The sequence below is a fragment of the Corallococcus sp. 4LFB genome (assembly GCF_046520365.1).
In the GTDB taxonomy this organism is placed as follows: domain Bacteria; phylum Myxococcota; class Myxococcia; order Myxococcales; family Myxococcaceae; genus Corallococcus; species Corallococcus caeni.
In genome coordinates this window covers 1-55,689 of sequence record NZ_JBKGHJ010000002.1, presented here as the reverse complement: position 1 = coordinate 55,689, position 55,689 = coordinate 1, and the positions used below count along the sequence as shown (strand labels likewise).

The following is a 55,689-nucleotide window of genomic DNA, read 5'->3' as shown; positions in this document are numbered from 1 at the left end:
TCCCTGGTGGGCCGGCGTGCTCGCGCTCCCGCTGGCGGTGGTGATGGGCGTCATCGCGTCGCGCGTGACGGGGGAGACGGACACCACGCCCACCAAGGCGCTGGGCCCCGTCACCCAGCTCATCTTCGGAGGACTCGCGCCGGGCAACATCCCCGCCAACGTGATGAGCGCCAACGCCACGGGCGGCGTGGGGTTGCACTCGGCGGACCTGCTCACGGACCTCAAGTCCGGGTGGCTTTTGGGCGCGTCGCCGCGGCAGCAGTTCTTCGCGCAGCTGTTCGGCGTGGCCGCGGGCGCCATGGTGGTGGTGCCCATCTTCAAGCTGCTGGTGCCCACCGCGGACGTGCTGGGCACCGAGCAGTTCCCCGCGCCCGCCTCCATGGTGTGGGCCGGCGTGTCGAAGATGCTCGCCTCCGGCGTGTCCGCGCTGCATCCCACCGCGCGCATGGGCGCCCTGTGCGGCGCGCTCCTGGGCATCGCGCTGGTGCTGCTGGAGCGCTGGGCCCCGTCGAAGCTGAAGGACTTCATCCCCTCCGCGTCCGGCCTGGGGCTGGCCATCGTCATCCCCGGCTCCAGCTCCATCAGCCTCTTCGTGGGCGCGGCGCTGGCGGCGTTCCTCCGGCGCGTGAAGCCCAGGCTCGCGGAGGACGCGGTGCTGCCCGTCAGCTCCGGCTTCATCGCGGGCGAAAGCCTCCTGGGCATCGCCATCGCGATGGTGAAGGCCTTCGGCTTCATGCCGAAGTAGCTACGCCCCTCAGTCCACCTTGCGGGTGGCCCAGGACACGCCCGCGACGAAGCGGAAGGTGGGCGTGTCCAACCCCGCGCCCACGCCCGGGCCGCCCATGACGTACAGGTCCAGGCTGGACAGGGCGTGGCGGCGGATGGCGATGAGCAGCTCCGCCCCCACGCGCCCGCCGTCCAGCGGGATGCCCAGCAGGGTGCTCACCTCGCCGCGCGTCGTCTCCCCCTGCAGCGACGTCACCGTGGCGCCCAGCCGCAGCTCATTGCCCACGACGTCGCGCGGGTCGTAGGACACGGGCCCCAGGTCCTGGCGCTTGCGCAGGAACACGCCGGCCTCGCCGCCCACCTGGAAGCCGTCGCCCACGTAGCCCAATTGCAGGCGTGGCTGCCACGCGTAGTCCTCGTGCGCCAGGGCCGCGCGGCTGCCCACGGGCAGGCCCGCCGTCAGCGCCACCGCCACGTTGAGGGGGGCGCCCTTCGTCTGCCGGAGCACCGCCGCCCGCGCGGTCAGCCACGGCGTGGCGATGCCCCCGGACTTCGGCCCGAAGTACTCCAGCGTGGGCTTTCCCCCCTGCGACAGGACGAAGGGCAGCTCCGCCCCCACGTCCAGCCACGACAGCACGCCAACGCCCACCGTCAGGTGGGCGCTCATCTTGTTCTCCACCAGGCCCGTGCCCTCGCCGGGCTCCCACCGGGTCTGGAAGTGCAGGGGCAGCTGCTCGTAGTGGTAGTTCAACGCCACCCGCAGCTGGCCCGGCGCCAGCGTCCGGCCCGTCCCCACCACCAGCGAGCCCAGGGCCCCCGGGTCCAGGCGCAGGCGTTGCAGGTCGAACATGGGCAGCGGGTTCTTGGGGCCGCTCTCCAGGGCGTGGGCGGAGAACGGAAGGGACAGGAGGGCAGCGGCGAGGACCGAGGCCGGACGGAACACGTGACGACTCCCAAGGCGGAGGGACGCGGACTCTAGCCAGAGTCCCCCCGCTCGAAAATCATGCACGCGGGTGCCACCGGATGTTGGTTGTCCCGCGAAAGGACCCGCGCGTCAGGCGTTGCCGGCCGCCAGGTCCTGCAATTCCTGCCATCGCGTATAGAGCCGGTCCACCTCGGCGGTGGCGGCCTCCAGGGCCTGGTTGACCTCCGCCACCTTGGAGCCCTGGCTGTAGACGGCGGGGTCGGCCAGCTTCGCCTCCAGCTCCGCCTTGCGCTTCTCCGCGGCCTCGATGGTGGCCTCCATGCCGTCCAGCTCGCGCTGGTCCTTGTAGGAGAGCTTCCCGGGCTTCTTCTGCGCGGGCTTCGCGGCGGCCTCCTCGCGGGGCGGGGGCTCGTCCTTCTTCGGCGCGGCGGCCTTGAGCGCGGCGGCCTGCGACTGCTCGCGCAGCCGCTTGTACATGTCGTAGTTGCCCTCGTAGCGGGTGACCTTGCCCTGGCCGTCGAAGGAGAGGATGGCGGTGGCCACCTTGTCCAGGAAGTACCGGTCGTGCGTCACCAGCAGCGTGCTGCCCGCGAAGTCCAGGAGCAGGCGCTCCAGGATGTTGAGCGTGACGATGTCCAGGTCGTTGGTGGGCTCGTCCAGCACCAGCACGTTGGCGCCCTCCAGGAACAGCCGCGCCAGCAGCAGCCGGTTGCGCTCGCCGCCGGACAGCGCGCCCACCTTCATGCGCTGCATGGGCACCGGGAAGAGCAGGTCCTCCAGGTAGTCGCGCAGGGCCACCTTGCGGTCCGCCAGCTCCACGTGGTCCTCGCCGTTGGAGGCCGCGTCGTACACCGTCTGGTCCGGGTCCAGCTGGGCGCGCTGCTGATCGTAGTAGGCGACCTTGGTGTTCTTCCCGATGACGAGCTTGCCGCTGTCCGCCGGGATTTCCCCCAGCATCACGCGCAGGAAGGTCGTCTTGCCCACGCCGTTGGGCCCCAGGAAGCCCACGCGCTCGCCGCGCTGGAGGCGGAAGTCCACGCCGTCCAGCACCTTGCGGTCGCCGAAGGACTTCTTCAGCCCTTCGGCCTCGATGACGGTGTGGCCCAGCCGGGGCGCCGCCACGACCTTCAGGTCCGCCACCTTGGGGCGCTGGAAGCCCTTCTCCGCCAGCAGCTTCTGCGCCCTTTCGATGCGGGCCTTGCTCTTGGTGCGCCGCGCCTCCGGGCCCTTGCGCAGCCACGCCACCTCCTGCGCAATCCAGCGCCCGCGCTTGTGCTCCGCGACTTCCGCGTTCTCCTGGGCGACGAGCTTCTGCTCCACGTAGGCCGCGTAGTTGCCGGGATAGGAGATGAGCCCGCCGCCGGGCTGGATCTCCACGATGCGGTCCACCAGGTCGTCCAGGAAGTAGCGGTCGTGCGTCACGAGCAGGAGCGCCCCGGGCAGCTTGTCCAGCTCGTCCTCCAGCCAGTCCACGGTGTCCGCGTCCAGGTGGTTGGTGGGCTCGTCCAAGAGCAGCAGGTCCGGGCGCGTGAGCAGGGCGCGGGCAATGGCCACGCGCTTGCGCAGGCCTCCGGACAGCTGCGCCACCGGCCGGTCCCAGTCCTTCACGCCCAGCCGGTCCAGCAGCGTCTTCGCGTGGTGCTCCGTGTCCCAGCCGCCCGCCTGGTCAATGCGGTCGCTCAGCGCGGACAGCTGCTCCAGCATCTTCGGGGTGGCGTTGGCGGGGTCCGCCTCCAGCTTCCGCGACAGCTCCGTGTGCGCGTCCAGCGCCTCCTTGAGCGGCGCCTGGGACACGGCCAGCTCGCTCTGCACGGTGGCGCCCTCGGGGAACTCCGGCTCCTGGGGCAGGTAGGTGACGCGCGCGCCCCGGCGCAGCTGCAGTTCGCCCAGGTCCGGCTTCGCCGCGCCGGCCAGTATCTTCATCAGCGACGACTTGCCGGAGCCGTTGACGCCCACCAGCCCCACGCGCTCGCCCTCCTCGATGGTGAAGGTGAGGCCCTCGAAGACGGTGCGGCTGCCGAAGGCGAGCTGGACGTTGGCGGCGCGGAGCAGCGTCACGGGAAGAGACCTCCTCGAAGGGGGAAAGCGAAAGGGCGCCCCCCATTGAAGCGGGGAGCGCCCTTCCTACTGCCAGAGCGGCGTCTGGGACACCCGGACTACTTGCGGGCGGCCTGCTCCGCGGCCTGCTTCTCCTTGTACTGCGCCATCAGGGCCTCCGCCTCGTTGCGCGGGACCGGCGAGTACTTGGAGAACTCCATCGTGAACTCGCCCTTGCCCTGGGTCGCGGAGCGCAGGTCGGTGGAGTAGCCGAACATCGTGTTCAGCGGCACTTCCGCCACGGCCGTGACGTAGCCCTCGGCGGTGCCCGTCTCCAGGATGGTGCCGCGGCGCTGGTTCAGCTGGCCGACGACGGAACCCTGGAAGTCCTCCGGAGCCGTGACCTCGACCTTCATGATCGGCTCGAGGATGATCGGCTTGGCGGCGGCGTAGCCCTCGCGGAAGCCCATGATGGCGGCCGTCTTGAACGCCATTTCGGACGAGTCCACCGCGTGGAACGCGCCGTCGTTGATGACCACGCGCAGGCCCACCACGGGGAAGCCGATGAGGCTGCCCTTCTTCACGGCCTCCGCGAAGCCCTTGTCGCACGCGGGGATGAACTCGCGCGGGATGGAGCCACCGACGATGTCGTCCACGAACTCGTACTGCTGCACGGCGTCCGAGGGCAGGGGCTCCACGTAGCCGCACACGCGCGCGAACTGACCGGAACCACCGGTCTGCTTCTTGTGCGTGTACGCGAACTCGCCCTTCTGGGAGATGGTCTCGCGGTAGGCCACCTGCGGCTTGCCGGCGACCACCTCGCAGTTGTACTCGCGCTTCATGCGCTCGATGTAGATCTCCAGGTGGAGCTCGCCCATGCCGCTGATGATGGTCTGCGCGGACTCTTCGTCACGGCGCACGCGGAAGGTGGGGTCTTCCTTGTGGAAGCGGTTGAGCGCCTTGGAGAAGTTCGCCAGCGTGTCGCGGTTCTTCGGCGTCACGGCCAGCGAGATGACCGCGTCCGGCACGAACATGGACGTCATCGTGTACTGCACGACGCCGTCAGTGAACGTGTCACCGGAGGCGCACTCGATGCCGAACAGCGCGACGATGTCGCCCGCCGTGGCCTCGTTCACGTCGTGCATTTCCGACGCGTGCATGCGGACGATGCGGGGAACCTTGACCTTCTTCTGGTTCACCTGGTTGACGATGAAGTCACCCTTGCTCACCTTGCCCTGGTAGATGCGCATGTAGGTGAGCTGGCCGTAGCGGCCGTCTTCCAGCTTGAACGCCAGGCCGACGAAGGGCTTGGTCGCGTCCGAATCCAGGATGACCTTGGCCTCGTTGTTCTTCTGGTCGAGGGCCTCGTTGGTCGCTTCCTTGGGGTTGGGCAGGTAGCTGCACACCGCGTTCAGGAGCAGCTGCACGCCCTTGTTCTTGTACGCGGAGCCGCACATCACCGGCGTCATCTTCAGCGCGATGGTGGCCCGGCGCACGGCGGCGCGGAGCTGGTCCTCGTTGATGGAGGCCGGGTCCATGAGGAACGCCTCGCCCAGCTCGTCGTCGACGTTGGCGATGCCTTCGATCATCTCGTCACGGCGCAGCTTGGCCTCGTCCAGCATGTCCGCGGGGATGGCCTCCTCGCGCACGTGCTCGCCGTTCTCACCGTCGAAGTAGTACGCCTTCATCGACAGCAGGTCGATGAGGCCCTGGAAGCGGTCCTCCGCGCCGATGGGGTACTGGAGCTTCACCGCGTGGTGGCCCAGCTTCTCCTTCAGCTGCGCGGCGACGCGGTCGTAGTTCGCGCCCGAGCGGTCCATCTTGTTGATGAACGCGATGCGCGGAACCTTGTAGCGCTTCATCTGCCGGTCCACCGTGATGGACTGCGACTGCACGCCCGACACGGAGCAGAGCACCAGGATGGCACCGTCGAGGACGCGGAGCGCGCGCTCCACCTCGATGGTGAAGTCCACGTGTCCCGGCGTGTCGATGAGGTTGATGTTGAAGTCGCCCCACATCGCGTACGTGGCGGCGGACTGGATGGTGATGCCCTTCTCACGCTCCAGGTCCATCGAGTCCATGATCGCGCCCACGCCGTCCTTGCCGCGGACCTCGTGGATCTCGTGGATCTTGCCCGTGTAGAACAGGATGCGCTCGGAGAGCGTCGTCTTGCCCGAGTCGATGTGGGCAGAGATACCGATGTTACGAATCTTCTCGATGGGTACGTTGGAGGCCACGATCCGGTCCTTCTTCGATTGAAAAAATTGCCTGAGGGAACAGAGCAGGCGGGGCCCTTACTTCCCACAGGACCCAGTTACCAGACAAATCCGCATGACGTGGGGCGTACATCCGCCTACGTTCCGCCGTCCCTGTTCCGACTGAGGTCTCATAACAATGAGCGCGAGCGAAAACTTCTCCCTTGCCCGGGCATGGCTCAAGGCCTTCAACGCCCACGACGTCACCGCGCTGGTTGCCCTGTACGCGGAGGATGCAACACACACCTCGCCCAAGATTCGCGTCCTGCACCCGGAGACGGGGGGGCGCCTGGTGGGCCGGCCGGCCCTGGAGCGGTGGTGGAGGGACGCCATCGCCCGGCTGCCGGGCCTGCGCTACGAGGAGACGGCCCTCACGGCGGACGGGGACCGGGTGTTCATGGAGTACCTGCGCCACGCGCCCGATGAGGCGCCCCTGCCGGTGGCGGAGGTGCTGGAGGTGAAGGGCGGGCGCATCGTCGCGTCACGCGTCTACCACGGCTAAGGTGCCCGCCATGGCGAACCCTCCCAACAGCTTCGACCGGGACTTCGGATACCTGCTGCCCTTCATGGACAAGGTGGCGGCGGCCGCCTCGAGCCTGCCGGACGCGTCCGCCCGCGAGGAGCTGGTGCGGCTGATGGCGGAGGAGAAGGTCCGCTGGGAGCGCATCCGCTCGCTGCTCCAGGGCGCCCCGGGGCGGGGCGGCGCCTCCACGGAGACTGCCTCCAGGCCGTCGGACTCGAAGGCCGCGGCGCCCGCCGTCGCGCCCCCGCTGGCCCGGGTGTCCGGGGACGGGGTGAACCGGGTGGCCCGGCTGGCGTCGGGCTTCACCGTGGGCAGCCTCAAGGACTCGCGCTAGCGCGGGGGGCTTCAGGTGCTGCTGACGCGGACCTGATCCAGCGCGTCGTAGGTGGCGGCCTTGTAGGCCTCCGACAGCGTCGGGTAGTTGAAGCAGGTCTCCACGAAGAGCTGCGCGGTGGCGCCGGTGAGCAGCGCGGTGAGCCCCACGTGCACCAGCTCCGAGGCCTGCTCGCCCAGCACGTGCACGCCCAGCAGCTTCAGGTCGTCGCGGTGGAAGAGCAGCTTCAGCATGCCCTGCCGCTCGCCGATGATCTGCCCGCGCGGGTTGGTGTCGAAGGTGGCGCGGCCGACGACGTAGGGGATGCTGCGCGCGCGCAGGGCCTCCTCCGTGTCGCCGGCCATGGACACCTCCGGGATGGTGTAGATGCCGTAGGGCAGGATGGGCGCGAGCGTGCGCTTGCCCGGGCCGAACGCGTGCTCCACGGCGATGCGGGCCTGCTCCATGGACGTGGAGGCCAGGGCGGGGAAGCCGATGACGTCCCCCACCGCGTAGATGTGCGGCACGGCCGTCTGGTACGCGAGCCCCACCTCGATCTGCCCGCGCTTGCCCTGCTTGATGCCCAGCGCCTCGATGCCCAGGCCCGTGGTGTTGGCGGTGCGGCCGGAGGCGACCAGCACCTGGTCGGCCTCCAGCACCTCGCCGGTGGACAGCTTCAGGCGGATGGGCTCCTCGTGCGACTCCGGGACGTGCGCGGACTCCACCGTCTGGCCCAGGCGCAGCCGCACGCCCAGAGACTCCATGCAGTCGCGCAAGAGCTGGCCCACCTCCGCGTCCAGGAAGGACAGCAGGTCGTTCTTCACCTCCACCAGCGTCACCGGGATGCCGAGCGCGGCGAACATGCACGCGTACTCGCAGCCGATGACGCCGCCGCCCACCACCACCAGCGTGCGGGGCAGGGTGGTGATGTCCAAAATCTCATCCGAGTCGTGCACGCGCGGATCCCCGAAGGGGTACAGCGGCGGGCGGTACGGCGTGGAGCCGGTGGCGATGAGGACCGTGCCGGCGGAGAGCTTCTCCACCTCCGCGCCGTCGCGCTTCACCACGACGGTGTGCGCGTCCAGGAAGGCGCCGGAGCCCTGGAACACCGTGACGCCGTGGCGCTGGAGGTTCTTGTGGATGCGCTCGCGCTCCATCTGCTTCACGCGGCGCTCGCGGAAGAGGAAGTCGGAGACGGTGGCCTCGTGGCGCAGCGTCGCGTCCACGCTGTAGAGGCCGCGCGCCTTGAAGCCGGACAGGTGCAGCGCCGTCTCGCGCAGTGTCTTGGAGGGAAGGGTGCCGGTGTTGGCCGCGGTGCCGCCGAGCACCGGCTCCCGCTCCACCACCGCCACCCGCTTGCCCGCGAGCGAGGCCTGTACCGCGCCCCATTCCCCCGCGGGGCCAGAGCCGATGACCACCAGGTCGAAGTCCGCCATGGGCCGCACCCTAACCCCACCGTGGGGAGCAGGGCACCGGGAAGTCACCGCACCGGCCGCGTTCCTCCGCGCCTTGCACGCGGGTCTGGCGCTCAGGCGTCCTCGGACTCGCTGACGGGGCCCGAGGGAGCACGGCCGGTGTAGTGCAGCTTCTCGCGGACCTCCGCGTCGGTGAGGAGCCGGAAGCTGCCCTCGGGAATGTCGTCCAGGGTGATGTCGCCCACCGCCTCCCGGTGGAGCGCCCGGGCGGGCAGCCCCACGGCGCCCAGCATGCGCTTCACCTGGTGGTGGCGGCCTTCGGTGAGCGTCACCTCCACCGTGTGCTCGTCGCGCACGCGCACCACGGCGGGGCGGGCGGGGCCGTCATCCAGCGTCATCCCCTGGCGCAGCGGCTCCACCTTCGCGTCGTCCGCGACGCTGAACACCGTGGCCACGTAGCGCTTGGGGAGGTTCGTCTCCGGGGACGTGCAGTGGGCCACCAGCTTGTCGTCGTTGGTGAAGAGCAGGAGGCCCGTGGTGTCCACGTCCAGCCGGCCCACGGCGTGCCAGGTGAAGCGGTTCAGCTCCAGGGGCAGCTGGGGCAGGAGGATCTCGAACACCGTGCCCGTGCGGTGCTGGCGCGCGGTGGAGGTCAGCACGCCCGCGGGCTTGTGGAAGGCCAGCACGTGCGAGGGCACCTCCTTGCGCACCGGCAGCCCGTCCACCTTGATGACGGCGTCGGGCGGCACGGGCGTGAGGGGCGTGGTCGCCACGCGGCCGTTGACGCTCACGCGGCCCGCCTTGATGGCGGCCTCCGCCTCGTCCTGGGGCATGGCGCCCGCGCGGGCGAGCGCGCGGGAGAGCCAGTCCGGCTTCTCCTTGCCCTCCCAGCGGTTGGGGCGGGGCGGGGACTTGGGGGGCCGTTCGGGCTTGCGAGGCATGGGCGCGGCACCATAGCCGCGCTCGGGCGGCGGCGTGCTGGGAGTTAATGCCGGGCCGGTTCGTCCGGATCCTCGCCCTCGGCGGAGCCCGGCGTCGGGCCCGGCTCGTCGCCGTCCGCCATGCGGTGGGACTCTTCCTCCAGACCGCCGTCCTCCGCCGTCCCGGGCGTGCGGCCAGGTTCCTCGAAGGTGTCCTCGTGGGATGGCGCCTGACGGCCAGGGCCGGGCTCGGTGCCTCCCACGATCATCGACTCATAGGGCATGTGGTTCACGCGGTGCTCCTTCCCAAACGGGGCCGGTGGTTCCCGGAAAGGTAGCGACGCATGGGCATCCCGCCGCGCGGGGGAGGGGCGTTCCCCTGCCTGCTCAGGAGTCGTCCCTGGGAGGCCCGCCCTCCTGGGGGAAGTGCTTGCGCACGGTATGCAGCGCGGCCAGCCAGAGCCGCGCCTCGTTGCGCGTGAGCCGCGAGCGGCGCAGGGGCGCGACCAGGTCCCTCACCGCCGTGCGCCCGGGCTGCTCATCCACGAGGAAGCCCCCCGTGGTCAGCAGCGCCTCCAGCGTGGCCTCCACGCGGGCCAGCTCCGCGTCCGTGGCGGCCAGGGGCAGGGGGCCCGGTGGCGGCGCGGTGTCCGCGAGGTGGGCCATGCGGACCTCGTAGGCGTAGAGCAGCACCGCCTGCGCCAGGTTGATGGAGGGCTGCTCCGGCGCGGTGGGCACCGCGGACAAATCATGGCAGCGCTCCACCTCCGCGTTGGTGAGCCCGCTGCGCTCGTCCCCGAAGACGAGCGCCACCGGCCCCTGCTTCGCCCGCGCCACCAGCTCCTCGCCCACGGCCCGGGGCGACAGCCGGCGCTTGCCCTCCACCTTGCGGGAGCTGGTCCCCACCACCCAGACGCAGTCGGACACGGCCGCGTCCAGCGTGTCCGGGCGCTTCACCCCACCCAGCACGTCCTCCGCGTGCACCGCCAGCCGGTGGGCCGGGCCCAGGTCCTCGACCTCCGGCGTCACCCAGGCCCAGTCGGACAGGCCGCAGTTCTTCAGGGCGCGGGCGGCGGCGCCCAGGTTCTCCGCGTTGCGCGGGCGCATGAGGACGAATCGGACGGGCAGCACCATGGCCGCGCACCCTAAGCCCTCGGGCACGCGTCGTGTCCACCTGGATGAGAAGGTGAGAACGGTGCGGTCCCCCTGGCGGCGGCGCTGGGCCTGAACTGGTCCGACAGTCGGACCAGTTCGGCCCCTGCCGGGCCCGGGGGCGGACCGCGGGCCCCGAAAGCCCCCCGAAGCAGCCCCCTGACGCCTCCGGCCGGTCCCTCCAGGGCCTTCCGGGGGCGTCTTTTGCGTTCCCTGCTTGTCAACGCCGCCCGGGGGATGCGAAGGCCCATGCGACATGGCCACGACTCGCAAGCCTGGACCTTCCCGCGGTGCCGCCCCCAAGTCGGGTGGGCCCCGCACGTCCCGCCCTGGCGCTCCGAAGAAGCGCAAGGACGCCAAGGGACGCGCTGACAAACCGAAGATGAGCCGCGCCCAGCACGAACGCGCGCGCCCCAACCCCAACCGCCCCCTGCGCGAGGACCTCATCCTCCAGGCGTGTCTGGAGGCCTACGGCGGCGTGCGGCGCGAGGGCCGCCTGTCCGACCGCGCGCTGGAGTTCGTGCTGCGCCGCAAGACGGCCCTCTACTCCACCGAGCGCCGCGCCGTGGCCGAGCGCGTCTACGCGCTGCTGCGCCGCCAGCGCACCGTGGACTTCCTCCTGGAGAAGGCGCACCGGAAGTTCGACGCGCTGGACCCCACGCGCCAGGACGTCATGCGGCTGGCCGCGTCCCGCATCCTCCACGGCGAGGACCCCACCTACGTCGCGCGCTCCAGCGGGCTCACCGGCCCGGACGTGTCCGTGCTCGACCGCCTGCCGGACGCCGCCGCGGAGCTGGACGCCCTGCCGGAGGCGAAGCGCTTCCCCATCGCCGCGTCGCTGCCGGACTTCCTCGCGGACCGCTTCCGCGCCGTCTTCGGCAAGGACGCAGCGCGCGCCGCCGAGGCCATGAACGAGCGCGCCCCGCTCATCATCCGCGCCAACACGCTCAAGGGCGACCGCGCCCAGCTCCAGGAGCGCCTGGCCGCCGAGGACGTGGAGTCCACGAAGCCCACCGCGCTGTCCCCCTTCGGCCTCGTCATGGAGACGCGGCTCAACCTCTTCTCCCTCCAGGACTTCAAGGACGGGGGGTTCGAGATCCAGGACGAGGGCAGCCAGCTGCTGGGCATGCTCGTGGACGCGCCCCCCACCCGCGTGGTGGACGCGTGCGCGGGCGCGGGCGGCAAGACGCTGCAACTGGCCGCGCAGATGAAGAACCGCGGCGACCTGCACGCGCTGGACGTGGACGAGGGCCGCATGGAGGACCTGCGCAAGCGCGCGCGCCGCGCGGGCGTGCACAACGTGCGCACGCAGCTCATCCCGCACGAGGGCCCGGACGCGGACGCCGCGCTCACGCCGCTCAAGGGGCTGGCGGACCGCGTGCTGGTGGACGCGCCGTGCAGCGGCACCGGCACCTTCCGCCGCAAGCCGGACGCGAGATACCGCCTCACGCCGGAGGACCTGGAGATGCACGTGGGCCGGCAGAAGGCGCTGCTCGCGCGCTTCGCCCTGCTGGTGAAGCCGGGCGGCCGGCTCATCTACGGCACGTGCAGCGTGCTGCGCGAGGAGAACGAGAACGTGGTGGAGGACTTCCTGTCCAAGCACCCCGACTTCAGCGTGCGCCCCGTGGCGGAGGTGCTGGGCGCGGAGCTGGGCGCGAAGCTGGGGCCTGGCCCCTTCCTGCGGCTGGCCCCGCACACCCACGGCACCGACGGCTTCTTCGGCGCCGTGCTCGTCAAGGCGAAGTAACCCCGCCGTCCCCAGAGGAAGAAAGGCCCTCCGTCCATGCCGCTCGCCGTCCGCTACCACGTCGCCATGCCCCGCCCGCATGCGCACCTGTTCGAGGTGGAGGCCGCCTTCCCCGCCGGGCCTGACGTGCTCGACGCGGTGATGCCGGTGTGGACGCCGGGCAGCTACCTGGTGCGCGAGTACGCCCGCCAGGTGCAGGACGTCACCGCGCGGGGCCCGGACGGCCAGCCCCTGCCGGTGCGCCGCGTGGACAAGCGCACCTGGCGCGTGGACGCGAGGGGGCAGGCCGTCACCCTGCGCTACCGCGTCTACGCGAACGAGCTGTCCGTGCGCACCAGCCACCTGGACGGCAGCCACGCCTACTTCAACGGCGCCACCGTGTTCCTCTACACGGAGGGCACGCGCGCCCTGCCCCACCACGTCACCGTGGACGCGCCCCAGGGCTGGCGCGCGTTCTGCGCGCTGGACTCGGAAGGGGCCACCTTCCACGCGCCGGACTACGACACGCTCGTGGACAGCCCCTTCGAGGTGGGCCCGCACACGCCGCTCACCTTCACCGCCGCGGGCGTGCCGCATGAGGTGGTGGTGTGGGGCGACAGCGTGCCGGACGCGGAGCGGCTGTGCGCGGACATGCAGCGCGTCTGCGAGGCCCAGGCGCGCATGTACGAAGGCCTGCCGCTGAAGCGCTACCTGTTCCTCGTCTACCTCACCGACAAGGGCCGCGGCGGGCTGGAGCACCAGGCCTCCACCGCGCTGCTCTTCCCGCGCACGGGCCTGTCCTCGAACCGGGGCTGGGAGGACTTCCTCACGCTGGTGGCGCACGAGTACTTCCACCTGTGGAACATCAAGCGGGTGAAGCCGCGCGCGCTGGTGCCCTTCGACTACTCGCAGGAGAACTACACCACGCTGCTGTGGGCCTTCGAGGGCGGCACCGCGTACTACGACAACCTCTTCGTGCGCCGCGCGGGCCTGATGTCCGCCCCGCGCTACCTGGCCCGCCTGGGGGAGACGCTCAGCCTGCTGCACTCCACCCCGGGCCGCCGCGTGCAGACGCTCACGGAGGCGTCGCTCGTCAGCTGGGTGAAGCACTACCGCCCGGACGAGCACTCCACCAACAGCGCCATCTCCTACTACCTGAAGGGCGAAGTCGTCTGCGCGCTGCTGGACCTGGAGGTGCGCCGCGCCACCCGCGACGCCAGGAGCCTGGATGACGTCATGCGGTTGCTGTGGCAACGCCATGGCGACGGCTCCGGCGTGCCGGAGGACGGCGTGGAGAGGGCCGCGAGCGAGGTGGCGGGCGTGGACCTGACGCCCTTCTTCGACCGGGCGGTGCGCTCCACGGACGACCTGGACTACGGCGTCTTCGCGCATGTGGGGCTGGAGCTGTCCTTCCGCATGCGGGAGGCCCCCAACGACAAGGGCGGCACGCCGCCGCGCCTCAAGGGCGAGCCCCGGCCGAAGGGCTGGCTGGGCGTCACGGTGCGCGGCTCCTCCACGCTGTCCACCGTGCCGGAGGGCACGCCCGCGCTGGAGGCCGGCCTGTACCCGGAGGACGACGTGGTGGCGCTGGACGGCTGGCGCGTGGACGGGGCGGGGCTCATCGCCCGCTGCGAGGACAAGCGTCCCGGCGACACCGTGCGGGTGACGCTGTTCCGCCGCGACCGCCTGCTGGAGGTGCCGGTGGTGCTGGGCCAGAAGCCCGCGGACGCCGCGTGGCTCCAGCGCGTGGAGCGCCCAAGCGACGCGCAGAAGGCCGCGTACCAGGCGTGGCTGGGCGCGCCCTGGGATGAGACTTCCAGCCCGGCGTAGGCTTGCCGGCCGCATGTCCGCCGTTCAGCGCCGCGAGTTTGCTGGGGCTCGTGCTGTACGTGCACGGAGACGCGCTGGGCTACCTTCTGCCCCGCCTGAAGCTTTCGCCGGCGCACCAACTGTTCATTGGCCAGGCCGCGGCGGTGGAAGGAGATTTCCCACTGTCGGTCAAAGCTTTGGAAGCCGCGGCGGACACGACGCCGGATGAACCCACCGCGCCGCGCGCGCGGGTGCTCCTGGCGCGCGTGCAGGGGGAGAAGTTGGGAAACGCGGTGCGCGCGGAGGAAATCCACCGGTACATCCTGCATCGCCATCCGGACACGGAGGCCGCACGTTTTGCCCATGCGCGGCTGCCGCCCGCCGCCTGACACATGCATTGCAGCACCCGTCCCCCGGTACCAGATTCATGGCATGGGACGGGTTGGGGGCGTGGGGATGGGGAAGCGGTTGAGGACGTATGGCGGGTTGGGGCTCCTCGCGAGCGTGCTGCTGACGGGCTGTGATGACGCCCCCAGCGCGAACCGCCACGAGGACACCTGCGCGGAGCCGCTGACGCTGCGCGTGGAGGTGATGTCGTCGGACGGCGCGTACATCCAGGGCGCGTCCGTGACGGCCACCAACCTGGAGAGCAACATCAGCATCACCGGCGTGACGGATGACCGCGGCGTCACCACGGCCATCAACGAAACACTCGCGCCCAGCCCCATCCGCGTGGTGGCCACGGCGGGCTCGCACGTGACGCCCGCGCAGCGCGTGGAGTGGACGTGCGACGTGTGTCACTGCACGCCTGTTCCCGCCACGGTGACACTCCAGCTCAAGGATTGAGCCGGAAGACCCGCCAGTGAGGGCCGGCGCGCGCGGAAAATCCGCCGCTCCTGGCCGCCGGGCGGTTGTGCACACCTGCCCGTGCGCGGTACCACTTACGCCATGCGTCAAGCCCGCATGCGCGCCTCCGCGTCGGTCCGGCCCTCCTCCCGCCTCGCCGCCCGCCCGTCTGGCCTGACGGCGTGCGAGCGGGTGTGTTGTCGCGGCACTGGTGTTCCCCCACTCCAGTAAGCCGTGCAACCGCGCTACCCGACGGGTAGGCAATCCCGAAGGTCCCCCATGTCCGCAGAGAGTGTGCAGGCGCTGCTTGAATGCTCGGTCACCGAGCTGACCGGGCGGTTCGTCACCCAGGCGCAGCCGGTCCCCCAGGGGCTGCTGGAGGCGCTGGAAGCAGATCCACGCCAGGGCGCGCAGGCGCTCGCGCGGAGGCTGCGCTCGCGGCAGGAGAAGAACCGCGCGGAAGGCCAGCGGCTGCGGCACCTGCTGAAGTTCGAGACGGAGCTGTGGGAGCAGGGCCTCTTGAAGGTCGCGGGCGTGGACGAGGCGGGCATGGCGCCGCTCGCGGGCCCCGTCGTCGCGGCGGCGGCCATCCTGCCCAGGGGCTACAAGCTCAAGGGGCTGGACGACTCGAAGAAGATATTGGACCCGGACAAGCGCGAGGCGCTGGCGGAGGCCCTCAAGCGCGACGTGGTGGCGTGGGCGGTGGGCCGGGCGGAGGTGGAGGAGATTGATCAAATCAACATCTACCACGCGGGCCTGCTGGCCATGCGGCGCGCGGTGGAGGGGCTGGGGCTGACGCCGGACTACGTGCTGGTGGACGCGCGCACGATTCCCCAGTGCCCCGCTCCGCAGCGGGGGATCATCAAGGGGGACTCGCTGTCGTTGAGCATCGCGGCGGCGTCCGTGCTGGCGAAGACGACGCGCGACCGGCTGATGGCGGAGCTGGACGCGCAGTACCCCGGCTACGGGCTGGCGGCGCACAAGGGCTACCCCACCGCGCAGCACGTGCAGGCCATCCAGGCCAGGGGCGTGCTGCCCATCCACCGCCGGAGCTTCGGCCCGGTGCGCGAGGCGCTCGGACTGGCGCAGCCCTCCGGGCCCGTCCCGATGCAGTCGGAGCTGTTCGCCGCTACTCCTGTCCCGATGGCGAAGCGATGAGCGCGGACAGGGACATCGACGGGTGGCTGGCGGAGCGGGGCGTCACGCTGATGGACGCGCGTGCGCGGGCCCGGGGCGTGCTGGAGGAGGTGGGGCTCACGCGGCCAGGCAAGGCGCGGATGAGCGAGCCCAAGCTCCTGCGAGCGGCCGAGGTGCTGGCCGAGCGCTTCTTCCAGGTGTGCGCGGATGCGGCCTGCCTCCAGGTGGCGACGGCGAGCGGCCGGGAGCCCTGCGGGTGGAGCCCCGCAGCCACTGCGCGCGGTGCGGCGGTTCCGCCAACCGGCGCGCGGAGGTGGCGTTCCTGGAGATGTGCCACCAGCGCGGCGTGCAGCGCGTGGTGGTGGTGGGCGGCTCGCCCGCGGTGCGTGAGGAGCTGGAGACGAAGCTGGGCGGCCACATCTCCCTGCGCATGGTGGACGGCACGGAGCGCCGCACCGCGGACCGCGCGAAGAGCGACCTGGAGTGGGCGGACCTGGTGCTGGTGTGGGGCGCCACGGAGCTGCACCACAAGGTGTCCAGCCACTACACGCACCTGGCCTCCGCGCATCACCGCAAGGTGGTGCACGTGGTGCGCCGGGGCGTGGCCGCGCTGCTGGATGAGGCGATGATCCACCTGCAGCGCGCGCGCTGAGGGAGCAAGGCAAACACAGACACGCCGGAGTCCTGGGGGACCCCCTCCTCCACAACGACCCGTTCCTCCCGCGGACCCACATTGACAGGCTCCTGTCATCTTGACAGGTTCCTGTCCATGCCATCCCTGACCCGGAAAGCAGAGACCTTCAGCGCCCTGGTGCTGGAGGTGTTCCAACTGAATGGGCTGCTGCTCCAGGCCGGGGATCGGCTGAGCGCCCCGGCGGGATTGACGAGCGCCCGCTGGCAGGTCTTGGGTGTCATTGATCACGGCCCCGCGACGGTGGCGGCGGTGGCGCGCACGATGGGGCTTGCGCGGCAGAGCGTGCAGCAGACGGCGGACGCGCTCGCGGACGACGGGTTCGTGGAGTACGTCGAGAACCCGCATCACCAGCGTGCGAAGTGCGTCTCGCTCACCGCGGCCGGGCGCCGTGCCTTGCGCAAGGTCGAGCTGGCGCACGCCGAGTGGGCGGACCGGATGGGCGCGAGCCTCGCTCCGGCGCTCCTGGCCTCGGCGGTCAAGGGCATCCGTGAAGCGCGCCTGCGACTGGAGAAGGACCTGGCCGTGGAGGAGCGCTCCCATGAAGGGTGACGCGTCCATCCCCCTGCTCCCCTGCGTGGAGCTCGCGCCGACGCTCGAGTTCTACGCCCTGCTGGGGTTCGAGGTGACGTACCAGCAGCGGGCTCCGAACCCCTACGCGGCGACCCGGCGGGGTGGCGCCCAGCTCCACTTCTTCGGCCTGAAGGGGTTGGATCCGCTGAAGGCCTTCAGCAGTTGCCTGATCATCGTGGACGAGGTGGAGGAGCTGCACGCGCGCTTCCTGGCCGCGCTGCGAACGGCCTACGGCCGGATTCCCCTCCGCGGTCTCCCGCGAATGACTCGCATGAAGAAGGGGCAGACGCGCTTCACCGTCGTCGACCCCTCCGGCAACTCCGTCATGTTCATCCGGAGGGACGAGCCGAGCGGCTACGGAGACGACGCGGACGCCCCCACCTCCATCCTCGGCAAGGCCCTCAAGACCGCCCGGCGCCTGCGCGACTTCAAGGGCGATGACGCCGCCGCCGCGAAGGTCCTGGACGTCGCGCTGAAGAAGGACGGCGCCGGGACGACTGTGGAGCGGGCACGGGCACTCGCGGCCCGGGCGGAGCTGGCCGTGGCCCAGGGGGACACTGCTGGCGCCCTGGAGCGGGTGCGGGAGGTCAGCGCCCTTCCCCTCTCGGAGGCAGAGCGCGAAGCGCTCCGATTGGAGCTGGAGGCCTCCGGCTTGAATCTTCCGTCGCCCGTCACGTAGAGGGGAGCCGTGCGGCACCAGTCCCGCACCTCTTCTAAGGGGACACAACGGATGAACAGGAAGCTCGGCACGGCGGTGTTCATGATGGTGGCATGCGCCTTCGGCCCGATGACGGCCGTCGCGCAGGACGACGACGCGGAGGGCTCGGGCAACATCGACATCACCGGCTCTGGCGAGACAGCGACCCACGCGTGCACGCCGGAGAGCACGGTGGAGATCACCGGAGAATCCAACACCGTGACGCTGACCGGCGAGTGCAAGAGCGTCACCGTGAACGGCAGCGGCAACAAGGTGAAGGTGGAGGCCACCCGTGCCATCTCCGTGACGGGGAGCTCCAACTCCGTCACCTACACGCGTGGCCACGGCAAGTCGAAGCCGAAGATCAGCCGCACCGGCATGGACAACAAGATCACGCAGGAGAAGTAGTCGCCGGACCGCGCGAAGAGTGTCCTGGCGTGGGGCACGGCGAAACCGCACCACAAGGTGTCTGGCCATGACACGCACCGGGTCTCTGCCGCAGCAGGCGCGCTGAGTGACTGGCATTGGCGGCGGGTTCGATTCCCGCCGCTACTGAGCATCTCCCGAAAAGGACTCAGCTTTCCGGGAGACTGTAGCAAGCGATGTAGCAAGGCCCCGGGCGGAAGTAGCCCGGTTCCGTAGCGGCGTGCGCCCGAGGCGGTGAACGCCGCCATCTCCACGTTCCTGGATGAGATGAGGGAGACCCGATCCAAGCGGCGTGAGGGATTGCGCAATCCCTCACGGCCATGTCTGGGGTTGAGTCCCAGGCGCGCTCAGCTCTCGGCGGTGGACGCGGACTCGGACACCTGCGGCTCCTCGCAGACGGGCGCCGCGTCGTCGGAGGTCTCCAACTCCTCGCTCACGGAGGCCTGCGGCGCGCTGGGAGCGCGGCAGTAGTCGATGCAGAGTTGCTCGCCGCCGCAGGTGGTGACGACGGCGCCGATGGTGCAGCCGAGGTCGCAGGGCACGCCGCAGCCACAGACGGCTTGGCATTTAGCTGCGGTGGCCGACAGCGGCGCGAGGGCCAGGAGCGAGGCGGAGGCGAGCAGCGACTTGAGCACGGTACGCATGGACAGCTCCCTTTGGTGAACTGCCGCGTCAGCCTCAGGGGATGGTGGTCCGGAGTAAATACGTACTTCCTCGTAACGCGCGCCGGAAGATACCGCTTGTGATTGAAAATGATGGCGGGAGTGGCCAGGGAGGCGGAAGGTCCGCAGCCCGCCTCAATCCACTCGCGGCGTCCGCAGCACGTGCTGGGTAGAGCTCGTGGAGCCCCGGCGCTGGGAGGTGTGCCGAAAGGCCCTCATGTACTGTTGCAGCGGACCCAACCCCATCCACACTTCTGGGCCCCCTTCATCGTCGTGGGCCGGGATGCTACCCTCCGAGGGCTCCCTCCCACCCCCAGCGGGCCCGGAGTCACGGGATTGACCTGTCTTGAACACGAATCATCTCCACCAGGCTGACCGTGGTTTCCGTGCATCGATTTCGACCGTGCTGGCTCTCTCTAGGTCAGGACCCGAAGTGTCAGGGGGGCTGGCCCCCGGAGTTCATTCCAGCCATGCCATTCAAGGAGACAGCGTGCGAAAGAACCTGTTGGGAAGTCTGCTGGCGGTGGGTTTCATGGCCCTGGGCTGCGGCGGCGCGGACCTGGATCCGGCCGGCCTGGAGCCGCGACTGGCGACCCGCGAGGATCAGGTCCCGGCCTGCACGGGAGAGCGGTACCGGACCCTCTATTACAGCGACGCGGCGCAATCGAGCATCGTCGGGTACGAAGGCTGTGAATGCTTCCAATGGGTCCGGTTCGGCGTGCGGAGCAGCTTCAGCGAGTACGTCGAATACGAGAGCTGCTACTGAGTTTCCCCGCCACACCGTACCCTCCGAGCCGATCGAGAATCGTGAGCAGTCGTTTAGGCAAGACGCCCCTCATCCCCGAGCACCTGGCGCCCACCCTGCTGGATTGGATTCGCCAGGGCCCCCGAGCCTGCGGCCTCAAGCGCGCCAACTGGACACACGTCGCCCTGGCCGACTTTCTCCACCAGCAGACGGGCATTCGCGTGCGTGAGACGGCCATGTGCGATTTCTGCCGCCGACATGGCGTCCGATTCTACCGGCGCACCTACCCCTTCCTGCGCGCAGACCTAGCTCGGCGTATAGGCAGGATAGAGGCCATGTGGAGGGTGAGGGCAGGAGCGGAGGGGCCGCGGAGGGCTGTTGATGGGGGCCGCCCGAGCAATGCGCCAAGCGGGTGAAGAAGCCGCGCAGCCCCTTCGGGTACACCCGGCCCTGGCCGCGCTCCCTTCAGGTGCGCGGCAGGGCTTGGCTCTCTTGGCTGTCAGGCCCGCGCATCTCCCAGATGCCCTTGTCTGGGTTCTGCCAGACCTTCATCGCATGCTCGGCGACGTTGAGCAGCGCGCGCTGCGCGACGGGGCGACCTTGCCGGAGTATTTCGCGCCCGCGTAGAGCACCGCGGCCACCTCGCCGAGCACGTCGAGCTGGAACTGGTTGTAGGCCCCGTTGCCGACGCGCACGGGCTTCGCGCCACCGTAGCCGTCGAGCCACTCGAGCTGGGACTCCGTGAGGCGGCGCTCGCCCCGGATTCCGTACATGATCTGCATCTGGGCGGGGTCTCTCTGGAAGGCACAGCCAGTCAATGGTCCCGTCCCGGGCGACCAGTGCCGCCGAGCGCAGGTTTCCGATGAGCGCGTGATCCTCGATCCTGCGGTTCGCCTGGACCCCGGGTTGCGCTGGGATGACAGGCTCCCGGGCCTTCTGGTGTTGCGTGATTCTTTCCGCCACTGCCGTGGCTCCCGTATGCCTCATGATCAACCCTTGACGCTGGCGTCCGGGGCGCGGAGGCGCAACCGCCGCGGCGGAGGGCGAGCGACCGCCTGGCGCGCCGGGAGCGGATCAATGCTCAGTGGCCTTTCATACACATGGCAGGGCCTTCTTCAGGGGGTGCATCGACGGGTTTGGGCAATCACTGCTATTGAGTGAGGCCACGAACACTCGCATCGCTCCAGGGGGAGAGCGCGCCATGTCCCGTGATGTCATTGTCGAGTTCAATGTGCTGCCTCGCTCCACCCGCGAGAAGCTCATCGCCAGTACAAGTGGGCACACCGCGCAGTCTCCGCTCTTTTCCGACAGGGACCGCACTCCCCATAGCGGGTTTGGGTGGTGGCTCGTGGCGGGCTTGCTGGGGCTGGTCCACTTCTGCTCCACCGCCCTCCCTGGGTTCGGAACGCCTGGCGAGCGCGGCGTCCAGGGGGCGGGTTTCATCATTGGCTATACATTCGGCATCAGCCTGATGATCGCGGCCGTCCTCGGCATCGCGTACCACCGCAAGCGCAGCGCGGGTCTGCCCTTCGTGCCAGGGCGGTATCTCTTCCCCCTGGAGTTCGTGGACCTCCGCGAGTCAGAGATGAGCATCCGGTCACTGAACGGGCTCATCGACTTCAAGGGGGTGCACCAGCACGCGAGTGGCATCTATACCCATACCTCCTTCATCTTCACGTTCCAGGGAGGCATCGTCGAAGAGTTCCATGTCCACGACAAGCATGAGGCCGAGCAACGGCTCCAGGCGTTTCAGCGTGTGCGCAAGGAACTCGTCGGAGCGATGGAGCGGCAGGATGCCGATACCCTCCAACGGTTCGACGTCTTCTTCGACGTGCGAATGAAGGGCGGCTTCCAGGCCTTCCAGGACAAGGACGAGGACCCGCCCGACACGGGGCCGCGGGCATTGGACGTGCCGAGCCGGCTGGGGCGGCGGTGGCTGACCGCGCTGACGGTGGGGTTGGTGCTGGGCAGCACCGCTCTGTTGCTGAGGAATCTGGCGAGTGACTCCGCGGCCTTCGAGGCGGCCAGGAAGGACGGGAGTGGGAGGGCCTTCTACCAATACGCGCAGACGGGCTGGCGCCATGTCGACGAGGCAAGGCGGCTCGGCCCGGAGGCGGAGTACACCGGCTGCGAGAGGCAGGACACCGAGGACTGCTGGCTGACCTACCTGCGTCGCTGGGAGGGGGCGCCCCGGTCCAAGGAGGTCCGGCAGGAGCGCCTTCCGCGCGCGGCGCTCGCGGAGTCCAGCAAGACCGTGTCGGCGCTGCGCCACTTCCGCACGCGCTACCCGGCCTCGGTGGTGGACGGGGAAGCCAAAGCCCGCATCCACGCGTTGTTCGTGAAGTCCCTGGACGAGTTCAAGAACCAGGCCTCCACCACCACTGCCGGAATCGTCCCCTTCGTGGAGGGGCTGCTGGCCCATCTGGAGGCGACGGACAATCCGCAGGTCCTCCTGCGCTTCGGCCAGCAGGCCTCTCCCACACTCGCGAAGGCAGACAAGCTCCTGGGCAGGGCCACGCGTGAGCAGGGCCAGGCCATGGCCACGGTGGCCGGTCACTTCGAGCCCCAGTACACCCAGCCTCTGGAGGAGGCCATCACCGAAGCGCTGAACGACGCCTTCGTGCAAATCTTCCCCACGGACCTGCTCGTACTCCAGACAGCCCCTGCCGGGCAGCCCGTGGCCGACACGAACGTGCCGGTGCTGGACATCGTCTATACGATTGGCTGGTCAGGCGATTCCTACAGGTCCCGGCGGACCGGGCGTGTCTTCGTGGGAATCGAGTTCGAGTTCAGCGCGAACATGCGCGTGCCAGACCAGAAGCCGCTGCGCTTCGAGCTGCGAGTCCGTCCGCCCGATCACTTCGAAGTGGAGTCCACGCCCCGATTGTCTGGCACGGAGCCCGCGCCCAGAAAGCTGAGGCTGCTGGACCTGGATGCCGGCGAGCCCAGCGACGGCCGCGTGTACCAGGCGATGGCGCGGCGAGCTTTCGACAAACTGAGCGACAAGCTGCGCCAGGTCTTCTTCCGTCCGAAGAGCAAGGCCCTCCAGGCCAGCACCCTGCCTTAGTGCCGCTCAAGCGCCCCCCGCCCGCGGCAGCACCGGACTCCTCATGCCTGTGACTATCGGTCCCTCCGCGAAGGGCCCGATAGTCCAGGACTCCCTGAGGGCGCGCCCGGGTGCGTGACGGAGCGACGCTGGCTCAGCTCTCGACGGCTCCGGGCTGAGTCTCCGCCGGGTGCTCCTCGCTGCAGACCAGGGCATCCTCCTCCCGCTGGGCCGACGCGGTCGTGACCGGGGGCGTGAGCGCGTCGCTCGCATAACACCAGTAGCCCGCATCGCCACAGGTGGTTGGAGTCAAACCTTCATAGCACTCCTCGACGCAGGCGGTTCGGTTGGGCAGACACAGCTGGTTGCACTGCGGGCTCGGTAGGGCGAAGGCTGCTGTAGGAGCGACGGCGAAGGCGGCGATGACAGCCAGCAAGGACTTCTTCGGCATCTTCATGGGAACTCCTCCCGGAGTGGGAACGATGCCCTTGTGGGGCGGTCGGAGTTTACGCCTTCGCCAGGAATGGTGTGGCCGGAGCGATGCGAACGGTTGCCTTTCTACGTGAGGCGCTCGCAGCCAGCCCCGGGGGCAGCGTCCGTATCCGCGTATAGGCAGGAGAGAGGCCATGTGGAGGGTGAGGGCAGGAGCGGAGGGGCCGCGGAGGGCTGTTGATGGGGGCCAGCCTCGCACCTGCCGTGGGCACTCACCGCGTGGACGAGGCGCTGGCGGAGCTTGATCGTCCGGCCGCGCAGGACGTCCGCGGACAGCCTCCGGCGGACTGGCCGGCGCCGTAGCGCACGAGCCCTCAGCGCCAGGTGGAGTCCAGCCTCGCCGGCGAACTGAGAAGGTCCAGAGCCCGAAGCCCCAGGGTCTACCGCCGCCACTCCGGGGGAACGTTCTTCTCCGCGGCGTAGCGCTCCAGTTCGGCGAGCTGCTGGCTCGCCAGCTTCAGCTCCTCCTCCACCTCTTGCTGGCGCTTCGCCACCGGCTTGCCGGAGGACGCGTCCTTGCGCAGACGCGCGCGCTCCTCCTCGAAGCGGGTGACACGCGCCCGGGCCCTGCCGAAGGCCGAGCGCCACCGCTCCTCCTCCTCTCGAGAGCGAGTCCCCGCCAGCCGCTGCTTGAAGCGCTCCCGCTCCCAGCGCTGGATGCCCGTGGGGTTCCGGCTCCACGTCTCCCGGGCCTCCCGCACGTCCTTGAGCGACACCTCGATGCGCTCCTGGTTCTCACCACTCCCCTGCCCTGACTTCAGCCAGGCGGTGCCGACTTCCGGCAACGAGCAGGTCTCGACGGGCAGCCGCGCCCCGCCAATGTGGATGCCTCGGGTGAGGCCTCGCGAGAGGAACCAGCGCAGCCTCCGCGAGTCCTCCTGCGCCGCCAGGGACTGGCTCAGGGGCCGCCAGTCCTCGAACTCCAGGTCCAGCGTGCACGTCTTGCCCTCCGTCTCCAGTTCCATGCGGCGCTTCACGGCCGTGGGTGGCGAGTCGAACCGCTCGACCACCAGCACGACGAGCCCCAGCCCGTCGACCCGCTGCACCGAGAGGACCACCTGCTGCTCGGTGTCCACCTGGAAGCGCTTCACCTCGCGTTCCTCGTCACGCGCCACGCGCTCGAGCAACTGATTCCAGCGCGCCGTGGACTCGGGCGTGGTGGGCACGGAGACGAGCTTGCTCGCGTAGGCGATGGGCAGCGCCAGCCCCAACCCATCCGCGTTCTCGATTTTCATCGAGACGACGCCCACCACCTCGCCGCGTCCATTCAACAGCGGTCCGCCACTGTTGCCCGGATTCACCGAGGCATTGAATTGCACATAGCCAGTGCCCAGATACTGCCGGCCCACGAAGCCCACCTTCCCCTCGTGCACGGTGAAGTCCAGGCCCTTGGGACTGCCAATGAAGACCAGCGGGTCTCCAGGCTCCAGGCGCGTGACGTCACCCAGTGGCAGTGGCGCCACCTTCGCTCCCACGACACGGACGGTGGCGAGGTCCAAATCCACGTCACTGGCGACCGTCTCGCCGAGCAGCTCCCGCCCGTCCGCGAGCACCGCCGTCATGAGCTTGCCCGGCGGACACACCACGTGCTCGTTGGTCAGCACCAGCTCCGAGTCCACGAAGAAGCCGGAGCCCACCTTGCTCCCACATCGCAGGGTCAACGTGCTCGGGCCGGCGCGGCGTGAAATCTCCGCGGTGGAGAGAGCCGACGGCACGGGAGCAGCCTCGCCCGGAAGGTCTTCACCCGCCGCGAGGGCCATGACATTCGAGCGGGTGCGAGCGAAGCGCGGAGAACGGGCCACCCAGATGCCGCCCAGCAATCCGAACAGGATGCAGAGGGCCACGAGCCCCCTCAAGCTTCGACGAGAGGGCTCCTGGACGGGCACCACCGCCTCCACGGAGGGCCGCAAGTCCGCGCGGGCGCCCTGGGCGCGCAGCACCTCCAGGAGTTTCTCCGCGAAGGCGCGAAAGACGCCACGGGCCAGGGGGGCCCCTGATGTCGCGAGCAGGCTTCGCGCCTCGGAGAACGAGGGCGCGGGTGGGCCCAGCAGCGAGATGGCCCGCGCCAGCGCGAAGCGCGTCCGCTCGTCAGCCACCGCATCCCGCAGCACCACATCGACCCGGAGGCTGGCGCCGCACACACAGCGCGCCACGTTCCCCGCATCCGGCGCACCACACCGGAGGCACCTCAGCTCGACCGATTCCGACATTCCCGCGCTCCCCCTGCGACGACCCGGGCTCCTGGTGCTCGTGCGTCACCCGCGAGGACCCGGGCACCCCTCGACAGCTCCCACCATCATGCCTCCGAACGCTCGTGGAGTCCCAGCCTCCCCCCATCGGCACTCCGCGTGACTCCGGGTCGACCTCGGAGCGCTCCTCGAAGCAGCAGGCCGCCTCCGCGCTGTCGAAGTCCCTAGGCACTGACGTCGCAGGTCACGTCGGAAGTCGCGCCTCGTTTCCTCCTTCAGGTGGATGGACACAAGCGTCTTGAGAATCAACTTCGTCTCGTCGGGCGTCACCTTCGATGGGCATGCGGCAAGCCTATGGCCGGGCAGAGAGCCCGGCCAATTCCTACCAGCTCACGCGGAGGCGCGTGAGGTGCTGGAGCGGGACGGCTAGTCCTCGCCCTCTGCCAGCTTCACGTAGTAGCTGAAGAGGCGCTCCGCGAGGCCAGCCGCGAGCAGCGCGATCCGTTTGGCCGACCCCGAGGCGATCCGCTTGGCCGACCCAGCTACGAACAGCTTGGGTGACCCCGCTGCGATCCACTACCCCGGCCCATGACACTTTTGGGAAATCGCCTCGCAGGAGCTGCGCAAGTACCCGCACCACACGCGCCAGCAGGTGCCCTGCTGGCTGTGCCGCTTCTTCAGCATGGACGTGAAGCGCGCCTCAGTGGAGGCCCCCCTCATGCCCACAGAGGAGCGCGTCGCGCGCTTCGGGCGCCCCGTCCTCACCGAGCAGTTCGACTCCCTACCGCATGAGGACTTCCAGCAGGAGTTCGAATGCCTTTTACGTCGACGAGTCCTACAGCTTTCTCCCCTACGAGCTCATTCTCCCGTACACCACCGACGAGATGCCGCTGGCGCAGGACGCCTCCGACGTGCCCGTGCCCCACGGGCGCCTGGTGGCGGGCTTCGATGTGGGCCGCACCCGAGACCGCTCCGAGCTGACCGTCTTCGAAGAGGTGGAGGGCCGCTTCACCTGCCGCCTGCTGAAGAGCTTCGAGGGCGTCCCCTTCGCGGAACAGGAGGCCCACCTGCGCCGCCTCCTTTCCGTCCTTCCGATGGCGCGTCTTTCTGTCGACCGGAGCGGTATCGGGATGAACCTCGCCGAGAACCTCGCCCGCGACTTCCCCCAGGTGGTGGAGGAGAACTTCACCAACGAGGCCAAGGAGCGCTGGGCCACCGACTTCAAGATTCTCCTCCAGCGCCGCGACGTCACCCTGCCGCGCCAGCGTGAGCTTGTCGGGCAGATTCACTCCATCAAGCGCCGGGTGCTCCCTTCCGGGAAGGTGTCCTTCGACGGAGAGCGCACCAACCGCGGGCACGCGGACAAGTTCTGGGCCGTTGCCTTGGCCTGCCAGCGCGAGCAAGTCCCGGAGCGACGAGGTCCCGGGGAGATCGGCGTGCGGGTGATTGGGTGACCCAGCCCCAATCAGCACCAGAACAATAGAGTCGTTGCACCGCACCCTAGCAGCAGACTGGTCCATTTGCCTTGCACTCCGACCCCACCATCCGCGACCATATGTATTAGGCAAGCCCCAGCAGGAGCGCGAGGAACCGACGACTCAATATCAAAACACTATGAATAATGATTTGGCACCATTCGCTGAGCGTCAGTTCAAGTTCCTCTCGGACCTCTCGGGGCGAGCGTACATCCGACATGTCCGCCGATGGTTACGGACCCTGTCAACCGACCCCAGGATCCGCATGTTGCTTAGCGACATGGAAGCAGAGGCAACCCGACTTGTGCAGCGGTATTGGGAGCATGACACCGCCTGCGTCAAGAGCCTTTGCTCAATTCGAGACGAGTTCATCGCGCGAGAACCGACCTCGGACGACGCCCTGGCAGTCAGGCCACCGCCAGAAAGTGGGGATGCGGAATACAGACGTACATTTGCACACTTCAACGAGGTAGCAGAGGGGAAAGCCCGTCCAGTTGATCCCGTTGACATGGATGACACCTCGCGCACAGGGGAACTACTTCCTATCCTCGTGGGGAAATTTGAGAGCGCTATGTACCCCCCCTGGAGACATCACGGGGACCATTTCTGGCGTCAAACAGAACCAAAGACCTGAACTCACTCCGCTCTACCTGACATTAATGACGGCACACGACCGCCATCGCCATACGCATCGAATGTTTCTGGACGAGAAACTCACCGATCCAGGCATGTTTCTCATCCGCCTAAAACAAACACTCTCAGCGCTAAATCCAGAACCGCAAGAAATCAAAACATCGGACGACCTTGCCGCACGATGGGACGAACATCAGATCAGCCTAGCCAGCAGCCTTGAGGCGCTTCGCGAAAAGCTCTACGCACCCACAGGCGGGTCTGACGTTCCCTCATGGGTGCGCAGCCAACTAGGTGTGAGCATCCCACAGGACGAAGTGGAGCAACTTGTGTCCACGCTTCGCCCTATCACGTCCTCGGTTCATGAAGATCTTATCCGACGCATTGGAACACGACGAACACTCATCGCACTGCTCCATCGGTTCAAAGAGCGATGCGAATGGCATGATCGAGATCGGCTCAGAGAATTAGCGGCTCGCTCAAAACGCCCCGAGGATGCACTTACTGCAGAACTCGCCCGGTGGCTATTTGATCAAGGCCTCTCTCCGATAACCAGACCAATGACAGGAGGACTCCAGCCCGACTTGCTTGATCCAGCAGTACTCTATATCGAAGCAAAACGCTATCGCGACAACAAGAACGCACGTCGACACATCGTACAGGGCACGCATGAGTTATACGATGCCGTGGCCCGACTCAAGGGAACGAAGTACAATGTGACCGAAGCGTTCTACGTTGTCTTCAGAGAGGGAGGCCCTCAGTTCAAGCTCCCCGAGGTTATACCAGGGGACGGCTGGGTAACATTGCCTGTCGTAATCGACATCGCGCCACTGGCTGAATCGGGCAGCCGTCAGAAGAACAAGCCAATTGAACTAAGCGAAGACGAGCTTGGCCCCACCTAAGAAGGCTCGCAAGCGACCAGTCTTCGCAGTGGGCCCGAGCATGCGATGGCCCAAACGGAACGACACAATCAACAGTGGGGGCCGCTCGCGAGTTCCCCTTCCTACAACTGGGACTTCGCTAGCTCGTTGGCGCTAAGCCTGAGACGCTCAATCAGGACTATCCGTTCACGCATTGCGACGATATCGTCGCAAACTGCCTCTTGGTGTTTACGCAACACCGCTGCCGGGATAGCGATGCGTCGACAACCATCGTTCAAGCCTACCGACCAGGACTGAAGCAGCCTCCGGCTCTTTTCAACCTGTGCCAAGTCCGCACCTTTGGGAACAGCGGCAAGCGCCAGATAGGGCGTAAGAGGCACAGCCACGCCTATGCCAGATAAGCCTAGTTCAGGCGAAGGACGGAGCATCGGCGCTGGGAATTGGAAGAAGCCAACCTCAGGGTAGAAAAGCCATCTATCATGAAAGTCACCAAGCCCTAGGGTCATGACACGAGAGTTCGCGTGGCGTTCTCGAGCCATTTGATCAAGGCCCTGCTCCCCATGCGCGAAGAATTTCTCCAGGTGGCCGCCTTGTGGATCACGGAGTTGAAGGATGCGGGCGGTCTGCACCATCGGGAATAGCAGCAAAGCTCTGTACATTCTCCACTGCGAGACCTTATTGGGCACGAGCTTGTTAGTCCGGAGCTTGTGTCGGAACTCAAGCAACGGACTCTCGATGAACCTGTTCAAAGCAGCCTCAGCCGCTGGCGAGTTGAGGCCCTCCTTGGCGAACAGCTTAGACGCCGGTTCTCGGCGTATTCTCCGGTCTGCGAAATCGAAGCACCAGAGGAAGGACCCATCGCGCCATGGTTCCGTTAGAGCATTGGTGACGTAGTGGTCGTTCGGCATGCCGAATCTGGAGGTGGGGTGAGCGGTCACAGACTGCCTGAGCGCCACAATACCCCTCGCATGCCTCTGGAGGACACCCTCACTGCGAAGTGCGGCAGCCAGCTTGGATCAGTGCCCCAGCAGCCCTCGCGCCTTGACCTTCAGCCAAACCTGCCGAAGGAAGGGGTACGTCGAGCAGATGCGGCGCCACGTCCACGCCTCCCTCCTCGTCCACCGTTCCGCGGGGAAGGGCAACATAGTCTGATGGTGGGAGGGGTCCCCGAGGACTCCAGGGGGTATGCGCGACACGACACTCTCGCCAACCTATACTCGGGCCCGCAGGACTATCCACCGGGGGCGCTATGAGCCATGTCGTGAACGTGACCGGAACAATCAAGGCGGGACCGCTAGAACAATCCTCCGGCGGTGACTTCAATGTTCTTGTCCGCCAGACAGAACTGACTGCCGCCATGGAGAAGGATGAGGCCGAGCTTATCGTAACCTTCGCATCAGGCGCGCCCTTCGCCAGCACTGCCGGCCCCACCTTCTACCGCTATTTCGTAGCGGAAGGCATGGAGTTCCAAATCAAAGTGATCGAGCAGGTAAACGGCGCAATCCGGCTCATCGTCACCCCCATCGAAGAGCACAACTCGGCAACGTTTCTCTAAGGGGCTCTTGTCGGCGCCCACATGAACGGATTCGCCAGCCTCAGTGAAGGGCCGATTCACGCGCCGCATGCTTCGCAGCTTCGAAGGAGTGCCCTTCGCGGAGCAGGAGGCCCACCTGCGGCGCCTCCTCTCCGTCCTGCCCGTGGCGCGCCTCGGCGTCGATAGGAGCGGAATCGGCATGAATCTCGCCGAGAACCTGGCCCGCGACTGCCCCCAGGTAGTGGCGGAGAACTTCACCAACGAGGCCAAGGAGCGCTGGGCGACCGACTTCAAGATTCTCCTCCAGCGCCGCGACGTTACCCTGCCACGCGAGCGCGAACTCGTCAGGCAGATTCACTCCATCGAGCGCCGCGTCCTGCCCTCGGGGAAGGTGTTCTTCGACACCGAGCGCACCAACTGCGGGCAAGCGGACAAGTTCTGGGCCGTCGTCCTTGCCTGCCAGCCCGAGCGGGGGCCTGAGCGACAAGGCAGCGAGAGATCGGCGTGCGCGTGATTGGCTGACTTCACATTGGCAACCTATTCATCTCCTTCCGGGCATTCCATCAACCACCCTCTCTTTGTGCTATCCGTCCATGGCCCACATCAAGCTCGTCACTATTCGTCGGTTTAAACGCCTTGAGGAAGTCGAAATCCCCATGACCGAATCCACCGTGCTCATTGGGGCCAACAACTCAGGGAAGAGTAGCGTCCTTCAAGCAGTGCACTTTGCAGTTTCGGTCGCACAAACTTCATTGCTCGTGGGGGGCGTAAGCTGGGCAAGCGACAAGTACCAACTCTCATTTAGTCCCACGCAATTACTTTACTCCCCCGTCGCTGACGTTCTTACGCTTGCATCAGGCGGCACTCTTGTCGAGGACACGACCAAGCGCACTGAGATCATCCTCACAGACGCAAGCGGCGACTCATGCACCGTGGCCTTGCGGCGCGGAAGAAATAGAAACATCTCGATTTCCATTGAGGGTCGCAAACTAGGCGAGCGCCTGCAAGACCTCTCATCGCCATTCAGCGTCTACGCACCAGGACTGGCGGGGGTCCCAAAAGAAGAGCACTACATATCTCCCGGCCTAGTGCGGCGTGCAATTGCGCGAGGGGATGCAAACCTCGTACTTAGAAACGTATTATACCAGCTCTCAAGAACCCCGTCAGAGTGGAATCAATTCCATGAAGACATCCAGACGCTTTTCCCCAACCTCAACATCGACGTAACGTTCAATCAGGAAACAGACGAATACATCCGCGCCAGCGTATCCATCGACAAGGGTCCGTCTCTACCATTGGATGCCGCAGGCACCGCTATTCTCCAGGCCTCTCAAATCCTCTCCTATGCCACACTTTTCAAACCCGAAATTCTCATCCTCGACGAGCCAGACTCTCACCTTCATCCCAACAACCAGCGAGCGCTCTGTTCTCTAATCTTTAGACTCTCACAGGCACGCGGGTTCCAGGCCATAATCAGCACGCACTCAAGGCACGTTCTCGATGCGATGCGCAGTCGAGGGAATCTCGTGTGGCTCAGTCAAGGAGCAGTTGTAAAAGGAGTTGAGCACGAAGAAACCAAGATGCTTCTCGATATTGGCGCCCTGGACTCTATCGACTACTTCGCCAATGGAACAACCAGATGCGTGGTCGCCACGGAAGATGAAGATCAAGATGCGGTAAAGCAGGTCCTGTGGAGTTCTGGATTCGTCGAAGACGAGACCGAGGTGGTGTCCTACTCAGGAGTATCGAAGCTCGACGCAGCCATCGTCCTGGGTTGTTTCCTCAAGGAGAAGGCGCCCAACATCCGTATGGTTGTTCACCGAGATCGCGACTACATCTCAACCGAAGAGGCAACCCGCTTCACGGAATCACTCAAGAAGAACGGGATCGAATCGTTCATAACCGCCGGCAACGACATCGAGTCACAGTACCTCTCAACAGACCACATCACATCCACACACCCAGGCACTCCGCAGAACCGCGTCGTCGAACTCCTTGAGCAAGCCCGCTTAAACACGAAGGACAAATCGCTAAAGTCGATAATCAACATCAGAACTGACCAAGCGATTCGAAAAAGGAACAAGACCGGTTCATCGGTTGACCATGGAGAGATTGCCCTACAGGCTCAACGAGACTACGACGCCAGTCCTTCATCAATGGCGCGCGGAAAGCTCGTCTTAAACGAACTCAAGGCCCTCCTTCAAAAGGAACTCGGCACAAACACCACACTAATCGTCCCATCTCAGCAGCTTCAAACTCCCGACCTCATGACGATTGCGGCAAAAATTTGGCCCCCCAAGCAACCAGCAAGCTCCGGCCCATCAGGGCTCGCCTCACAGAACACAATCACCACCTAACCGCTCAGAACGAGTGGGAATGCCTTAGGGGACATGGGCCTCATGAGCAAGTCAGAGAGAATCAGGGCCGAAGCCGACCGCCGATTCATCGACCACGTCCTGCACTTCACGCGGGTAGAGAACCTGCCAGGCATCGTGAAGGAAGGCATCCTCTCAAGAGCTGAACTGCAAGTGCGCCAACTACGCGCCTATGTCAGCAGCGGCCAGCGATGGGACGGCAATGACAAGGCCGTCTCCGTGTCGATCTCTTGCATCAACTGGCGGATGTTCAAGTTCAAGGAAAAGGGTTTGGAGGAAGCTGGTTGGGTAATCCTCTTGATTGACAGGAGCATTCTTTGGACGCATGGTTGCAATTTTTTTAGCGAGAGCGCTTCAAAAACTTGGATGAAGAAGCAGGCTCGTGGTGGCTGGTTGGGCGAGCCCGCAGCCTTTGAAAGAATGTTTGAGGACCGGACGGACGAAGATGGGAAGTCGGTCCGGGTGAAGCGGGGTGTGCCTGAGTACCAGACTACTGACTCTGGCGCCGAGGTGCAGGTTCTCAAGCCAATCGCCCCTGATCTCATTGTCGGAGCATGGGTGGAGCGGGACGACTTGGTTGAGCGCGTCAGAGCCGACCCGAACCGGTTGCCTCAAGGGGCATGTGAGGTTCGCGTGAGCGACTTCTCTGGGGAATGCCCCTTCGACAATCTACTACTCCGGCCACGCCAAGCACGGTCTGAGATGGCCGAGGTCTATGACGAGTTTTCCGCCGATGAGCATGGTGGTGATGCCTATTTGAGTGACGGCGTGTACGTCAGCTCTGACGGCAGATTGCGTGGAGTCTGAGGTATCCTCTCAGATGCGGCTTGGCGTCTTGCGGAAAAGGGGTTGAGCGCGCAGGTAAAGAGGCCGGTGCAGCTGCCGGCAGCAACGCAGCCAGCGGGCAGGTGGCGGTCCTGCCGGTCTGGGGATTGGTTCAAGGCGAGCGAGTCAGGTGCCCCTTGGGAGCTGAGCTATCCCCTCATTTAAATTTCACCTTGGAGAAACCATGAGCAGCCGACCAAGCGAGCTTAGGGGGTGAATCAGAAATGAGGGGATGCCTCAGCTTTACCCCGGCACAACCATCCACACCAGCTAGCGCCTCAATATTTCATCAAATCCAGCCATGACCCTGCCTCCGTTCAGGGCAAACTTGGGCAACGCATCTCGGACAACCCCGAGCTGCTCACTCTGGTGCTCGACCGCCTTTGGATCGAGAAACTCGGACGCGACCCACCCGTTCATAAGCTGCCGTGCCTCGATGGCACCCGCGCGCCGGTGCCTGATGACACATGGATCGCGGGCTGTCGCTTCATCTACCGCGCCGAGGTCTCGGGCACGGCGCCGGAGCAGACCTTCCGCCTCACCGCGCGCGGGATGAAGGGCCCCGTGGTGGAACGGGTGCTGACGCTGGACTCCCAGTACACCTGGGGCCCCGCCGATCCAGGCTGCGCGCCCTAACGCGGGGTTGGCGCGGCAGGGCGCGAATCGGGCCTTGAACCACCCGAGCAGTCAGGCGCTCCACGGAAGCGCTGTGGGGATGACAGAACATGGAGGCAACCCCATTTCAATCCCAGAAACAGCGGGATATGCCGGAAGGAGTGCTTTACGTTGGCACCCTTCTCGAAGTGGGGGTCATCCATGCGCGGCTCACAGGTCCTCGGTATCGCTCTCGTCTCCAGCATTGCCTTCACTCCGCTCGCGGAGGCGAAGAGCGTCTCCTTCTCTGGCTATCAATGGGAGGTGCGCAGCGGTCAGGGCGGCCCGGGCCCCAATGCCTGGGATGACCGCAACGCCTGGGTCGATACGAACGGCTACCTCCACCTGAAGATTGCCTGGCGCGACGGCCGCTGGACGACGGCGGAGGTCTACATGCCGCAGCAACGGCTGGGGTATGGCACCTACCAGTTCAAGGTGATTGGCCGGCCAGACCTCTTCGACGACAACGTGGTCCTGGGCCTGTTCAACTACACGCGTCCCGACGTGGGCCCGGACGGCACGAATGAAATCGATATCGAGTTCGCGAAGTGGGGCGGCAGTCAGTCGCAGATGGGCAACTGGGCCGTGTACCCCGCGGTGACGGGCGTCCCCTACTCCCATCAGGCCTACGCCATCAGCCTCGGAGGGACCTACTCCACCTACCGCTTCCAGTGGTCCTCGACGCAGGTCTACTTCCAGGCCTTGCATGGCCACCAGGATGGCAACACCAACCAGATGGCCAGCTGGCTGTTCAATCCGCCGGACTACGTCCAGCGCATTCCCCAGAACCCCCTGCCCGTCCACATGAACTTCTGGCTCTTCCAGGGACGCGCGCCCAAGAACGGTCAGGAGGCGGAGATCGTCATCGCGGAGTTCAAGTTCATCCCCGCTCCGTAGACGTCAGGCGCGGGTCAAAGCGAACAGGCCGCACGAGGAGCACGCCGCTTCTGGACGAAGCGGCTCACCGCGGCCTTGAAGCAAGCTGGCGCCGTGAAGAGCAGGAAGTGCGGCCCACCCTTCACGGTGAACAGGTTGACGCCCGCGGCTTCGGGCAGGAGGCGCAGATGGGCCTGGGCGCCAGCGAGGGGCGTCTTCGGGTCCATGTCGCCCTGGAGCACCAGCACCGGCGGAAGCGCGGCGGGAGATTTGCCGAACCACTCGTCGCGCGGATAGGCCAATGACGTCCGGCCGACGAGCTGACCCGGCAGGCTGCTGACGAACAGGAACCGGGCCGCTTCAGCCTCCACCTGGGCCTGGGTGAGGTCTGGCCGGGCGTTGTTCTCGGAGGCGCTGATAACGGCGACCAGCGGGATGGACACCGGGGACTGAGGGAAACGGTCGAACCGGGCGCCCAGTGCCTCCAGGTCCTGCTCAACCTGCTGCAACGGCTTGAGGTCTCCGCTCCGGAGGCCCGAGAGGACGAGGGGAATCCGCGCCCGCAGCTCCGGGCTGTTCAGCAGTGCGCCGAAGAAGAGCTTCGGACGTCCCCCCGGGACGGCCTCGGACAACTTGGGATCGTCGAAGAGCCCCTGCATCGCGGCGACCGCCGAGCCCCCCAGACGCGCCCGGCAGGCCGGGTCCGCGTCGCACTTCGCGAGGACCGCGCGGCCCACCTCTCGACGACGGCCGAGCGATGGCTGAGGTCCCATTGCTCCGTCGTCTCCGGTGGAACGAGGGAGTCGAGCACGATGCCATCGAGGCGCCGCGGCGCGGCGACCGTCATCATGCGCAACACCAGCTGCGTGCCGTAGGAGACCCCATAGAGCCACGTCTTCCGGCCCGTGGAGTAGCGCTCCATCAGCGCGCTCAAGTCGCGGGCGGAGTGCGTGAGGGTGAAGGCGCGAGTGCGCTTGGAATCGGACTCCAGCGCCTCGAAGCAGGTCGCCCACTCGGCGCCTTCGAGCGCGGCGCCCCCGGCACTGTCGACGGCCTCCTCCTTCTGGCAGAGCCGGCTGGAGAAACCCGTCCCGCGATGGTCCGGGACCAGCAGGTCGTATCCCGGGAAGGCGGCCCGCAGGGTCTTCAGCAGCGGGTAGAACGAAGCCCCTGACTCGCCGGGCCCACCCGCCACGAGCCAGACCTGCCCGGCCGAGCGGCCCGGAGCCGGGAACTTGCGCACGAAGAGCTCGATCCGCTCACCGCTCGGGGCCGCGTAGTCCAACGGCGCACTGAAGCGAGCACAGAGGGAACCGGCGAGCGCCGCGTCCGACTTCGCGTCCTGGCAACCGGCGAACCCGTCGGCACGGGGCGCCGTGGACTGCTCGGCCGCGTGCGCGGGACCGACCAGGACGAGTGCACCCCAGAGGGCGACCACGGCTGCGAAGGCGGGGCATTTCATGTTCAGGCTCCGGGAGAGCCCGGGAACTTCCCAGAGCGGACCCAGGATCGCAATTCATTCGGGTCTTGACCGCATTCACCTCAAAACAGGCAGCCGGCGGCGTCAGCGAGCCTGCCTGTCATTGAAGTCCCGTGTTTCACGAATGAAGCCGATAACAGGGATGGACAGACATCTGTCTTGGCCTCCAGCCAACGTCGGGAATTCCGGGACTGGCGCGCGCGGTCCCCCTCCCCTCCCCTGGACAAGGTGTTTCAATTTTCTTATACAGCTACAACCCGCGCAGCCATGCGTCCCGGGCGAGTTGGCGGCGGCGTCCCCCCCGGGCGCCGTTGAAAGGCACATCCATGTTTCATCTGCGACGGCTCTCCCTGTGTCTGGGATTCCTCCTGCTCTCCGGCACCGCGTCCGGCATGCCCCTGGCGGATGGGAAGTTCTTCATCCACGGCTACGGGCACCTGAGCACCGGCAGGACCTGGGAGAACGTCTACCTGGGCGGCAACGAGGAGCTGGGCCTGCATGACGTGGGCAGCACGCTGCTGGTCCGGGCCCTGCCCACGGAGCGCCTCGTCGTCAACACGCAGTTCTCCTTCGAGAAGGCGCCCGGCCAGGACCTGGAGCTGGAGGTGGACTACGCCTTCGCGGAGTACGCCTTCTCCGACAAGTTCCACCTGCGCGTGGGCCGCAACCAGCTCCCCCTGGCGCTGTACTCGGAGATCTACGACGTGGGCACGCTGCGGCCCTTCAACGCCCTGCCGCAGGGGACGTACGGCCCCACGTCGATTGGCGTGGAGAACTACAACGGCCTGGGGCTCACCGGCCGCATCAACCTGCCGGCGGAGTGGATGGTGGAGTACGACGCCTACGGCGGCTTCCTCGACCTGAAGGAGCCCCTCGCCCAGGACTGTGACGAGACGGAGGGCGGGCTGTGCGTCATTGAGTCCCAGCTGGCCGGTGGGCGGCTGGCGCTGTGGGCGCCGCTGGAGGGGCTGCGCTTCACCACGTCCGGGTTCGTGTCCAGGACCCCGACGAAGACGGCGGATGGCAGTCACGACGTGCTGGGCGTGCTGGGCGTGGGCGCCGAGTACCTGGGCGAGTCGCTGTGGCTGCGGGCCGAGTTCTTCAACCTGTTCTCCGAGCAGGCCAAGGCGCGCACGGGCTACGTGGAGGCGGCGTACTTCGTCACCCCGCACTGGCAGGTGGCCGGACGCGTGGAGGGCTCGCGCACCTGGGCGCCCACCGCCGTGCCCCAAGAGCTCATCACCTACCTGCGCCACCGCGAGGTCGCCGTGGGGCTGAACTACTGGTTCGACCCCCACCTCGTCTTCAAGGTGTCGTTCCACAACGTCATCGGCAACCGCTTCGCCATGCCCGAGGCCACCGACGACCTGGCCGCCCTCCTCCACCCGGAGCCCCACACGCGGCTCCTGTCCCTGGGCTCGCAGTTCAGCTTCTAGCCCCGCCCCCCTCTGGAGACGCCATGAGAACGCTTTCCCTGCTCCTGTTGTGTGGGTTCCTGGGGCTCTTCGCCGGACCGGCGTGGGGTTCACCGTCGGCGACCTACAAGGTCGTGGTCCATCCATCCAACCCGGTGACGGAGCTGAGCCGCGCGCGGCTCTCGCAGCTCTTCTTCAAGAAGAGCACCCAGTGGGATTCGGGCGTCACGGCGCTGCCGGTGGACCTGAACGACAGCTCGCCGGTGCGCGCCGCCTTCTGCGACGAGGTGCTCAAGCGCTCGCTGCCCGCCGTCCGGGCCTTCTGGCAGCAGCGCATCTTCTCCGGCCGCGACGTGCCGCCCCCCGAGCTGCCGTCGGAGACCGAGGTCCTCGCCTTCGTGCGCGCGAACCCTGGCGCCGTGGGCTATGTGCCCGCGAGCACCCCCACCCCCGGGTTGAAGGTCCTCACCATCCTGGACTGAGAGAGCGAACCCGGCGCCATGCGATTCCAGCACAAGGTCCTGCTGCTCCCCGTCCTCGCGGCCCTCTTCCTGGTGGCCATCATCGGCCTCTCGGAGCTGCTCGGGCGCAGCACCCGGGGGCACCTGGAGCGCATCGAGAAGGGCTATGTCCCCGCGGTGCTGCTCAGCCGGGACCTGGACGTGCTGATGCAGCAGCTGCAGCGGGGCCTCCAGGACGCGGTGGCGGCGGAGGACCTGGAGCAGCTGGCCGAGTCGGACGCCATCGCGAAGCGCTTCCTCCAGCGGCTCGCCGAGGGGCGCTCCAATCCCGCCATCGACCCGGGGCGCCTGGACGCGCTGGAGGCGCAGCTGCGCGACTACGTGGCCTTCGCCCGCGACACGAGCGCGCGGATGATCAGCAAGGACGCCCAGGCCGCCTCCCGGCTCCCGGAGATGACCGCGCGCTACAACCAGGTGCGGGCCGCGCTGGCGCGCGCCACCGAGGAGGATCAGCGGGAGATGCGGGTCTCGTTCGCCGTCACGCGGGAGGAGCACGACAGCTCCCAGCGGCGCCTGGTCCTCCTGGGGATCATCCTGCTGGGCGTGCTCGCGTCGCTGTCGGTGTGGCTCGTGTCGCAGGTGGCCCAGCCCCTGCTGCGCCTCACGCAGGTCGCCTCGCGCATCGCCACCGAGGGCGACCTCACCCAGGTCATCCACATCCGGTCCGAGGATGAGATTGGCCTGCTGGCGCAGAGCATCAACCACCTGGTGCAGCGCCTGCGCACGATTCCCGTCACCCTCCAGGAGACGCTGACGGAGCTGGCGGGCAGCGTCGAGGGGCTGACGTACATCAGCCGCGAGCAGTCCCAGCAGCTGTCGCGCCAGGCGTCCAGCATCGAGGAGGCGAGCGTGGCGATGCGGGACATCCAGGAGCGGTCGCTGGAGGCCTCGCGGCAGGCCCACACGGTGCTGCAGGTCGCCCAGCGCGCGGAGCAGACCAGCCTGACGGGCCAGGAGCGCCTGCGGCAGAGCGGCGAGGCGCTGGAGCACCTGCGCGCCCAGGTGGGCGAGCTGATGCCGGCCATCGCGCGGCTCACGGAGGGGTCGCGCAAGGCGTCCGCCATCCTGAAGACGGTGAAGGACCTGTCGGATCAATCCAACGTGCTGGCCATCAACGCGGCCATCGAGGCGGCGCGCTCGGGCGAGCATGGGCGCAGCTTCGCGGTGGTGGCCCGGGAGATGCGGTCGCTGTCCCAGCAGTCCCTGCGCGGCGCGCAGAGCATCAGCGGCCTGCTCACGGAGATGAACACCTCCGTGAGCGCCGTCACCGCGTCCGTGGAGAGCAGCCACCAGAAGATGGCGGAGGGCATCAACGAGGCGCTCTCCTCCGGGCAGAGCCTCCAGCAGCTGACGGAGGCCGTGCGGGACAGCAGCAGCGCGGCCCAGGACATCGTGCACTCCTTCACCCAGCAGAACGCGGGCATCGTGCAGATGACGGCGGTGGTGACGGACTTCTCGCGGATGATGAAGGACAGCGTGCAGGCCAACGCGGACGTGGAGTCCGCCATCCAGCGGCTGGAGGTCGCCTTCCAGGGCATCCATGGCGTCGTGAGCGGCTTCCGCGTCTAGGCGCGAACCGGCCCCAGGTGCCGCTCGTGCGGAGCCTGGCCGTGGGCGCCGCCCGGCCGCTGCGTGCTCCGCATCCGGGTTGAAGCTTCCGTCGCCCGTCATGGGGAGGGGACCCGTGCGGCGTCAGGCCCGCACCTCATCACCGGCTCCGTGAAGGCGGCCAGGTCACCCGAGCCCCTGTCGCGGGGAGGCGGCGCACCGGAGCGTGCCGGGCACTTCGGGCGGTAGCCGACACGCGGGACGGACGGGAGGGCACCTCGTCCCGCCAGGGCGGCGTGCGCACCCTGGGCATCACGTCTTCGCGCGTCCATGCGCAAAGAAGGAGCCTCATGCGCTTGCCTGCCGGAGTCCTCTTCTCGCCGCTGGCCCTGGCCGTGGTCCTGGCCTGCAGCGGCCCCGCGGCGGTTCCTGGCGAGGAGGCCGAAGGCGAACCCTCCGCCCTGGAGCTCCAGGAGGCCGGCGCAAGCGAGGACACGGCTTCGACAAGCGCCCCGTACCGGGTGGAGGACAGCGTCCCGGGCCGGCTCAGCGCGGGCCCGGTCGAGCTGACGGACGTGAACGGCACGCTCTTCTTCGCCGCCACCGACGCCGCGCACGGCTCCGAGCTGTGGAAGAGCGACGGCACCCCCGGCGGGACGCGCATCGTGGAGGACATCCGGCCCGGCCCGGCGGGTGCCTCCTTGCGCGGCCTCATGGCCGCGGGGCGGCGCGTCTATTTCACCGCCGACGACGGCACGCATGGCCTGGAGCTGTGGACCAGCAATGGGACGCGCGCGGGCACCCGGCTGGTGCGGGACATCGCCGCCGGAGACGCGTCGTCGTACCCGCACGCGTTGGCCGCGTTGGAGGGAGTCCTCTACTTCACCGCGTATTCGCCGGAGCTGGGTTTCTCCCAGCTGTGGCGGACCGAAGGCGTTCCGGGCACCACCCGCGTGGTGCCCACGGGACTGGCCTTTCCTCCTACCGAGCTCGTGCCGATGGGCGACCAGCTCTACTTCTTCGGTGGCGACAGGTTCCAGCGGCTGGACGGGAGGACGGGAGCCATCGTCACGCTGCTCGACTTCACCGATCGGGTCGACGTCTACACGGTGGGCCCGGTCGTCGCGGAGGGAGTGCTCTATTTCATCATCGGCCAGTCGCCCATCATCGGCGAGACGGGCGAGGACGGCACACTCCAGGAAGGGCCGCGGCTCTTCACCGTCTGGAAGAGCGACGGCACCCCCGAGGGGACGGTGGCTGTCGCGGACATCCATGCGCTGCTCTCGTTCGACGGCCCGAACACGCTCGCCACCGCGGGACGCAGGCTCTTCTTCACCGCCGATGACGGGCGGGTCGGCGCCGAGCTGTGGACCAGTGATGGCACGTGCGAGGGGACGCGGCGGGTGAAGGACCTCCTCCCTGGCCCGGACAGCCCGCACATCCGGTCGCTCACCGCCCTGGGCGGCGCGGTGTACTTCTCCGCGTACACGCCCGACGCGGGCGACGAGCTGTGGCGCAGTGACGGCTCGCCGCGCGGAACCTTCCGGCTGAAGGACGTGATGCCCGGGCCCGCGGGGTCCAGCATCGCGCAGCTCACCGCGCAGGGGGGCCGGCTCTTCTTCACGGCGCGCGAGCAGGGCCGGGGCCACGAGCCGTGGACCAGCGATGGCACCCCCCGAGGGACGGCGCGGATCGCGGACGCGGTGCCGGGCGCCTTCTCGAGCGCGCCGCATGACTTCACGCGCTCGGGCTCACGCGTGTACTTCGCGGCCACCGAGCCGGCGCGGGGCACCGAGCTGTGGGCCCTGAGGCTCGTCAGGAGCGGCGGTGTGGAGCTGGCGGCCGCCGTGGCCGTGTTCCCCGAAACCGGGGAGGGCGCGGCCCTGGAGCGCGAGCAGGGCGACAGGAGCCGAGCCCCCGGCGCGGGGCCTGCCTACCTGGTGCAGGACATCATCCCCGGACCGGATGATCCCGCATCAGCGCGCGCGCGAGCGTGGGCAGCACGCTCTTCTTCACGGCGGATGACCCGAGCTTCGGCGCCGAGCTGTGGGCGACGGGCGGCACGGCGGCAAGCACCCGGCTCGTCGCGGACCTCCGCCCGGGGCCGGACAGCTCCGGGCCCAGGAGCATGACGCCGTTCGGCGGAGCGCTGCTCTTCTTCGCGGACGACGGCATCCACGGCTTCGAGCTCTGGCGGAGCGACGGCACGCCGGGCGGCACGCGGCTGGTGAAGGACATCTACCCGGGGCCGAGGGCAGCCAGTTCTTCGAAGGCCCGTTCGTGCACGACGGCGTGGCGTACTTCGCTGCGGACGATGGGACGACCGGGGTGGAGCTCTGGCGGACGGACGGCACGACGGCCGGGACGCGGAGGGTCAAGGACCTGTGGCCCGGGCCTCTGGGCTCCAGCCCCCAGGCCTTCATCGAGTTGGAGGGGCGCCTGTACTTCATGGCCGTGGAGGAGGCGACCGGCTTCGACCTCTGGCGCACGGACGGCACGGCCGCGGGGACCGTCGCGCTGGACCTCATGCCCGGGCAGGAGAGCCTCCTGTTCTCGGACGCCGTCGCGGTGGGTGGGCTGTTCATCTTCCACCAGTACTCGGAGCTGGGCGACGAGCCGTGGCGCACTGACGCGACGCCGGAGGGCACCTTCCTCCTCGCGGACGTCTACCCCGGGTCGAACAGCTCCTTCCCCACGGACCTGACCGTGGTGGGCCGGCGCGTCTTCTTCGTCGCGGAGAACCCCGAGGTCGGCCGCGAGCTGTGGGTGACGGACGGCACCCGTGACGGCACCGTGCTGGTGAAGGACATCACTCCCGGCGCGGTGATGGATCCGCCGCAGTACCTGGCGGCCTTCGACGGACGCCTCTTCTTCAGCGCCCAGGACGGGGGGGCCACGGGCCGGGAGCTGTGGGTGAGCAACGGCACGGCGGCGGGCACGCGGCTCTTCAAGGACCTCGCCCCCGGGCCGCCAGCGGGTCGCCTGCGTGGCTCTTCCCCGTGGCCGGCACGCTGCTGTTCTCCGCGGATGACGGCCGCACCGGACCGGAGCTGTGGAGGAGCGATGGCACGCGCCGCGGAACGCGCCAGCTCCAGGAGCTGGCGCCAGGACTGACAGGAGGGGACCCGTACCTCTTCACCGCGACGCGCGAGCACGTCTACTTCTTCCCCGGCGTCTCCCCCACTGGCCGGGAATGGTGGGCCCTGGAACGCGAGGACCTCACCCACTGACAGCGGCTCGGGTGCCTCCAGAGCCGGGACCGGGCTCAGTTCGCGGTCGTGGTGAGGTTCGTGAAACCCCAGCTCGAGCCGCTCCACGCCAGCTGCATCACGTTGTCATTGCCCGCATCGCTGCGCCATCGCTCGGGACCCTCTCTCTTAGCGCATCGGGGGGAGCGCCGCTGACGGGCCCCCCCGGCTGTCCATGTCATCCGGGCCAGCCGCTCAGCGGGACGCGGAGGGCGCCGCGTCCTCGCCGAGCAGCAGCTGGCGGACGATGGGCACGGGCGGGTAGCCGTGGGAGACGACCGCGTCGTGGAAGCGCTGGAGGCTGAAGTCCTTGCCCCACTTCACCTTCGCGTCCTCGCGCAGCTCCATCAGCATCTTCTTGCCCAGCGCGTACACCAGGTACGTCGGATCCGACGTGCCACGGCGCGCCTCGCGCTCCGCGTTGATGCGCGTCATGTAGGCCTCCTTCTCGAAGAGGCTCACGGCCTGGTCGTACGTCATGCCACGCGTGTGCAGGGACAGCCCCGCCACGTAGCGCGCCAGCCGCTGGAGGTAGAGCGCCAGCTGGTTCAGCCGCAGCCGGTCCGCCTGGGGGCCCGCGCCGCCGTAGCCCTCGTCCAGCATCATCTGCTCCGTATAGAGGCCCCAGCCTTCACTGAAGGAGCCGGAGCCCAGCAGCCGGCGCACCTTCGACTGGATGCGGTTGGTCCACAGGAACTGCACGTAGTGGCCCGGGTACGCCTCGTGGATGGAGACGAGGGGCAGCGCGTAGCGGTTGTAGAAGCTCATGTGCTGCTCGGACTGCTCCGCGCTCCACGCCGGGTCCGGCGGCGTCACGTAGTAGTACGCCTCCGTCGCCTTCGTCTCGAACGGGCCGGGCGTGCTCATGCTCGCGAAGGACAGCGCGCGGCTGAACACCGGCGTCTCCGCCACCTTCGCGCGCACCTCGCTGGGCACCGTGATGATGCGGTGGTCGATGAGGAACTGGCGGATGTCTTCCAGCGTCGCCGTCGTGGTGGACACCAGCTCCGCCCCGGCCGGGTGGTCCTTGCCCAGCTCGCGGTAGACGTCCATGGGCGCCTTGCCCGGCGCAATCCGTCCCGCCACCTCGCGGAACTGGTCCTGCGTGCGCTTCATCTCCGCGCGTCCCCAGGCCAGCAGCGAGTCGATGCTGTCGGTGACGCCCTCCTCGTACTGGAGCTTCTGGCGGTACGTCTCCTCACCGATGGCGAAGTCCCCGTTCGAGCGGGGCAGCAGGTCGTCCTTCAGGAAGCGGATGTACCCGTCGATGGCCTCCAGGCAGCGCGCCTGCTCCTTCTTGAAGGCCGCCTGGAGCGCGGCGTCCTGCACGGGCGCGAAGGCCTGCGGCAGCGTCTGCGCGTAGAGCGAGCGCGTGCCCTTCACCTGCTCCAGGGCGATCTCCGTCCACAGCTTCGGCGGGTTCTGGAGGTTCGCCGGCGCCGCCGCGAACACCTCCGGCACCAGGGCCATGCGCTTCACCGCCGAGCGCATCCGCTCCTCCAGCGGCGCGAAGTCCCGGTTGATGAGCTGGTACACGGCGTTGGACGCGAAGCCCAGGTAGGCGTTGGGGTTGCGCTCCCACGGGCGCACCGTCTCCAGGTCCAGGATGCGCGCCCGGAAGTGGTTCATCAGGATGTCGTAGTCGGCCTTGTCCTGGGGAGGCAGCGCGGCCCGGTCCACCGCCCCGGGCAGCGCCGCGAGCCGGTCCTTCAGGAACGCCAGGTGCGACGCCCGCTCCTCGGGCCGGAAGCCGCGCAGCTCGCCGTCATACGTGTGGACACCCGCGGACGTGGCGGACATCGGCGAGCGGCGGAAGTGCTCCTCGAAGTACGCGTCCACGAAGCCGCGCAGCGCTGCCTGGGCGGGGGACGCCGTAGGGGCGGCGGCCCGTGCGGCGTGCGACTCCGCATGGACCAGTGGGCGTGACGAGGTGCAGCCAGGGGACAGCAGCAGCAACGCGGCGAGGACGCTGGGGGTTCGCAGTGCGTTCATGGGGCCTTGGGGGAGGGAGACTCGGGGTTGGCCCCGTCCGGGGCCTGCTTGATGAAGTCGATGAACGCCCGCAGCGGCGCGGGCACCAGACGCCTACCAGGGTAATAGAGGAACGGTCCGGAGAAGCGCAGCCACCAGGGTTCGAGGACGGGCTCCAGCGCGCCGCTCTCCAGATACGGCCGCAGCCAATCCTCGAAGAGGCTCACGATGCCGGTCCCCGCGAGCGCCACGTCGACGGCGAGATCCGCGCCCCCACCCAGGCCCACGATCAACGGCCCCGTCGGGTCGACCCGCACCACCTCGCCGTCGCGCTCGAACTCCCAGGGCGTCATGGCTCCGCTCGAGAAGCGGCCGCGCAGGCAGGCATGCTGGAGCAGCTCCCGGGGATGCTCCGGCCGGCCATGACGCGCCAGATACGCCGGAGCGGCGGCGGTGGCGAAGCGCTGGACGCGCGGCCCGATGGGCACCGCGATCATGTCCTGCTCCAGCCGTTCGTCGTAACGGATGCCGGCGTCACATCCCGCTTCGATCACGTCGACGAAGCTGTCCTCGGAGATGACCTCCACGCGGATGTCGGGATAGGCGGCGAGGAACGGCGGGAGGATGGCGGGGAGGACCAGCCGCGATGCGCTGACCGGCACGTTGAGCCGAAGGGTTCCCGCCGGCTTGCCGCGAAAGCCGTTCACCACGTCGAGCGCGGCCTCCATTTCGCTCAACGCCGGGCCCAGGCGTGCCAGCAATCCCTCCCCGGCCTCGGTGGGGACCACGCTGCGCGTCGTCCGGTTGAGCAGCCTGACTCCCAGTTGCTCCTCCAGACGGCGGACCGCATCACTGAGCGAGGACGCCCCCCGGCCACTGAGGCGCGCGCCATCCCGGAAGCTGCGGGCCCGCGCCACCACCACGAAGGCATTCAAGTCACCCAGGTCGACCTTCACTGTCCGCCGCTCCGCACGACCTGTACGGGCCGTGCCCTGTTATCGCGAGAGCCCACAACGGATATCCCTGCCTCATCCCAAAAAGGAGATGGAGCATGCCCGGTTTCGACCCGTCCAACACCTTCCCCCTCGGTGACCGTCCCGTGAAGCGGCTCGGCTATGGCGCGATGCAGCTCGCCGGCCCCGGCGTCTTCGGTCCGCCCAGGGACCCCGCCGCCGCGCTGGCCGTGCTGCGCGAGGCCGTGGCTCGCGGGGTCGACCACATCGACACCAGCGACTTCTACGGCCCGCACGTCACCAACCGGCTGATCCGCGAGGCGCTCGCGCCCTACCCCAAGGACCTCGTCATCGTCACCAAGATTGGCGCCCGGCGCGGCGAGGACGGGTCCTGGCTCCCGGCCTTCTCGCCGGAGGCGCTGAAGCAGGCCGTGCACGACAACCTGCGCAACCTGGGGCTCGACGTGCTGGACGTGGTCAACCTGCGGATCATGTTCGACACGCACGGCCCCGCGGAGGGCTCCATCGAAGCGCCGCTGACCGTCCTCGCGGAGCTCCAGCGGCAGGGCCTGGTGCGGCACATCGGGCTCAGCAACGTCACCCCCACGCAGGTCGCGGAGGGACGCCGGATGGTCCGCGTGGTCTGCGTGCAGAACCAGTACAACCTGGCGCACCGGAGCGATGACGCGCTCATCGACGCGCTGGCCCGCGACGGCATCCCCTACGTGCCGTTCTTCCCGCTGGGTGGCTTCACCCCGCTGCAATCCTCCAACCTGTCCGCCGTCGCCGAGCGCCTGGGCGCGACGCCCATGCAGGTCGCGCTCGCGTGGCTGCTGCAACGCGCGCCCAACATCCTGCTGATTCCCGGCACGTCCTCCGTCGCGCACCTGCGGGAGAACCTGGCCGCGGGGGACCTCAAGCTGCCGGATGACGCCCTCCGGGAGCTGGAGGCCATGGGCCGCGCCACCGCGCACCCCTGAGGCTTCACGTTGCAGGCACGGGCACACGTCTTCCTACCGCCCGTGCCTCTGCGTCCGGGGAAGACGCCAGCGCTTCCTGCCGCGACGCGCGCCCCGGTCCGCCCGCCAGGCCCCGCGCTCCGAGGCCGCCCCGACCTGGCAGGTGTTCGGAATGCGGCATGCGTTCTGCAAAACCAGAGGACCTCACGTCCACCTGTCCTGCGTGAAGAGGTCCCATGTCCGCCAACTACAAGAAGTTCTTCGCCGGCTCCCGCAACGTCCCGAAGGGCATCTCCCTGGGCTATCCCGTTCCCGGGCCGCAGGAGGCCAGCGCGGATCAGATCGCCGGACAGGCGTTCTTCGCCACGCCGAACGAGTGGAGCGACATCCAGTCCTCCGCGTATGACTTCATCGTGATTGGCACCGGGCCCACCGGTGTGGCCTTCATCGAGCAGACGCTGAAGCACAACCCGAATGCGCGCATCCTGGTGCTGGAGCGGGGCGGCTTCTGGCTGCCCACGCACTACCAGATGCTGCCGCTCGCCTTCCAGGCCGCGACCGGCTCGCCGCCCACCACCTATCCATGGACGCGCACGACGCGGATGGCGACGTCGGAGCTGGAGTTCTTCCAGGCCGGCTACATCCCCGTGCTGGGCGGCCGATCCACCTACTGGAGCGCGTGGTGCCCGGCGCCGGCCCGGACCTCATGCGTGACTGGCCGCGGGAGCTGATCGACGTCACGCTCCAGCCGGGCTTCTGGGACCGCGCCCGGGCCTTCCTGCACGTCACGTCGATGGACAGGATCCACGATGGCGTCTACGGCAACCTCCAGCGCCAGCTCGACGTGAACCTCCGCGAGAACTTCAAGCACGCCGTGCCCTCGGCGGGGAACGCGTTCCCGGCGCCCATCGCCGTGGGCCACACTCCGTGGAAGGGGGTCAAGTTCTACAAGTACTCCACCGTCGGCACGCTGCTGGACCTGCAGCAATCCCAGAAGGCGCTGGCGGCCCAGGGCAAGGGACAGCCCCTGACCATCGTGGACCACTGCGTCGTCGACCGCCTGGTGCATGACGGCCATGGGACGGTGACGGCCCTGGAAACCAGCCGCGGCCCGCTGGCGGTGAGCTCGGCGAAGGTCGTCCTGGCGATGGGCACCATTCCGCCCGCGACGCTGCTGATGAACTCCTTCAAGGAGGCCCTGCCGAACATTGGCAAGCGCTACACCGGGCACTTCATGTCTCACATCACGGCGCGCGTGAAGCGCTCCGCGTTCAAGGACCTGTCCTCGCTGGAGATTGGCGCCACCTACCTGGACGGCAAGGCGCCCAATGGCTTGCAGTACCACGTGCAGGCCAGCGCCTTCGCCGCCGCGAACCCGGAGGCCGACGAGAGCACCATCGCCCACGAGGCGCCGGACGCGGCGGCGGTCGCGTCGATGGCGCAGCTGAAGGGCTCCGAGGATTACGTCGTGTTCGTCTGCGCGACCCTGGGCGAGGTGAGCGAGAAGAACCCCGAGAACTGGATCCGCATGAACGGCGGCACCGACCCCACCACCAACATCACCCTGCAGCTCCAGCCCGGGGTGCAGGACCACCACCTGTGGGACGTGCTCGACGAGGCGACGTATCAGACCATCGACGTGCTGGCGGGGCGCGCGGGGTGCTCGGGCTCGGCGCCGGAGGTTGAGTATTGGGTCGACGACGCGAGCGGCAACGGAGGCGTCTGGCAGTCGGAGCGGCCGGGCAAGCAGAGCATCCGCCTGAACATCATCGTGCACGAGGCCTCGCCGCTGTGGATTGGGACGGACCCGGCGACCTCCGTGGTCGGCCTGGATTACCGCCCGCACGGCGTGCGCAACGTCTACGTGACGGGCGGGGCGCTCTTCCCGACCTCCGGCTCGTGGAACCCCACGCTGACCATGTGCGGCCTGGCGCAGGACCTGGCGGACCGGCTCCGCGGCTGAGCCGTGAGGCGCCTGACGCCAGCCCGCTACTCCCGGAAGAAGGACGCCTGCTGGAAGCGCAGCCCCGCGAGGATCTGCTCGACCCGCGCGTCGGAGAGCGCCCCGATGCGCTCGCCGAGCCGGGCCTTCTCCACCGAGGACACCTGGGACACGACCACGACGCTCCGCTTCGCGAGGTCGCCCTCCCCCTCGTCGAGCAGCACGTTGCCGGGCTCGCCCGCCTTCTTCAGATTGGAGGTCAGCGCGCAGACGATGACGGTGTGGACGCGGGAGCGGTTGAAGACGTCTTCCTGGAGGACGACGTAGGGGTGGGCGATGGCCGGGACGGAGCCGCGCGCCTCGTCCGGCTCGCACCAGAACAGGTCGCCTCGGCGAATCGTCTTCGGGCCCGTGCTCATGCGGCGGGTTGTCCCACGCGGTGTCGACCGGGGGCAATCCTTCCCAGGCTCGCGCGTTGGTTGTAGGCAGGGGACGCATCCGAGCCTGCGAGGAGAATCACCATGCGGTCCGTGTTCCGGGATGGCGAAGGGCACCTGCGCAACGGCTGGAAGGCCCTGGGCTTCCTCGTGGTGACCGCCGTGCTGATGGGCCTCATGATGTGGCTCCAGTCGCTGCTGCCCCTCGCGGTGAAGCAGGTCGTGCAGCCGCCCTTCGTCGCCTTCCTGGCGGTGCTGCTCGTGAGCCTCGACTTCCTGTATCTCGAGCGCCAGCCCCTGACGTCGCTCGGCACGTCGTTGGACCGGCGCGCGGGGCGCGACCTCGGCGCGGGCGTCCTGGGTGGCATGGTCCTGGTGGGGCTCGTGGCCGTCTGCGGCTGGGCGGCCGGGGGCTACCACCTGGAGCGCGCCGGAAATCCCCAGGTGGCCGCGGTCGTGAAGGCGGCCTGGCTGATGCTGGGCGTGGCCCTCTTCGAGGAGACGCTGTTCCACGGCTACCTCTTCCAGCGCGTCATCCGGGGCCTGGGCACCTTCTGGGCGCAGGTCGTCCTCTCCCTCGTCTTCTGCCTCGCCCACCCCTTCAACACCCAGATGGACGTCCCCACGCGCATCGTGGCGATGCTCACCACCTTCCTCGCGGGCTGGATGCTGGGCCTGTGCTACCTGCGCACGCGGCACCTGGCGTTGCCGGTGGGCGTGCACATGGGCTGGAACTGGTTGCTGGGCGTGATGGGCTTCGGCGTGAGCGGCAATGAATCCCACGGCTGGTGGACGCCTGTCTTCCACGGCCGCCCGGAGTGGGTCTCGGGCGGCGCCTATGGCCTGGAGGCGTCCATCTTCAGCGCCGTCGTCCTGGCGCTGGCCATCATGGGCCTGACGCGCTGGAAGGGTTCAGCCGCGCGGGACGGCCACCTTCAGCCGGAGGGCCCTTCCCTGGCCAGCAACGCATAGGCGAACGGAGCGCGTCGCGAAAGGCTACTCGCGCGACGGCAGCGGCGGTCCCGGGCGCGGCGTGTACCCGTTGGCGCTCACGGAGCGCGCCGCTTCGCGCCGTCCTCCGGGACTCCGGCATGCGCGGCAGGCCGGTGAGGAGGGGCGGCGCCTCCGTGGGAGCGCCCGCGACGAGGCCCTCGCGCAGCCGCACGAGGTGCGCCTGGTGCACCGCCCCCAGCGAGTCCACACCCGACACAGTGCGTCCCATTTGTTGGTACAGGACATCGCACTCGCGCTCCGGGGTGATGCGGACCCGCGCGTCCGTGCGCGACGCTGCCTCCAGCGCACGTCGAACAACCGGAGGTGCTGCATGCCCAGCGTCATCGTGGTGGGAGGGGGTGTCGCGGGTCTGACGGCCGCGCACGAGCTGGCGGAGCGCGGCTTCGAGGTCCACGTCCACGACGTGCGGACGACCTGGGGTGGCAAGGCCCGCTCGCAGCCGGTGCCCGGCACCGGGACGCAGGGGCGGCGCGACCTGCCAGGCGAGCACGGCTTCCGCTTCTACCCGCGCTTCTATCGCCACGTCATCGACCAGATGCAGCGCACGCCCGCGGTGGCTGGCGTGGCCACCCCCACCGTCGACCAGCACCTCCGGGCCACCACGGAGAGCGCCGTCGCGCTGGTGGACGAGGACACGTGGTATCGCTTCTCCCGCCGCAAGCTGGACAAGCCCTACGACGTCCTGGAGGCGCTGGAGCTGTTCTTCCAGAAGCTGGATATCGACACGGCCGACAGCAGCCTGCACAGCCTCAAGATCCTCCAATTCCTCTCATCCAGTGACGCTCGCCGGTTCGGGCAGTATGAACAGCTCTCCTGGTGGGACTACTGCCAGGGGGATTTCTACTCGCCGAAGCTCCAGCGGCTGCTGCGGGCCGTCCCCCGCACGATGGTCGCCATGGATCCGAAGCGGGGCTCCGCGCGGACCATTGGCACCATCTCCATGCAGCTCATCCTCGACTTCGCGCAGAGCGGGGTGAACAACGACCGGACGATGGGCGGCCCCACCAGCCAGATGTGGCTCGACCCGTGGGTCGCGCGGCTGCGCGCCCTGGGCGTGCAGCTCCACGCGGGCGTGCGCTGCACCGGGTTCGACGTCGCGAGCGGGCGCATCTCCGGTGTCCGCTTCGCCAACGGCGAGTTCCGCGCCGCGGACCACTACGTGCTCGCGGTGCCCCTGGAGGCGGCGCATGCGCTCATCACGCCGGAGCTGGCCGCGTTGGACCCGGCCCTGGCGCGGCTGCGCGCGGCGGCCGTGGAGCCGCTGGTGTCGTGGATGGTGGGGCTCCAGTTCTTCCTCTACGAGGACGTGCCGCTGGTCCGGGGCCACACCTTCTATCCGGACTCGCCGTGGGCGCTGACGTCCATCTCGCAGCCGCAGTTCTGGCGGGAGCTGGGGCTGTTCCGGCGCCAGTTCGGGGATGGGCAGGTGGGCGGGCTGCTGTCCATTGACATCTCGGATTGGAACACGCCCGGCACGTTCGTCCCGAAGCGCGCGAAGGATTGCACGCCGGAGGAGATCAAGACGGAGGTCTGGGGACAGCTCAAGGCGGCGCTCAACGGCCGGGGCGCGGAGGAGCAGGTGCTGACCGACGAGCTGTTGCACTCCTTCCACCTGGACGCGGACCTGGACTACGCCAGCGGGCTGCCGCCGCGCAACACGTCCGGCCTGCTGGTCCACCCGCCGCGCTCCTGGGAGGTGCGCCCGGAGGCCGCGAGCGCCATTCCCAATCTCTGCCTCGCGGGGGACTACGTCCGCACGCACACGGACCTGGCCTCCATGGAGGGCGCGTGCGAGGCGGGCCGCCGCGCCGCCAATGCCATCCTCGACCGGACGCACTCCCAGGCCCGCCGCGCGGACATCTGGCCGCTGGAGGAGCCGGCGTGGCTGGAGCCGTGGAAGCGCCTGGACGCGGCGCTGTACCAGCGCGGACGGCCGCACCTGTTCGAGCTGATGGGCCTGCGCACCGCGCTCCAGGCCTCGGACGTGCTGCGCCGGTTCGCGGCCGTCACGGGCCTCACCGACGTCGACGACTGGCTGGACCAATTCCGCGTCAGCGACATGGTGGACACGCTGCTGGCGCGGCTGGGCATCCGCTGAGCGCCGTGCCGGCGCGCGGGCTATTGAAGGGACGGCTGCGCGGGTTCCTCCTGCGTGCCGGCCTGGGCCTGGGCGTACTCCTCCGCGCCGGTGAAGTCGACGACGCGGCAGGGCTCATCGCCCACGACCCAGGCGTCATGCCCTGACGGGATGAAGGCGACGTCACCCGGCTCCAGGTCCAGCTCCTGGCCGTCGCGCATCTGGATGTGCATCCGGCCGGACAGCACGCTGAGGGTGTGCGCCACCTCGCAGCTCTCCGTGCCCGCGAGGGGCTTCACGTCGTTCGACCATTGCCAGCCGGGTTCGAAGTAGCCCCGGCCGACGGTGAGCGCTCCCAGGTTCAGGACGGTGGCCTCTCCGTGCGCGGCGAAAGGCCGGCGCTCGTCCGCCTCGTTGGCCTTCTTGATGATGGCGCGTGCCATGGTGCAATCCCTCCAGTGAATGGGTCCCAAGGGGAAAGCTGGGGGCCGCGCGCGCTGGAGGAAAGGGTTCGGGCCCGGACACGGCGGTGGACCGGAGCACGGGGTTTGGCGCCCGCTCCCACCTCCGTACCTTCGTGCCGCAGCAGCCGACCCGTGTCCCAAGGGAGTTGAGCCATGCGCCTTCCGTCGCGCCTTGCCCTGTGGGCATGTCTGGTCATCGCGCAGGGGTGTCGCACGCACGCCGAGCCGCCTCCCGCGCCGCCGCCCACGCCGCCCACCGCCACCGCCCGGCCGCTGCACCTGGCGAAGCCGGACGCCATCGAGTTCGAGTTCGGACGGCCCCAGGCCACCGCCTGCAACTGCTTCAGCGCGGACGCCACCGCGAAGGAGGGCGGCGCGTGCGCCACGCCCCGCTTCGGCGCGTACCTGCTCGCGCTGACGTGGGCGCCCACCTTCTGCCGGACCCATCCGGACAAGGAGGAGTGCGAGCACCTGGAGGGCACCTTCGGCGCGACGCACCTCACGCTCCACGGGCTGTGGCCCCAGTTCACCGACGCGGAGGCGCAGGAGCAGCACTGCACCTACCCGGCGTACTGCGGCGGGCTCTGCGAATGCCAGGGCGCCAACGCGCCTTCACGGTGCTTCCCCGACCCCGCCACGATTCCGCCCGCCATGAGCACCTACGGCCCGGGCTTCATCACGGACAACTTCTTCCTCGCGAACCACGAGTGGCCCAAGCACGGCAGCTGCACGGGGATGGATGCCCGGTCCTACTTCCAGAGCAACATCGACGCGCTGCTGTCCTTGCCGGGCGACCAGGGGACGCCGGCCGCGCTCACGGACAACGTCGGTGGCGGCGTGGCGCTGGAGGACCTGCGCGCGTCGTTCGGCCAGGGTGACAGCGTCGCCTTCAGCTGCGACCCGAACTGCAACCTCACCGAAGTGGGCGTCTGCTTCTCGGTGGATGAGCAGCGGCGCCCCGCGGCGCGCATGACGTGTCCGAAGAACGTGACCCGCGGCGCCACCAACAGCTGCGTGGGCAATGGCTCGCAGCCCCGCTGCCCCACCGTGAAGATTCAAGCCGCGAAGCCCTTCGACGGCGGCGGGGGCGGAGGCGGACCGTCCTCCACCTGTGGACAGCCGGGCCAGGGCCCCGCGTGCACGAATGATCAGCTCTGCCAGGGCCAGGGCTGGGTCCGCTGCGCGCGCTCCGGGTGCTGCACCACCGTGCCCAAGCGCTAGGGCCGGCCCGGTCTCAGGCCACGGCCTGGAGGTCGGCGTCGCGCGGCACCTTCGCGGCGGCCACGCGCACGACCTCCGGATCCGCGCCCTCCTTGTGGGCGTTCTCGCTCAGGTGCCGGCGCCAGGCGCGCGCGCCGGGCAGGCCCTGGAAGAGGCCCAGCATGTGCCGGGTGATGGCGCCCAGCGGCGCCCCCTGGCTCAGCTGCGTCTCGATGTACGGCAGCATCGCGTCCACCACCTCGTGCCGCGTGAGGGGCGCCTGCGTGCTCCCGAAGAAGCGCCGGTCCGCGTCCGCCAGGAGGTACGGGGACTCGTAGGGCGCGCGGCCCATCATCACGCCGTCCACGCGGCCCAGGTGCTCCGCCGCCGCGTCCAGCGTCTTGATGCCGCCGTTGAGGGTGATGTCCAGGTGCGGGTACTCGGCCTTGAGCCGGTGCACCAGCTCGTAGCGCAGGGGCGGCACGTCCCGGTTCTCCTTGGGGGACAGCCCCTGCAGCCACGCCTTGCGCGCGTGCACGATGAAGCGCGTGCAGCCCGCGGCGGAGACGCGCCGCACGAAGTCCTCCAGCGTGGGCCACTCCTCCAGGTCGTCGATGGCGATGCGCGACTTCACCGTCACGGGGATGCGCACCGCTTCGCGCATGGCGGCGACGCCGCGCGCCACCAGGTCCGGCTCCGCCATCAGGCACGCGCCGAAGCGGCCGGACTGCACGCGGTCGCTGGGGCAGCCCACGTTGAGGTTGATCTCGTCGTAGCCCCACTCCTCGCCGATGCGCGCGGAGGCGGCCAGGTCCGCGGGCTCCGAGCCGCCCAGCTGGAGGGCCACCGGGTGCTCCGCGGGCGTGAAGCCCAGCAGGCGGTCGCGCTTGCCATGGAGCACCGCGCCCGTGGTCACCATCTCCGTGTAGAGCAGCGTGTGGCGGGAGATGAGCCGGAAGAAGTACCGGCAGTGCCGGTCCGTCCAGTCCATCATCGGCGCGACACACAGCGGCATGGGGTAGGCCAGGGCAGTCATCGCCCTACCCATATCCGGACTCCCGCCGTCCGCCCAGGGTCTCCCGAGGCCCCCTCCGGAAGCAGGCGGGCGACCGGGCCACGCGGGCCCTGCGCTCAGGCCGGAGCGCCGAGCACCACGCCCTGCTCCGCGAGCCACGCGTCCACCAGCCGCTGGCCGGCGTCCGTCAGCGTGAAGCCCAGCCCGGCCCACTGCTGGCCGTTGAGCATCACCACCTGCCCCAGCGCGCGGGCGAAGGCCACCTCCGGCGCGGCCTGCTTGAGCAGCGCGCCCGCGTAGTGGTGCAGGAACAGGTCGAAGTTCTTCGCGAAGTCCGGGTGCCCGGGCAGCGAGTCGCTGCGCGTGTCCGCCGTCACGTCATACGTCTGGATGAACGCGCCGAAGCCCAGCACCTCCACCAGGAACGCCTGCATCCGCGCCTGCCCCCGCACCCGGCCCGGCAGCCACCGCTCCGGCCCCGCCGACGTCTGGAACGTCCACAGCCCGCGCTGACGCGTGGCGGCGAACGGCAGCCCCCCACCCTGCCGCTCGAGCCGGGCCACGCGGCGGTGCACCCGCGAGGGGGCCGCCTCCGAACGCGCGGGGAAGTAGACGATGACCGCCGGGGCCGAGCGGGCGCAGTTCATGGGGGACACGACTCCAGAGGGGGAACACCTGCACCGGAATTATCCGGCGTCAGCGCCCTGGAGTTGCTTCCCGGCCAACGCTTTTCAGGGGCCGCCCGGCGCGGACCCGGCGAGCGCCTCCACGGCCTCGGGGAGCATGCCGCGCTCGAGGGCGTCCTGGAGGGTGTCCAGCTGGGCGGACACCACGGCGCGCGACACCTTCGCGCCCGCGCCGTCGCGCACCAGCAGCTCCAGCGTGGCCTG

The 55,689-nt window shown here is 68.5% G+C and carries 53 protein-coding genes and 1 pseudogene (1 of these 54 only partly in view); 34 read left to right on the top strand and 20 right to left on the bottom strand.

The features are described from left to right. Positions 1-745: the 3' portion of an OPT family oligopeptide transporter gene (locus tag ACLEQD_RS00535; protein ID WP_410380900.1), read on the top strand. Its footprint begins 1,151 nt before the window's first position; only the last 745 of its 1,896 coding nucleotides appear in the window; its start codon lies off the left edge, out of view; the stop codon is at positions 743-745. A gap of 9 nt (positions 746-754) precedes the next feature. Here the strand turns inward: ACLEQD_RS00535 and ACLEQD_RS00530 are convergent, their stop codons facing one another. The 3 genes from ACLEQD_RS00530 to fusA all read right to left on the bottom strand — a co-directional run bounded on the left by ACLEQD_RS00530 (position 755) and on the right by fusA (position 5,925). Continuing rightward, a complete protein-coding gene (locus ACLEQD_RS00530; RefSeq protein ID WP_410380898.1) occupies positions 755-1,669 on the bottom strand; it encodes a flagellar motor protein MotB in 915 nt (304 codons plus the stop codon). 111 nt (positions 1,670-1,780) lie between these two features. Further along, positions 1,781-3,709, bottom strand: coding sequence for an ABC-F family ATP-binding cassette domain-containing protein (locus ACLEQD_RS00525; RefSeq protein WP_410380896.1), 1,929 nt, complete (start codon positions 3,707-3,709; stop codon positions 1,781-1,783). A 98-nt stretch (positions 3,710-3,807) separates the two neighbouring features. Next, complete coding sequence (gene fusA / locus ACLEQD_RS00520) at positions 3,808-5,925, bottom strand: elongation factor G (protein ID WP_410380894.1); 2,118 nt, start codon at positions 5,923-5,925, stop codon at positions 3,808-3,810. Positions 5,926-6,082: 157 nt separating this feature from the next. On the opposite strand from fusA, the gene ACLEQD_RS00515 reads away from it, so the two are divergent. Further along, positions 6,083-6,445, top strand: a complete 363-nt coding sequence (locus tag ACLEQD_RS00515; RefSeq protein WP_120622385.1) for a nuclear transport factor 2 family protein — start codon at positions 6,083-6,085, stop codon at positions 6,443-6,445. Positions 6,446-6,455: 10 nt separating this feature from the next. Continuing rightward, on the top strand, positions 6,456-6,800 hold the full coding sequence (locus tag ACLEQD_RS00510; protein ID WP_410380892.1) for a hypothetical protein: 345 nt from the start codon (positions 6,456-6,458) through the stop codon (positions 6,798-6,800). Positions 6,801-6,811: 11 nt separating this feature from the next. Here ACLEQD_RS00510 and sthA read toward each other — a convergent pair whose 3' ends face one another. The 4 genes from sthA to ACLEQD_RS00490 form a co-directional block, all read right to left on the bottom strand. Continuing rightward, positions 6,812-8,215 (bottom strand): Si-specific NAD(P)(+) transhydrogenase, encoded by a 1,404-nt coding sequence (gene sthA / locus ACLEQD_RS00505; RefSeq protein ID WP_410380890.1) that lies wholly within the window; start codon positions 8,213-8,215, stop codon positions 6,812-6,814. Between the two features lie 92 nt (positions 8,216-8,307). Next, the gene (locus ACLEQD_RS00500) at positions 8,308-9,135 is read right to left on the bottom strand and encodes a pseudouridine synthase (RefSeq protein WP_410380888.1); all 828 of its coding nucleotides are present in this window, start codon (positions 9,133-9,135) and stop codon (positions 8,308-8,310) included. A gap of 44 nt (positions 9,136-9,179) precedes the next feature. Then, entirely contained in the window at positions 9,180-9,407 is a 228-nt protein-coding gene (locus ACLEQD_RS00495) for a hypothetical protein (RefSeq protein ID WP_410380886.1), read from the bottom strand. A gap of 94 nt (positions 9,408-9,501) precedes the next feature. Next, positions 9,502-10,248, bottom strand: coding sequence for an RNA methyltransferase (locus ACLEQD_RS00490; protein ID WP_410380884.1), 747 nt, complete (start codon positions 10,246-10,248; stop codon positions 9,502-9,504). 400 nt (positions 10,249-10,648) lie between these two features. On the opposite strand from ACLEQD_RS00490, the gene ACLEQD_RS00485 reads away from it, so the two are divergent. The 9 genes from ACLEQD_RS00485 (at position 10,649) to ACLEQD_RS00445 (ending at position 18,153) form a co-directional block, all read left to right on the top strand. Next, positions 10,649-12,013: an RsmB/NOP family class I SAM-dependent RNA methyltransferase gene (locus tag ACLEQD_RS00485; protein ID WP_410380883.1), complete on the top strand. Its 1,365-nt coding sequence runs from the start codon at positions 10,649-10,651 to the stop codon at positions 12,011-12,013. A gap of 36 nt (positions 12,014-12,049) precedes the next feature. Next, positions 12,050-13,822 (top strand): M61 family metallopeptidase, encoded by a 1,773-nt coding sequence (locus ACLEQD_RS00480; protein ID WP_410380880.1) that lies wholly within the window; start codon positions 12,050-12,052, stop codon positions 13,820-13,822. A 50-nt stretch (positions 13,823-13,872) separates the two neighbouring features. Then, positions 13,873-14,190, top strand: a complete 318-nt coding sequence (locus ACLEQD_RS00475) for a tetratricopeptide repeat protein (RefSeq protein ID WP_410380878.1) — start codon at positions 13,873-13,875, stop codon at positions 14,188-14,190. Positions 14,191-14,233: 43 nt separating this feature from the next. After that, positions 14,234-14,647: a carboxypeptidase-like regulatory domain-containing protein gene (locus tag ACLEQD_RS00470; protein WP_410380876.1), complete on the top strand. Its 414-nt coding sequence runs from the start codon at positions 14,234-14,236 to the stop codon at positions 14,645-14,647. A 279-nt stretch (positions 14,648-14,926) separates the two neighbouring features. Next, the gene (locus ACLEQD_RS00465; protein WP_410380874.1) at positions 14,927-15,805 is read left to right on the top strand and encodes a ribonuclease HII; all 879 of its coding nucleotides are present in this window, start codon (positions 14,927-14,929) and stop codon (positions 15,803-15,805) included. Positions 15,806-16,040: 235 nt separating this feature from the next. Then, entirely contained in the window at positions 16,041-16,436 is a 396-nt protein-coding gene (locus tag ACLEQD_RS00460) for a hypothetical protein (RefSeq protein ID WP_410380872.1), read from the top strand. 117 nt (positions 16,437-16,553) lie between these two features. Continuing rightward, positions 16,554-17,027, top strand: a complete 474-nt coding sequence (locus ACLEQD_RS00455; RefSeq protein ID WP_410380870.1) for a MarR family winged helix-turn-helix transcriptional regulator — start codon at positions 16,554-16,556, stop codon at positions 17,025-17,027. Beyond that, positions 17,017-17,727 carry a bleomycin resistance protein gene (locus ACLEQD_RS00450; RefSeq protein WP_410380868.1) on the top strand — a complete coding sequence of 237 codons (711 nt, stop codon included), beginning with the start codon at positions 17,017-17,019 and terminating at the stop codon, positions 17,725-17,727. The genes ACLEQD_RS00455 and ACLEQD_RS00450 overlap by 11 nt, the downstream gene beginning before the upstream one ends. 51 nt (positions 17,728-17,778) lie before the next feature. Next, positions 17,779-18,153, top strand: a complete 375-nt coding sequence (locus ACLEQD_RS00445; protein ID WP_410380866.1) for a DUF3060 domain-containing protein — start codon at positions 17,779-17,781, stop codon at positions 18,151-18,153. Positions 18,154-18,518: 365 nt separating this feature from the next. Here ACLEQD_RS00445 and ACLEQD_RS00440 read toward each other — a convergent pair whose 3' ends face one another. Beyond that, positions 18,519-18,815 carry a hypothetical protein gene (locus ACLEQD_RS00440; protein ID WP_410380864.1) on the bottom strand — a complete coding sequence of 99 codons (297 nt, stop codon included), beginning with the start codon at positions 18,813-18,815 and terminating at the stop codon, positions 18,519-18,521. Between the two features lie 508 nt (positions 18,816-19,323). Between ACLEQD_RS00440 and ACLEQD_RS00435 the strand changes: the two genes are divergently transcribed. Continuing rightward, positions 19,324-19,599, top strand: a complete 276-nt coding sequence (locus ACLEQD_RS00435; protein WP_410380863.1) for a hypothetical protein — start codon at positions 19,324-19,326, stop codon at positions 19,597-19,599. A 527-nt stretch (positions 19,600-20,126) separates the two neighbouring features. On the opposite strand, the gene ACLEQD_RS00430 is transcribed toward ACLEQD_RS00435, so the two are convergent. After that, positions 20,127-20,351: a glycoside hydrolase family 15 protein gene (locus ACLEQD_RS00430; RefSeq protein ID WP_410380862.1), complete on the bottom strand. Its 225-nt coding sequence runs from the start codon at positions 20,349-20,351 to the stop codon at positions 20,127-20,129. 428 nt (positions 20,352-20,779) lie between these two features. Here ACLEQD_RS00430 and ACLEQD_RS00425 point away from each other — a divergent pair, with 428 nt between their 5' ends. Beyond that, complete coding sequence (locus tag ACLEQD_RS00425) at positions 20,780-22,645, top strand: hypothetical protein (protein WP_410380860.1); 1,866 nt, start codon at positions 20,780-20,782, stop codon at positions 22,643-22,645. Between the two features lie 133 nt (positions 22,646-22,778). Here the strand turns inward: ACLEQD_RS00425 and ACLEQD_RS00420 are convergent, their stop codons facing one another. Both ACLEQD_RS00420 and ACLEQD_RS00415 read right to left on the bottom strand, forming a co-directional pair. Continuing rightward, complete coding sequence (locus tag ACLEQD_RS00420) at positions 22,779-23,081, bottom strand: hypothetical protein (protein WP_410380858.1); 303 nt, start codon at positions 23,079-23,081, stop codon at positions 22,779-22,781. Positions 23,082-23,496: 415 nt separating this feature from the next. Continuing rightward, positions 23,497-25,269 (bottom strand): S1C family serine protease, encoded by a 1,773-nt coding sequence (locus ACLEQD_RS00415; RefSeq protein ID WP_410380856.1) that lies wholly within the window; start codon positions 25,267-25,269, stop codon positions 23,497-23,499. A gap of 824 nt (positions 25,270-26,093) precedes the next feature. Here ACLEQD_RS00415 and ACLEQD_RS00410 point away from each other — a divergent pair. Continuing rightward, positions 26,094-26,759, top strand: a complete 666-nt coding sequence (locus ACLEQD_RS00410; protein ID WP_410380854.1) for a terminase — start codon at positions 26,094-26,096, stop codon at positions 26,757-26,759. 716 nt (positions 26,760-27,475) lie between these two features. Continuing rightward, a complete protein-coding gene (locus ACLEQD_RS00405; RefSeq protein WP_410380852.1) occupies positions 27,476-28,312 on the top strand; it encodes a hypothetical protein in 837 nt (278 codons plus the stop codon). Positions 28,313-28,413: 101 nt separating this feature from the next. On the opposite strand, the gene ACLEQD_RS00400 is transcribed toward ACLEQD_RS00405, so the two are convergent. Further along, complete coding sequence (locus ACLEQD_RS00400; protein WP_410380851.1) at positions 28,414-29,199, bottom strand: hypothetical protein; 786 nt, start codon at positions 29,197-29,199, stop codon at positions 28,414-28,416. 353 nt (positions 29,200-29,552) lie between these two features. Here ACLEQD_RS00400 and ACLEQD_RS00395 point away from each other — a divergent pair, with 353 nt between their 5' ends. The 6 genes from ACLEQD_RS00395 (at position 29,553) to ACLEQD_RS00370 (ending at position 34,576) form a co-directional block, all read left to right on the top strand. Further along, positions 29,553-29,846 (top strand): hypothetical protein, encoded by a 294-nt coding sequence (locus tag ACLEQD_RS00395; RefSeq protein WP_410380849.1) that lies wholly within the window; start codon positions 29,553-29,555, stop codon positions 29,844-29,846. 67 nt (positions 29,847-29,913) lie between these two features. Beyond that, on the top strand, positions 29,914-30,339 hold the full coding sequence (locus ACLEQD_RS00390; protein WP_410380847.1) for a terminase: 426 nt from the start codon (positions 29,914-29,916) through the stop codon (positions 30,337-30,339). A 79-nt stretch (positions 30,340-30,418) separates the two neighbouring features. Continuing rightward, positions 30,419-32,182 carry an AAA family ATPase gene (locus tag ACLEQD_RS00385; protein WP_410380845.1) on the top strand — a complete coding sequence of 588 codons (1,764 nt, stop codon included), beginning with the start codon at positions 30,419-30,421 and terminating at the stop codon, positions 32,180-32,182. 42 nt (positions 32,183-32,224) lie between these two features. Beyond that, positions 32,225-33,007, top strand: coding sequence for a DarT ssDNA thymidine ADP-ribosyltransferase family protein (locus tag ACLEQD_RS00380; RefSeq protein WP_410380843.1), 783 nt, complete (start codon positions 32,225-32,227; stop codon positions 33,005-33,007). A gap of 471 nt (positions 33,008-33,478) precedes the next feature. Beyond that, complete coding sequence (locus ACLEQD_RS00375) at positions 33,479-33,661, top strand: hypothetical protein (protein ID WP_410380841.1); 183 nt, start codon at positions 33,479-33,481, stop codon at positions 33,659-33,661. A gap of 180 nt (positions 33,662-33,841) precedes the next feature. Next, positions 33,842-34,576: a glycoside hydrolase family 16 protein gene (locus ACLEQD_RS00370; protein WP_410380839.1), complete on the top strand. Its 735-nt coding sequence runs from the start codon at positions 33,842-33,844 to the stop codon at positions 34,574-34,576. A gap of 14 nt (positions 34,577-34,590) precedes the next feature. Here ACLEQD_RS00370 and ACLEQD_RS00365 read toward each other — a convergent pair whose 3' ends face one another. Together ACLEQD_RS00365 and ACLEQD_RS00360 are read right to left on the bottom strand one after the other, a co-directional pair. Continuing rightward, on the bottom strand, positions 34,591-35,187 hold the full coding sequence (locus ACLEQD_RS00365) for an alpha/beta hydrolase (protein WP_410380837.1): 597 nt from the start codon (positions 35,185-35,187) through the stop codon (positions 34,591-34,593). Then, positions 35,133-36,017 (bottom strand): alpha/beta fold hydrolase, encoded by an 885-nt coding sequence (locus ACLEQD_RS00360; RefSeq protein WP_410380835.1) that lies wholly within the window; start codon positions 36,015-36,017, stop codon positions 35,133-35,135. Before ACLEQD_RS00360 ends, ACLEQD_RS00365 begins: the two co-directional genes overlap by 55 nt. Positions 36,018-36,361: 344 nt before the next feature. Here ACLEQD_RS00360 and ACLEQD_RS00355 point away from each other — a divergent pair, with 344 nt between their 5' ends. From ACLEQD_RS00355 to ACLEQD_RS00330, 6 genes and pseudogenes are all read left to right on the top strand, one after another. Then, positions 36,362-37,471 carry a hypothetical protein gene (locus ACLEQD_RS00355; protein WP_410380833.1) on the top strand — a complete coding sequence of 370 codons (1,110 nt, stop codon included), beginning with the start codon at positions 36,362-36,364 and terminating at the stop codon, positions 37,469-37,471. Positions 37,472-37,494: 23 nt separating this feature from the next. After that, a complete protein-coding gene (locus tag ACLEQD_RS00350) occupies positions 37,495-37,932 on the top strand; it encodes a hypothetical protein (RefSeq protein WP_410380832.1) in 438 nt (145 codons plus the stop codon). Between the two features lie 18 nt (positions 37,933-37,950). After that, positions 37,951-39,540: a methyl-accepting chemotaxis protein gene (locus tag ACLEQD_RS00345; protein ID WP_410380830.1), complete on the top strand. Its 1,590-nt coding sequence runs from the start codon at positions 37,951-37,953 to the stop codon at positions 39,538-39,540. Between the two features lie 329 nt (positions 39,541-39,869). Continuing rightward, the gene (locus tag ACLEQD_RS00340; protein ID WP_410380828.1) at positions 39,870-41,651 is read left to right on the top strand and encodes an ELWxxDGT repeat protein; all 1,782 of its coding nucleotides are present in this window, start codon (positions 39,870-39,872) and stop codon (positions 41,649-41,651) included. Continuing rightward, positions 41,648-41,770 (top strand): annotated as a pseudogene (locus ACLEQD_RS00335) (ELWxxDGT repeat protein); the annotation flags it as partial. The gene ACLEQD_RS00340 and the pseudogene ACLEQD_RS00335, both read left to right, overlap by 4 nt. A gap of 29 nt (positions 41,771-41,799) precedes the next feature. Then, positions 41,800-42,633, top strand: a complete 834-nt coding sequence (locus ACLEQD_RS00330; protein ID WP_410380826.1) for an ELWxxDGT repeat protein — start codon at positions 41,800-41,802, stop codon at positions 42,631-42,633. A gap of 329 nt (positions 42,634-42,962) precedes the next feature. Here the strand turns inward: ACLEQD_RS00330 and ACLEQD_RS00325 are convergent, their stop codons facing one another. Together ACLEQD_RS00325 and ACLEQD_RS00320 are read right to left on the bottom strand one after the other, a co-directional pair. Next, complete coding sequence (locus tag ACLEQD_RS00325) at positions 42,963-44,759, bottom strand: DUF885 domain-containing protein (protein WP_410380824.1); 1,797 nt, start codon at positions 44,757-44,759, stop codon at positions 42,963-42,965. Then, entirely contained in the window at positions 44,756-45,694 is a 939-nt protein-coding gene (locus ACLEQD_RS00320) for a LysR family transcriptional regulator (RefSeq protein ID WP_410380822.1), read from the bottom strand. The genes ACLEQD_RS00325 and ACLEQD_RS00320 overlap by 4 nt, the downstream gene beginning before the upstream one ends. A 95-nt stretch (positions 45,695-45,789) precedes the next feature. Between ACLEQD_RS00320 and ACLEQD_RS00315 the strand changes: the two genes are divergently transcribed. From ACLEQD_RS00315 to ACLEQD_RS00305, 3 genes are all read left to right on the top strand, one after another. Then, on the top strand, positions 45,790-46,671 hold the full coding sequence (locus ACLEQD_RS00315; RefSeq protein WP_410380820.1) for an aldo/keto reductase family oxidoreductase: 882 nt from the start codon (positions 45,790-45,792) through the stop codon (positions 46,669-46,671). Positions 46,672-46,886: 215 nt separating this feature from the next. After that, positions 46,887-47,381, top strand: a complete 495-nt coding sequence (locus ACLEQD_RS00310) for a hypothetical protein (protein WP_410380818.1) — start codon at positions 46,887-46,889, stop codon at positions 47,379-47,381. Then, entirely contained in the window at positions 47,357-48,613 is a 1,257-nt protein-coding gene (locus ACLEQD_RS00305; protein ID WP_410380816.1) for a GMC oxidoreductase, read from the top strand. The genes ACLEQD_RS00310 and ACLEQD_RS00305 overlap by 25 nt, the downstream gene beginning before the upstream one ends. 26 nt (positions 48,614-48,639) lie before the next feature. Here the strand turns inward: ACLEQD_RS00305 and ACLEQD_RS00300 are convergent, their stop codons facing one another. Further along, on the bottom strand, positions 48,640-49,011 hold the full coding sequence (locus ACLEQD_RS00300; RefSeq protein ID WP_410380814.1) for a type II toxin-antitoxin system PemK/MazF family toxin: 372 nt from the start codon (positions 49,009-49,011) through the stop codon (positions 48,640-48,642). A 102-nt stretch (positions 49,012-49,113) separates the two neighbouring features. On the opposite strand from ACLEQD_RS00300, the gene ACLEQD_RS00295 reads away from it, so the two are divergent. Then, positions 49,114-50,001, top strand: coding sequence for a CPBP family intramembrane glutamic endopeptidase (locus ACLEQD_RS00295; RefSeq protein ID WP_410380812.1), 888 nt, complete (start codon positions 49,114-49,116; stop codon positions 49,999-50,001). 352 nt (positions 50,002-50,353) lie between these two features. Then, a complete protein-coding gene (locus ACLEQD_RS00290) occupies positions 50,354-52,141 on the top strand; it encodes an FAD-dependent oxidoreductase (protein ID WP_410380810.1) in 1,788 nt (595 codons plus the stop codon). 20 nt (positions 52,142-52,161) lie between these two features. Here ACLEQD_RS00290 and ACLEQD_RS00285 read toward each other — a convergent pair whose 3' ends face one another. After that, positions 52,162-52,563: a cupin domain-containing protein gene (locus ACLEQD_RS00285; RefSeq protein ID WP_410380809.1), complete on the bottom strand. Its 402-nt coding sequence runs from the start codon at positions 52,561-52,563 to the stop codon at positions 52,162-52,164. Between the two features lie 174 nt (positions 52,564-52,737). Here ACLEQD_RS00285 and ACLEQD_RS00280 point away from each other — a divergent pair, with 174 nt between their 5' ends. Then, a complete protein-coding gene (locus ACLEQD_RS00280) occupies positions 52,738-53,805 on the top strand; it encodes a ribonuclease T2 family protein (protein WP_410380807.1) in 1,068 nt (355 codons plus the stop codon). A gap of 13 nt (positions 53,806-53,818) precedes the next feature. Here ACLEQD_RS00280 and dusA read toward each other — a convergent pair whose 3' ends face one another. Continuing rightward, positions 53,819-54,820 (bottom strand): tRNA dihydrouridine(20/20a) synthase DusA, encoded by a 1,002-nt coding sequence (dusA, locus tag ACLEQD_RS00275; protein ID WP_410380805.1) that lies wholly within the window; start codon positions 54,818-54,820, stop codon positions 53,819-53,821. Between the two features lie 95 nt (positions 54,821-54,915). Continuing rightward, positions 54,916-55,446: a hypothetical protein gene (locus ACLEQD_RS00270; protein ID WP_410380804.1), complete on the bottom strand. Its 531-nt coding sequence runs from the start codon at positions 55,444-55,446 to the stop codon at positions 54,916-54,918. Positions 55,447-55,689 lie beyond the last annotated feature (243 nt).

What these genes read in the sequence shown, in the direction of transcription:
- ACLEQD_RS00515 (WP_120622385.1), top strand. Translation starts at nt 6,083, where the DNA reads ATGAGCGCGAGCGAAAACTTCTCCCTTGCCCGGGCATGGCTCAAGGCC.
- ACLEQD_RS00510 (WP_410380892.1), top strand. Translation starts at nt 6,456, where the DNA reads ATGGCGAACCCTCCCAACAGCTTCGACCGGGACTTCGGATACCTGCTG.
- sthA (WP_410380890.1), bottom strand. Translation starts at nt 8,215, where the DNA reads ATGGCGGACTTCGACCTGGTGGTCATCGGCTCTGGCCCCGCGGGGGAA.
- ACLEQD_RS00500 (WP_410380888.1), bottom strand. Translation starts at nt 9,135, where the DNA reads ATGCCTCGCAAGCCCGAACGGCCCCCCAAGTCCCCGCCCCGCCCCAAC.
- ACLEQD_RS00490 (WP_410380884.1), bottom strand. Translation starts at nt 10,248, where the DNA reads ATGGTGCTGCCCGTCCGATTCGTCCTCATGCGCCCGCGCAACGCGGAG.
- ACLEQD_RS00485 (WP_410380883.1), top strand. Translation starts at nt 10,649, where the DNA reads ATGAGCCGCGCCCAGCACGAACGCGCGCGCCCCAACCCCAACCGCCCC.
- ACLEQD_RS00480 (WP_410380880.1), top strand. Translation starts at nt 12,050, where the DNA reads ATGCCGCTCGCCGTCCGCTACCACGTCGCCATGCCCCGCCCGCATGCG.
- ACLEQD_RS00470 (WP_410380876.1), top strand. Translation starts at nt 14,234, where the DNA reads ATGGGACGGGTTGGGGGCGTGGGGATGGGGAAGCGGTTGAGGACGTAT.
- ACLEQD_RS00465 (WP_410380874.1), top strand. Translation starts at nt 14,927, where the DNA reads ATGTCCGCAGAGAGTGTGCAGGCGCTGCTTGAATGCTCGGTCACCGAG.
- ACLEQD_RS00455 (WP_410380870.1), top strand. Translation starts at nt 16,554, where the DNA reads ATGCCATCCCTGACCCGGAAAGCAGAGACCTTCAGCGCCCTGGTGCTG.
- ACLEQD_RS00450 (WP_410380868.1), top strand. Translation starts at nt 17,017, where the DNA reads ATGAAGGGTGACGCGTCCATCCCCCTGCTCCCCTGCGTGGAGCTCGCG.
- ACLEQD_RS00445 (WP_410380866.1), top strand. Translation starts at nt 17,779, where the DNA reads ATGAACAGGAAGCTCGGCACGGCGGTGTTCATGATGGTGGCATGCGCC.
- ACLEQD_RS00440 (WP_410380864.1), bottom strand. Translation starts at nt 18,815, where the DNA reads ATGCGTACCGTGCTCAAGTCGCTGCTCGCCTCCGCCTCGCTCCTGGCC.
- ACLEQD_RS00430 (WP_410380862.1), bottom strand. Translation starts at nt 20,351, where the DNA reads ATGTACGGAATCCGGGGCGAGCGCCGCCTCACGGAGTCCCAGCTCGAG.
- ACLEQD_RS00425 (WP_410380860.1), top strand. Translation starts at nt 20,780, where the DNA reads ATGTCCCGTGATGTCATTGTCGAGTTCAATGTGCTGCCTCGCTCCACC.
- ACLEQD_RS00420 (WP_410380858.1), bottom strand. Translation starts at nt 23,081, where the DNA reads ATGAAGATGCCGAAGAAGTCCTTGCTGGCTGTCATCGCCGCCTTCGCC.
- ACLEQD_RS00410 (WP_410380854.1), top strand. Translation starts at nt 26,094, where the DNA reads ATGAGGACTTCCAGCAGGAGTTCGAATGCCTTTTACGTCGACGAGTCC.
- ACLEQD_RS00405 (WP_410380852.1), top strand. Translation starts at nt 27,476, where the DNA reads ATGTTTCTGGACGAGAAACTCACCGATCCAGGCATGTTTCTCATCCGC.
- ACLEQD_RS00400 (WP_410380851.1), bottom strand. Translation starts at nt 29,199, where the DNA reads ATGCCGAACGACCACTACGTCACCAATGCTCTAACGGAACCATGGCGC.
- ACLEQD_RS00390 (WP_410380847.1), top strand. Translation starts at nt 29,914, where the DNA reads ATGCTTCGCAGCTTCGAAGGAGTGCCCTTCGCGGAGCAGGAGGCCCAC.
- ACLEQD_RS00385 (WP_410380845.1), top strand. Translation starts at nt 30,419, where the DNA reads ATGGCCCACATCAAGCTCGTCACTATTCGTCGGTTTAAACGCCTTGAG.
- ACLEQD_RS00380 (WP_410380843.1), top strand. Translation starts at nt 32,225, where the DNA reads ATGAGCAAGTCAGAGAGAATCAGGGCCGAAGCCGACCGCCGATTCATC.
- ACLEQD_RS00370 (WP_410380839.1), top strand. Translation starts at nt 33,842, where the DNA reads ATGCGCGGCTCACAGGTCCTCGGTATCGCTCTCGTCTCCAGCATTGCC.
- ACLEQD_RS00360 (WP_410380835.1), bottom strand. Translation starts at nt 36,017, where the DNA reads ATGAAATGCCCCGCCTTCGCAGCCGTGGTCGCCCTCTGGGGTGCACTC.
- ACLEQD_RS00355 (WP_410380833.1), top strand. Translation starts at nt 36,362, where the DNA reads ATGTTTCATCTGCGACGGCTCTCCCTGTGTCTGGGATTCCTCCTGCTC.
- ACLEQD_RS00350 (WP_410380832.1), top strand. Translation starts at nt 37,495, where the DNA reads ATGAGAACGCTTTCCCTGCTCCTGTTGTGTGGGTTCCTGGGGCTCTTC.
- ACLEQD_RS00345 (WP_410380830.1), top strand. Translation starts at nt 37,951, where the DNA reads ATGCGATTCCAGCACAAGGTCCTGCTGCTCCCCGTCCTCGCGGCCCTC.
- ACLEQD_RS00340 (WP_410380828.1), top strand. Translation starts at nt 39,870, where the DNA reads ATGCGCTTGCCTGCCGGAGTCCTCTTCTCGCCGCTGGCCCTGGCCGTG.
- ACLEQD_RS00325 (WP_410380824.1), bottom strand. Translation starts at nt 44,759, where the DNA reads ATGAACGCACTGCGAACCCCCAGCGTCCTCGCCGCGTTGCTGCTGCTG.
- ACLEQD_RS00315 (WP_410380820.1), top strand. Translation starts at nt 45,790, where the DNA reads ATGCCCGGTTTCGACCCGTCCAACACCTTCCCCCTCGGTGACCGTCCC.
- ACLEQD_RS00310 (WP_410380818.1), top strand. Translation starts at nt 46,887, where the DNA reads ATGTCCGCCAACTACAAGAAGTTCTTCGCCGGCTCCCGCAACGTCCCG.
- ACLEQD_RS00305 (WP_410380816.1), top strand. Translation starts at nt 47,357, where the DNA reads ATGCGTGACTGGCCGCGGGAGCTGATCGACGTCACGCTCCAGCCGGGC.
- ACLEQD_RS00300 (WP_410380814.1), bottom strand. Translation starts at nt 49,011, where the DNA reads ATGAGCACGGGCCCGAAGACGATTCGCCGAGGCGACCTGTTCTGGTGC.
- ACLEQD_RS00295 (WP_410380812.1), top strand. Translation starts at nt 49,114, where the DNA reads ATGCGGTCCGTGTTCCGGGATGGCGAAGGGCACCTGCGCAACGGCTGG.
- ACLEQD_RS00290 (WP_410380810.1), top strand. Translation starts at nt 50,354, where the DNA reads ATGCCCAGCGTCATCGTGGTGGGAGGGGGTGTCGCGGGTCTGACGGCC.
- ACLEQD_RS00285 (WP_410380809.1), bottom strand. Translation starts at nt 52,563, where the DNA reads ATGGCACGCGCCATCATCAAGAAGGCCAACGAGGCGGACGAGCGCCGG.
- ACLEQD_RS00280 (WP_410380807.1), top strand. Translation starts at nt 52,738, where the DNA reads ATGCGCCTTCCGTCGCGCCTTGCCCTGTGGGCATGTCTGGTCATCGCG.
- dusA (WP_410380805.1), bottom strand. Translation starts at nt 54,820, where the DNA reads ATGACTGCCCTGGCCTACCCCATGCCGCTGTGTGTCGCGCCGATGATG.
- ACLEQD_RS00270 (WP_410380804.1), bottom strand. Translation starts at nt 55,446, where the DNA reads ATGAACTGCGCCCGCTCGGCCCCGGCGGTCATCGTCTACTTCCCCGCG.